The organism is Terrabacter sp. 05T424 (assembly GCF_056396225.1).
Genome location: NZ_JBFTLB010000017.1, coordinates 1 through 53,505 on the forward strand (window position 1 = coordinate 1; position 53,505 = coordinate 53,505).

51 protein-coding genes are annotated in these 53,505 nt (G+C 71.1%); 34 read left to right on the forward strand and 17 right to left on the reverse strand.

Translation table 11 applies throughout. From position 1 onward, the window contains the following. The 3 genes from AC1DE0_RS21730 to AC1DE0_RS21740 form a co-directional block, all read left to right on the forward strand. A partial coding sequence (locus AC1DE0_RS21730; protein ID WP_478105589.1) for a hypothetical protein occupies nucleotides 1-190 on the forward strand: 190 nt, incomplete at its 5' end. Next, the gene (gene ccsB / locus AC1DE0_RS21735) at nucleotides 190-1,197 is read left to right on the forward strand and encodes a c-type cytochrome biogenesis protein CcsB (protein WP_478105591.1); all 1,008 of its coding nucleotides are present in this window, start codon (nucleotides 190-192) and stop codon (nucleotides 1,195-1,197) included. The genes AC1DE0_RS21730 and ccsB, both read left to right, overlap by 1 nt. Before the next feature lie 9 nt (nucleotides 1,198-1,206). Continuing rightward, nucleotides 1,207-1,500, forward strand: coding sequence for a DUF4229 domain-containing protein (locus tag AC1DE0_RS21740; protein ID WP_478105593.1), 294 nt, complete (start codon nucleotides 1,207-1,209; stop codon nucleotides 1,498-1,500). Between the two features lie 3 nt (nucleotides 1,501-1,503). Here the strand turns inward: AC1DE0_RS21740 and AC1DE0_RS21745 are convergent, their stop codons facing one another. The 7 genes from AC1DE0_RS21745 to AC1DE0_RS21775 form a co-directional block, all read right to left on the reverse strand. Next, complete coding sequence (locus tag AC1DE0_RS21745; protein WP_478105595.1) at nucleotides 1,504-2,733, reverse strand: flavin-containing monooxygenase; 1,230 nt, start codon at nucleotides 2,731-2,733, stop codon at nucleotides 1,504-1,506. 199 nt (nucleotides 2,734-2,932) lie between these two features. Next, nucleotides 2,933-3,808 (reverse strand): 1,4-dihydroxy-2-naphthoate polyprenyltransferase, encoded by an 876-nt coding sequence (locus tag AC1DE0_RS21750; protein WP_478105597.1) that lies wholly within the window; start codon nucleotides 3,806-3,808, stop codon nucleotides 2,933-2,935. A gap of 19 nt (nucleotides 3,809-3,827) precedes the next feature. Next, on the reverse strand, nucleotides 3,828-4,112 hold the full coding sequence (locus AC1DE0_RS21755) for a PLD nuclease N-terminal domain-containing protein (RefSeq protein ID WP_478105599.1): 285 nt from the start codon (nucleotides 4,110-4,112) through the stop codon (nucleotides 3,828-3,830). Between the two features lie 47 nt (nucleotides 4,113-4,159). Then, nucleotides 4,160-5,338, reverse strand: a complete 1,179-nt coding sequence (gene menE / locus AC1DE0_RS21760; protein WP_478105601.1) for an o-succinylbenzoate--CoA ligase — start codon at nucleotides 5,336-5,338, stop codon at nucleotides 4,160-4,162. Nucleotides 5,339-5,425: 87 nt separating this feature from the next. Next, nucleotides 5,426-5,815, reverse strand: a complete 390-nt coding sequence (locus AC1DE0_RS21765) for a DUF6188 family protein (protein WP_478105603.1) — start codon at nucleotides 5,813-5,815, stop codon at nucleotides 5,426-5,428. Then, the gene (locus AC1DE0_RS21770) at nucleotides 5,812-7,212 is read right to left on the reverse strand and encodes a hypothetical protein (RefSeq protein WP_478105605.1); all 1,401 of its coding nucleotides are present in this window, start codon (nucleotides 7,210-7,212) and stop codon (nucleotides 5,812-5,814) included. The genes AC1DE0_RS21765 and AC1DE0_RS21770 overlap by 4 nt, the downstream gene beginning before the upstream one ends. A 389-nt stretch (nucleotides 7,213-7,601) precedes the next feature. Further along, complete coding sequence (locus tag AC1DE0_RS21775) at nucleotides 7,602-9,266, reverse strand: MFS transporter (protein ID WP_478105607.1); 1,665 nt, start codon at nucleotides 9,264-9,266, stop codon at nucleotides 7,602-7,604. 188 nt (nucleotides 9,267-9,454) lie between these two features. Between AC1DE0_RS21775 and AC1DE0_RS21780 the strand changes: the two genes are divergently transcribed. After that, nucleotides 9,455-10,483, forward strand: a complete 1,029-nt coding sequence (locus AC1DE0_RS21780) for an alpha/beta hydrolase (RefSeq protein WP_478105609.1) — start codon at nucleotides 9,455-9,457, stop codon at nucleotides 10,481-10,483. Between the two features lie 92 nt (nucleotides 10,484-10,575). Here AC1DE0_RS21780 and AC1DE0_RS21785 read toward each other — a convergent pair whose 3' ends face one another. Together AC1DE0_RS21785 and AC1DE0_RS21790 are read right to left on the reverse strand one after the other, a co-directional pair. Continuing rightward, nucleotides 10,576-11,529 (reverse strand): 1,4-dihydroxy-2-naphthoyl-CoA synthase, encoded by a 954-nt coding sequence (locus AC1DE0_RS21785; protein ID WP_478105611.1) that lies wholly within the window; start codon nucleotides 11,527-11,529, stop codon nucleotides 10,576-10,578. Nucleotides 11,530-11,585: 56 nt separating this feature from the next. Continuing rightward, entirely contained in the window at nucleotides 11,586-12,113 is a 528-nt protein-coding gene (locus tag AC1DE0_RS21790) for a methyltransferase family protein (protein WP_478105613.1), read from the reverse strand. 97 nt (nucleotides 12,114-12,210) lie between these two features. Here AC1DE0_RS21790 and AC1DE0_RS21795 point away from each other — a divergent pair, with 97 nt between their 5' ends. The 5 genes from AC1DE0_RS21795 (at nucleotide 12,211) to AC1DE0_RS21815 (ending at nucleotide 15,568) form a co-directional block, all read left to right on the forward strand. After that, nucleotides 12,211-12,816 carry a TetR/AcrR family transcriptional regulator gene (locus tag AC1DE0_RS21795; protein ID WP_478105615.1) on the forward strand — a complete coding sequence of 202 codons (606 nt, stop codon included), beginning with the start codon at nucleotides 12,211-12,213 and terminating at the stop codon, nucleotides 12,814-12,816. Between the two features lie 9 nt (nucleotides 12,817-12,825). Beyond that, complete coding sequence (locus AC1DE0_RS21800) at nucleotides 12,826-13,308, forward strand: NUDIX hydrolase (protein WP_478105617.1); 483 nt, start codon at nucleotides 12,826-12,828, stop codon at nucleotides 13,306-13,308. Nucleotides 13,309-13,471: 163 nt separating this feature from the next. After that, nucleotides 13,472-13,735, forward strand: coding sequence for a hypothetical protein (locus tag AC1DE0_RS21805; RefSeq protein WP_478105619.1), 264 nt, complete (start codon nucleotides 13,472-13,474; stop codon nucleotides 13,733-13,735). A 70-nt stretch (nucleotides 13,736-13,805) separates the two neighbouring features. Further along, on the forward strand, nucleotides 13,806-14,810 hold the full coding sequence (locus AC1DE0_RS21810) for an o-succinylbenzoate synthase (protein ID WP_478105621.1): 1,005 nt from the start codon (nucleotides 13,806-13,808) through the stop codon (nucleotides 14,808-14,810). Further along, complete coding sequence (locus AC1DE0_RS21815; RefSeq protein WP_478105623.1) at nucleotides 14,807-15,568, forward strand: 3-keto-5-aminohexanoate cleavage protein; 762 nt, start codon at nucleotides 14,807-14,809, stop codon at nucleotides 15,566-15,568. Before AC1DE0_RS21810 ends, AC1DE0_RS21815 begins: the two co-directional genes overlap by 4 nt. Nucleotides 15,569-15,586: 18 nt before the next feature. Here the strand turns inward: AC1DE0_RS21815 and menD are convergent, their stop codons facing one another. Both menD and AC1DE0_RS21825 read right to left on the reverse strand, forming a co-directional pair. Beyond that, entirely contained in the window at nucleotides 15,587-17,431 is a 1,845-nt protein-coding gene (menD, locus tag AC1DE0_RS21820) for a 2-succinyl-5-enolpyruvyl-6-hydroxy-3-cyclohexene-1-carboxylic-acid synthase (protein WP_478105625.1), read from the reverse strand. Nucleotides 17,432-17,440: 9 nt separating this feature from the next. Further along, a complete protein-coding gene (locus tag AC1DE0_RS21825; RefSeq protein WP_478105627.1) occupies nucleotides 17,441-18,736 on the reverse strand; it encodes an isochorismate synthase in 1,296 nt (431 codons plus the stop codon). Nucleotides 18,737-18,838: 102 nt separating this feature from the next. Between AC1DE0_RS21825 and AC1DE0_RS21830 the strand changes: the two genes are divergently transcribed. The 19 genes from AC1DE0_RS21830 (at nucleotide 18,839) to AC1DE0_RS21920 (ending at nucleotide 41,558) form a co-directional block, all read left to right on the forward strand. Further along, nucleotides 18,839-19,531, forward strand: a complete 693-nt coding sequence (locus AC1DE0_RS21830; RefSeq protein WP_478105629.1) for a demethylmenaquinone methyltransferase — start codon at nucleotides 18,839-18,841, stop codon at nucleotides 19,529-19,531. Between the two features lie 265 nt (nucleotides 19,532-19,796). After that, on the forward strand, nucleotides 19,797-21,116 hold the full coding sequence (locus AC1DE0_RS21835; RefSeq protein ID WP_478105631.1) for a geranylgeranyl reductase family protein: 1,320 nt from the start codon (nucleotides 19,797-19,799) through the stop codon (nucleotides 21,114-21,116). Nucleotides 21,117-21,280: 164 nt separating this feature from the next. Continuing rightward, nucleotides 21,281-21,640: an NADH-quinone oxidoreductase subunit A gene (locus AC1DE0_RS21840; RefSeq protein WP_045187001.1), complete on the forward strand. Its 360-nt coding sequence runs from the start codon at nucleotides 21,281-21,283 to the stop codon at nucleotides 21,638-21,640. A 78-nt stretch (nucleotides 21,641-21,718) separates the two neighbouring features. Continuing rightward, nucleotides 21,719-22,273 (forward strand): NuoB/complex I 20 kDa subunit family protein, encoded by a 555-nt coding sequence (locus AC1DE0_RS21845; protein WP_478105633.1) that lies wholly within the window; start codon nucleotides 21,719-21,721, stop codon nucleotides 22,271-22,273. Then, nucleotides 22,270-23,052 (forward strand): NADH-quinone oxidoreductase subunit C, encoded by a 783-nt coding sequence (locus AC1DE0_RS21850; protein ID WP_478105635.1) that lies wholly within the window; start codon nucleotides 22,270-22,272, stop codon nucleotides 23,050-23,052. The genes AC1DE0_RS21845 and AC1DE0_RS21850 overlap by 4 nt, the downstream gene beginning before the upstream one ends. After that, nucleotides 23,052-24,440 (forward strand): NADH-quinone oxidoreductase subunit D, encoded by a 1,389-nt coding sequence (locus AC1DE0_RS21855; protein WP_478105637.1) that lies wholly within the window; start codon nucleotides 23,052-23,054, stop codon nucleotides 24,438-24,440. Before AC1DE0_RS21850 ends, AC1DE0_RS21855 begins: the two co-directional genes overlap by 1 nt. A 103-nt stretch (nucleotides 24,441-24,543) precedes the next feature. Next, nucleotides 24,544-25,311 carry an NADH-quinone oxidoreductase subunit NuoE gene (nuoE, locus tag AC1DE0_RS21860; protein WP_478105639.1) on the forward strand — a complete coding sequence of 256 codons (768 nt, stop codon included), beginning with the start codon at nucleotides 24,544-24,546 and terminating at the stop codon, nucleotides 25,309-25,311. Further along, nucleotides 25,308-26,666, forward strand: a complete 1,359-nt coding sequence (gene nuoF, locus AC1DE0_RS21865) for an NADH-quinone oxidoreductase subunit NuoF (RefSeq protein ID WP_478105641.1) — start codon at nucleotides 25,308-25,310, stop codon at nucleotides 26,664-26,666. The genes nuoE and nuoF overlap by 4 nt, the downstream gene beginning before the upstream one ends. Beyond that, complete coding sequence (locus AC1DE0_RS21870) at nucleotides 26,663-29,116, forward strand: NADH-quinone oxidoreductase subunit G (RefSeq protein WP_478105643.1); 2,454 nt, start codon at nucleotides 26,663-26,665, stop codon at nucleotides 29,114-29,116. Before nuoF ends, AC1DE0_RS21870 begins: the two co-directional genes overlap by 4 nt. Next, nucleotides 29,113-30,525, forward strand: a complete 1,413-nt coding sequence (gene nuoH, locus AC1DE0_RS21875) for an NADH-quinone oxidoreductase subunit NuoH (protein WP_478105645.1) — start codon at nucleotides 29,113-29,115, stop codon at nucleotides 30,523-30,525. The genes AC1DE0_RS21870 and nuoH (AC1DE0_RS21875) overlap by 4 nt, the downstream gene beginning before the upstream one ends. Then, complete coding sequence (nuoI, locus tag AC1DE0_RS21880) at nucleotides 30,518-31,336, forward strand: NADH-quinone oxidoreductase subunit NuoI (protein ID WP_478105647.1); 819 nt, start codon at nucleotides 30,518-30,520, stop codon at nucleotides 31,334-31,336. Before nuoH (AC1DE0_RS21875) ends, nuoI begins: the two co-directional genes overlap by 8 nt. Then, nucleotides 31,333-32,121: an NADH-quinone oxidoreductase subunit J gene (locus AC1DE0_RS21885; protein WP_478105649.1), complete on the forward strand. Its 789-nt coding sequence runs from the start codon at nucleotides 31,333-31,335 to the stop codon at nucleotides 32,119-32,121. Before nuoI ends, AC1DE0_RS21885 begins: the two co-directional genes overlap by 4 nt. A gap of 5 nt (nucleotides 32,122-32,126) precedes the next feature. Next, nucleotides 32,127-32,417 (forward strand): NADH-quinone oxidoreductase subunit NuoK, encoded by a 291-nt coding sequence (gene nuoK / locus AC1DE0_RS21890; RefSeq protein ID WP_425582847.1) that lies wholly within the window; start codon nucleotides 32,127-32,129, stop codon nucleotides 32,415-32,417. Between the two features lie 15 nt (nucleotides 32,418-32,432). Beyond that, nucleotides 32,433-34,418, forward strand: coding sequence for an NADH-quinone oxidoreductase subunit L (gene nuoL / locus AC1DE0_RS21895; RefSeq protein ID WP_478105651.1), 1,986 nt, complete (start codon nucleotides 32,433-32,435; stop codon nucleotides 34,416-34,418). An 8-nt stretch (nucleotides 34,419-34,426) separates the two neighbouring features. Further along, a complete protein-coding gene (locus tag AC1DE0_RS21900) occupies nucleotides 34,427-36,028 on the forward strand; it encodes an NADH-quinone oxidoreductase subunit M (protein WP_478105677.1) in 1,602 nt (533 codons plus the stop codon). Beyond that, nucleotides 36,025-37,629 (forward strand): NADH-quinone oxidoreductase subunit NuoN, encoded by a 1,605-nt coding sequence (gene nuoN, locus AC1DE0_RS21905; RefSeq protein ID WP_478105653.1) that lies wholly within the window; start codon nucleotides 36,025-36,027, stop codon nucleotides 37,627-37,629. Before AC1DE0_RS21900 ends, nuoN begins: the two co-directional genes overlap by 4 nt. Nucleotides 37,630-37,663: 34 nt before the next feature. After that, nucleotides 37,664-38,683, forward strand: coding sequence for a polyprenyl synthetase family protein (locus AC1DE0_RS21910; protein ID WP_478105655.1), 1,020 nt, complete (start codon nucleotides 37,664-37,666; stop codon nucleotides 38,681-38,683). Between the two features lie 354 nt (nucleotides 38,684-39,037). Then, the gene (locus tag AC1DE0_RS21915) at nucleotides 39,038-40,222 is read left to right on the forward strand and encodes a type III PLP-dependent enzyme domain-containing protein (RefSeq protein ID WP_478105657.1); all 1,185 of its coding nucleotides are present in this window, start codon (nucleotides 39,038-39,040) and stop codon (nucleotides 40,220-40,222) included. Between the two features lie 4 nt (nucleotides 40,223-40,226). Then, entirely contained in the window at nucleotides 40,227-41,558 is a 1,332-nt protein-coding gene (locus AC1DE0_RS21920; protein WP_478105679.1) for a D-arabinono-1,4-lactone oxidase, read from the forward strand. Nucleotides 41,559-41,595: 37 nt separating this feature from the next. Here AC1DE0_RS21920 and AC1DE0_RS21925 read toward each other — a convergent pair whose 3' ends face one another. After that, nucleotides 41,596-41,904: a hypothetical protein gene (locus AC1DE0_RS21925; protein WP_478105659.1), complete on the reverse strand. Its 309-nt coding sequence runs from the start codon at nucleotides 41,902-41,904 to the stop codon at nucleotides 41,596-41,598. A 78-nt stretch (nucleotides 41,905-41,982) separates the two neighbouring features. On the opposite strand from AC1DE0_RS21925, the gene AC1DE0_RS21930 reads away from it, so the two are divergent. Continuing rightward, entirely contained in the window at nucleotides 41,983-42,912 is a 930-nt protein-coding gene (locus tag AC1DE0_RS21930) for a VOC family protein (RefSeq protein WP_478105661.1), read from the forward strand. Here the strand turns inward: AC1DE0_RS21930 and AC1DE0_RS21935 are convergent. The 5 genes from AC1DE0_RS21935 to AC1DE0_RS21955 form a co-directional block, all read right to left on the reverse strand. After that, complete coding sequence (locus AC1DE0_RS21935) at nucleotides 42,887-44,311, reverse strand: class II fumarate hydratase (protein WP_478105663.1); 1,425 nt, start codon at nucleotides 44,309-44,311, stop codon at nucleotides 42,887-42,889. The two genes, AC1DE0_RS21930 and AC1DE0_RS21935, sit on opposite strands and share 26 nt — an antisense overlap. A 263-nt stretch (nucleotides 44,312-44,574) precedes the next feature. Continuing rightward, entirely contained in the window at nucleotides 44,575-46,143 is a 1,569-nt protein-coding gene (locus tag AC1DE0_RS21940) for an MFS transporter (protein WP_478105665.1), read from the reverse strand. Nucleotides 46,144-46,192: 49 nt separating this feature from the next. Next, nucleotides 46,193-47,095 (reverse strand): EamA family transporter RarD, encoded by a 903-nt coding sequence (gene rarD, locus AC1DE0_RS21945; RefSeq protein WP_478105681.1) that lies wholly within the window; start codon nucleotides 47,093-47,095, stop codon nucleotides 46,193-46,195. Nucleotides 47,096-47,205: 110 nt separating this feature from the next. Beyond that, nucleotides 47,206-48,282, reverse strand: coding sequence for a 2-oxoacid:ferredoxin oxidoreductase subunit beta (locus tag AC1DE0_RS21950; RefSeq protein WP_478105683.1), 1,077 nt, complete (start codon nucleotides 48,280-48,282; stop codon nucleotides 47,206-47,208). A gap of 8 nt (nucleotides 48,283-48,290) precedes the next feature. Further along, nucleotides 48,291-50,189 carry a 2-oxoacid:acceptor oxidoreductase subunit alpha gene (locus AC1DE0_RS21955; protein WP_478105667.1) on the reverse strand — a complete coding sequence of 633 codons (1,899 nt, stop codon included), beginning with the start codon at nucleotides 50,187-50,189 and terminating at the stop codon, nucleotides 48,291-48,293. A gap of 212 nt (nucleotides 50,190-50,401) precedes the next feature. Between AC1DE0_RS21955 and AC1DE0_RS21960 the strand changes: the two genes are divergently transcribed. The 5 genes from AC1DE0_RS21960 to AC1DE0_RS21980 form a co-directional block, all read left to right on the forward strand. Then, nucleotides 50,402-50,761 (forward strand): NADH-quinone oxidoreductase subunit A, encoded by a 360-nt coding sequence (locus AC1DE0_RS21960; RefSeq protein ID WP_386051183.1) that lies wholly within the window; start codon nucleotides 50,402-50,404, stop codon nucleotides 50,759-50,761. Further along, the gene (locus AC1DE0_RS21965) at nucleotides 50,761-51,417 is read left to right on the forward strand and encodes an NADH-quinone oxidoreductase subunit B (RefSeq protein WP_478105669.1); all 657 of its coding nucleotides are present in this window, start codon (nucleotides 50,761-50,763) and stop codon (nucleotides 51,415-51,417) included. Before AC1DE0_RS21960 ends, AC1DE0_RS21965 begins: the two co-directional genes overlap by 1 nt. Next, entirely contained in the window at nucleotides 51,414-51,974 is a 561-nt protein-coding gene (locus tag AC1DE0_RS21970; protein ID WP_478105671.1) for an NADH-quinone oxidoreductase subunit C, read from the forward strand. Before AC1DE0_RS21965 ends, AC1DE0_RS21970 begins: the two co-directional genes overlap by 4 nt. Next, complete coding sequence (gene nuoH / locus AC1DE0_RS21975; RefSeq protein ID WP_478105673.1) at nucleotides 51,971-52,945, forward strand: NADH-quinone oxidoreductase subunit NuoH; 975 nt, start codon at nucleotides 51,971-51,973, stop codon at nucleotides 52,943-52,945. The genes AC1DE0_RS21970 and nuoH (AC1DE0_RS21975) overlap by 4 nt, the downstream gene beginning before the upstream one ends. Nucleotides 52,946-52,966: 21 nt before the next feature. Beyond that, on the forward strand, nucleotides 52,967-53,505 hold a 539-nt coding region (locus AC1DE0_RS21980), incomplete at its 3' end, for a NuoI/complex I 23 kDa subunit family protein (protein ID WP_478105675.1).

Consider the following 53,505-nt stretch of genomic DNA (forward strand, 5'->3'; position numbering starts at 1 on the left):
CAACACCGCGGGCAACACCGCGGGCAACACCGCGGGCAACACCGCGGGCAACACCGCGGGCAACACCGCGGGCAACACCGCGGGCAACACCGCGGGCAACACCGCGGGCAACACCGCGGGCAACACCGCGGGCAACACCGCGATCACGACTGCAGCGCCCGACCGCCTTCCAGAACGGACCGAAAGCTAGTGCCCAACTCGCTCGCCGCCAACGCCAACATCGCGCTCTACGCGTCGATGATCGTCTACACGCTCGCCATGCTCGCCTTCACGTGGCACCTCGCCGCGCGCGCGCCGAAGGCAGCAGAGTCCAAGGCCGTCGCCGAGTCGTCCGTCGAGGAGCGCGAGCTCGTCGTGGCAGGGGCCGGGGCGGCCGCGCCGGCAGAGCGTCGTCCCGTCTCGGCGTATGCCGCCGGGCCGGCATACGTGGACAGCTTGCGCAGCCGCCAGCGCGGAAGCATCGCGCTGATGCTCACCTACCTCGCGACCGCGCTGCTGGTCGTCTCCGTGCTCATGCGTGGCATCGCGGTGGCCCGGCCGCCGTGGGGAAACATGTTCGAGTTCGCCACCGCGGCGTCGGCCGCCGTCGGTGTCGCCTACAGCGCGCTGGCCAGGCGCAACCGCTGGGAGTGGCTGGGCGTCTTCATCGTCACGCCGATCCTGCTCGTGCTCGGACTGTCCCTCACCGTGCTCTACACGGAGGCCGGCGAGCTGATGCCGGCCCTGAAGTCGTACTGGCTCGGCATCCACGTCTCCGTCGCGTTCCTCGCAGTCGCCTTCTTCACTTTGGCCTTCGCGGTCGGAGCGCTCTACCTCGTGCGCCTGCGCCGCGAGGAGAAGCCACCCGCGAAGCCCGGCGTCATCGAGTCCCTGCCGTCAGCGGCGGCGCTCGAGCGGACGGCATACAGCCTCAACATGGTGGGCTTCATCCTTTGGACGTTCACGCTCATCGCGGGAGCGATCTGGGCGAAGCAGGCGTGGGGCGCCTACTGGCAGTGGGACCCGAAGGAGGTCTGGACCTTCGTCATCTGGACGGTCTACGCCGCCTACATGCACGGCCGCGCCACCGCCGGTGTCGACCCGCGCAAGTCGATGTACATCGCGCTCGCCGGCTACGTCTCGGTCATCATCAACTTCACGCTCGTGAACCTCGTGTCGACCTTCGTCGGCATGCACAACTACTCCGGCATGGGCTGAGGTCTGAACGTGGTCCGCTACTCACTGCTGCGCCTCCTGATCTTCTTCGGGTTCCTCTTCCTCTTCTGGCTCATCGGCCTGCGCAACAACCCTGCGCTCCTCGTCGGCGCTGCCGCTCTGGCGTCTGCTGCCGCCTCCTACATCTTGCTCCGGGGCATGCGTGACGAGATCACCGCCAAGCTCGTCGAGCGGCACGAGGCGAAGGCCGAGGGCCGCCGCCTGGAGCCCGACCCGACGAGCGACGAGGCGGCCGAGGACGCCGAGGACGCCGGGCACGAAGGCCCGCTCAGCTCCGGTCGCTGACGGTCACGCGGTCAGGCCCAGGCGCCCCGCGATGCGGGTCGCGGTGGCGCGAGCGTCGTCGCCGACACCGAAGAGCAGGGCCGAGCGCCGGTTCCTGAGGAAGTGCACGCCGACGAAGTGCAGGTCGGGGGCCACAGTGCTCTCGCCGTCGTCGTGGAGCGGGAAGCCCTGCTCGTCGACGAGGCCCGGCACATCGATCCACTCGCTGTAGCGGGAACGGAACCCGGCTGCCACGACCACGGCGCCGATGTCTGCCACGGGCAGGCTCTCGACGGGCTGCGGTGAGAATGGGCCGGGCTCGGGGACATTGGGCGGTGCCTGCCCGGTGCTGGCGCAGCCGGCGACGATGAGGTCGCGCAGCCAGTCGTGCCCGGCGTCCGACGCCGCGAGGGTCGCCGCGAGGTCGTTTGCCAGGTGCACGGTCGTGTCGTCCGCGCCGACCAGGTGACCACCGAGCCGTACGCCCAGCGCGTGCAGGGTGCGGAAGCTGAGGTCGTGACCGCCGTCCCGGCCGCTGACCTGCGGGTTGGCGCCCAGGCGCGCAGCGGGACTCGGCAGGTCGCTCACGCGGTGGTCGAAGAACGGGGTGTCGTGCAGCCACTCGAAGACGTCGCGCCCGTCGGTGCGCCGCGGGAACCACGGTGCCTTGCCGCAGGCCATGACGACCTCGCGCCCGGCCTGGGCGAGCTCCTCGGCGATCTGGCAGGCGCTCTGCCCCGAGCCGACGACGAGCACGGCACCTTCCGGGAGGCCGGTCGGGTTGCGGTACTGCGAGACGTCGAGGCAGGCCAGCCCCGCCGGGAGCGACTGCACGGCGGCGGGTCGGTTCGCCCGCTGGTAGGCGCCGGTCGCGAGGACCACCACCCGACTGTGGACGGTGCCGTGGTCGGTCTCGAGGTCGTAGCCACCGGCCCGGCCCGGCCGCAGCGCACGGACGGGGGTGTCGTGGCGCACCTCCGCGGTCAGGCGGGACGCGTACGCCTCGAGGTGCCCGGTGATCTGCTCGCGTGACATGAAGCCGTCGGGGTCGTCGCCCTCGTAGGGCGCCCCGGGCAGCAGCACGAGGTGGTTCGGACCGACGAGGGTGAAGCTGTCCCACCGGTGGGCCCACGACGAGCCCGGCGACTCGGCCTCCAGGACCACGTGCTCGACCCCACGCAGGCCCAGCTCGTGGCTCGCCGCGAGACCGGCCTGGCCGGCACCGATGACGACGACGTCGATCTCCTCGTCCACCTCTCCACGGTGGCACTCGCTTCGCGTCCCGTCAGCAGAACGAGAAGGCGCGAGACGAGAAGGTGCGTAACGAGAAGGCGCCGGCCGAGGTATGCCGTCGCGGCCGGTTGCGTCGGATCACCTCGATCCACTCGGGTCAGAGGGGAGTGGAGGTATGCCGTCGCGGCGGGGCGCGAGGGACCACCTCGACCCGCTGGGGTCACGGTCGGCCGAGTGCGAGTCCGACGGCGAGGAGCAGCGACCAGGCCAGCAGGAACTGCCCGGTGCCCGCCAGCGCAGGGATGAGGCCGCGGCCGGTGGCTCGTCCAACGACCGCCTGCATCGGCTTGACGACGAGTGGTGCGGCCAGCAGGGCGAGCAGGGCCCAGGGCGAGGTGAACGACGCGAGGCCGCTCATCACGAACGCGACGGCGACGAGGGCGACGTAGAACCAGCGGGTGCCACTCTCGCCCATGCGCACCGCGAGGGTGCGCTTGCCGTGCTCGCGGTCGGTGGGGATGTCACGCAGGTTGTTGGCCACGAGGATCGCCGACGACAGCGCACCCACGCCGATGGCGCCCCACCAGCCCGCGGCGGTGGGCGGGGTCATGGTCGCCAGCGTGCCGAGGGTGGCGACGAGCCCGAAGAAGACGAAGACGAACAGCTCGCCGAGGCCGAGGTAGCCGTACGGCCGGGAGCCTCCGGTGTAGTACCAGGCCGCGACGATGGCCGCCGCGCCGATCGGGATCATCACCCACAGACCGGAAAGCCCGACGAGGGCCAGGCCCATGAGGGCTGCGAAGAAGAAGCATGAGAACGCGGCGATCTTGACCGAGCCGGGCGCCGCGAGACGCTGGCCGACGAGACGCACGGGCCCGACGCGTACCTCGTCGGTGCCTCGGATGCCGTCGGAATAGTCGTTCGCGAAGTTGACCCCGACCTGGAGGGCGAGGGCGACGACCAGGGCGAGGACGGCATACGCCCACACGACGTGACCGGTCTGGTAGGCGGCGCCGGTGCCGACGAGGATGGGAGAGACGGCGGCGGGCAGCGTGCGTGGACGAGCGCCCTCGATCCACTGGGACAGGGTGGCCATGGGGTCTGGGGGAGTCCTTCTACAGCTTGCGGAGGAAGTCGGGGTCGTCGTCGGGGCCTCGCGGGCCTGCCGGTCCACGGGGGCCGGGTGGCTGCCGGCCGGGTCCGCGCCGGGTGGGCCCGCCGCGGGCGTCGCTGCGGCCGGCAACCAGCCAGAAGATCGGCCCGAGCACCGGGACGAGGGTCGCGAGGAGCCAAACGGGCTTAGGCATGATCCGCACGAGCCGGCTGTTGGTCTGCACGCAGTCGACGAAGGCGTAGATCGAGGCGAAGACCACGAGGGCGACGAGTACGACGCGTGGCACGGTGGTCTCCTTCGTCGACCGGGTGGACACCCCCATCTTGCCACCGCTCAGGCAGACCCCCGCACAGCGCGTCGGATGGCGGTGCGATCGGGCTTGCCCGGCCCCCGCTGCGGGATGGCCGGAAGCACGAGGACGCGGCGCGGCAGGGCGGCGTCGGGCAGGATGCCGCGCAGGCGCTCGCGCACCTGTGCCGTCGTGAGGTGGTCCGTCGGGTCGACGAGGGTCACTGCGGCGCAGACGGACTCGCCCCATTCGGCGTCGGGCAGGCCGACCACGACCACGTCGAGCACGTCGTCGAGGTGGCGTGACATGGCGTCCTCGACGACGCCCGGGTTGACCTTGAGGCCCCCGGTGTTGATGACGTCGTCGGCTCGGCCGTCGATGACGATCAGGCCGTCCTCGTCGAAGTGGCCGAGGTCGTCGGTACGGAACCAGCGGACGCCGTCGAGGTCGGTGGTGAAGGCGTCACGGCTGAGCCCCGGCCCGCCGAGGTAGCCGTAGGCGACCGTGTCGCCACCGAGCACGACGTGCCGGTCGTTGTCGACGTGGACCCGGCTCACGGGCAGCGGGCTCCCGTCGTAGACGCACCCGCCTGCGGTCTCGCTCATGCCGTAGGTCAGGTTCAGGTTGACGCCCAGGCGCCGGGCCCGCTCGACGAGGGCGCTCGGGGTCGCGGCGCCCCCGACGAGCACGCCGTCGAAGCGGCACAGTGCGTCGAGGCCCGCGGGGTCGTCGACGAGGCGGCTCAGCTGGGTCGGCACGAGCGAGGTGTAGCGGCGCTGCGCCGACCCGCTCGGGCGCACGGTGGCGGTGGCCGCCGCGAAGGCCTCGGCGGAGAACCCGTCGCGCAGGTCGAGGACGACCGGTGTGACGCCGGCCGCGACCGAGCGCAGGAGCACCTGCAGGCCGGCGATGTGGTGTGCAGGCATCGCCAGCAGCCAGGCTCCGCTGCCGCCGAGCACCTGATGTGTGGCCCACGCAGAACGTTCGAGGGCCTCGGCCGTGAGCAGGGCCCGCTTCGGGTGTCCGGTGGAGCCGGACGTGCCGATCGCGACGGCGAGGCCTTCGGGCAGGTCGGCGGCTTCGTGGAACGGCACTGATGGCGGGGCGTCTGCGGCGGCATACGGAAGCACCGGGGAGCGGCCGGCCAGGGCGGCCTCCAGGGCGGGCAGCACGTCGAGCACGTCGGGTCCGGCGGGCACCGGGAGCAGCTGCAGCGCCGTCATGGACCCCATTGTGCCTTGGCGCCTTCCGACACCCAGGCTTGGGTTCCGTACGCCAGGTGTGCGGCTAATCGAGTGGTGACAACCCGGTCATGACGACTCGTCCGCGGGCGGTGGGCTCCAGACGGCGAGCTCTCCACCCGGCATGCATACGAGCATCTCGCGGTGTGGCCCGTGGATCGTCCACGACTCGTAGTTGGGGTCCACTCGACAGGACACCTGGGCGTCGGCGAGGTTGATGGCGAGGTCGTTGGTGGGCGAGACCAGCACACCGGTGACCTCCTGGCCGAGCAGGTCGGCGAGGATCTTGGGCGGAGTCTCCACGGACTGCGAGATGTCGATCTGGACGGGAGGCTGGCCTCTGTGGGTGACAAAGACGTCGCCCTCCAGGTTGAACTGTCCGCCCCCGCTCGTCCACAGCCGGACCATCCAGTCCAGCTGCACGCGCGAGACGGTCATCCCCGTGAAGTCGGGAATCATGGGTTCCATCCTCTCGGGATGTCGAAGGTGCCGTCCTCGCGGATCGGGAGGTGGGTGGAGTCCTTGTCGGTGGGTCTGCCTTCGATGTCGATGGCCTGCCCGTGCCTGTTGTAGAAGCGTAGGTACCCGTGGGGGTACTGCGCCGTGGGGTCCATGACGCGTAGCGAGTTGATGTCGTCGTTGCCGTTGACCTTCACCCCGACGAAGTCGGGATCCTGCCAGACCTCGCCCTTGCCGTTGTCGGAGACTCGACCCTTCCAGCTCGAGCCGGCGAGGTCGGGGCGGCTCGAGTCGGGTAGCGGATCACCGGCCTTGCCCCGGCCGACGGTGGGCGCGTCGACCTCGGTGAGCCAGCGGTTGTCGTTGGCGCGCGCGTGCTCGCCGAGTCTGGTGGCGCCGCGGGCGATCGCGCCGACGCCGCCGGCTGCGACGGCGGCGGCTGCCACGTTGAGCGGGACCCCGACGACCATCCCGACGCCGGTCGCGTCGAGGACCGTCCCTCCGATCTCGCCACCGGTTCCGAGGATGATCCCGCCCACCCCGAGGGCGATCTCGAGCAGGTCCTCGGGATGCTCGGTGACCGCCTGCCCGATGTCGGCTGCGCCGTTCACCAGCGGCACGGCCGTGTGGTTGTACGTCCAGGCCCCGGCCTCACCCGCGTGCTCGAGGGCGTCCTGCCACCACTGGCGCTGCTCGCGCACCTCGATGTGACCGACCCTCGGCCGCGAGGCGACCTCGATGCGCTCCTGGACGAAGCCGAGGTCGCCGATGAACGAGGCCCGCACGTCCGGAGCGCAGCCCGCAGACCTGGGTGGAGCCGGGACGGTGCCGATGCCCCGACCCAGTGGGCGCTGACGTGTGGCCGCGTCAGCCGTCAGCGCGTCGAGCCGCCGGGCGCACTGGTTGGCCGCGGCGGTCAGCTCGTCCAACACCGCTCCGTGAGCCCGGTGCACCGTGCCGAGGGCCGTGTCGCGGTCGCGACCGGCCAGGGCCACGGCAGCGGCATACGTCGTCGGATCGGTCGTGGCGGCCCGTGCGATGGCCACGCGACGGGCGTGCTCGTCCGCCGCGTCGTCGGCGCGGCGTCGAAGGCCGTCCACGTGCGCGGCCGCGCGCTCCAGTGCGCCCGCGTAGCGGTCGAGCCCGTCGGCTGCGTGACCGAGATGCGGCAGCAACCGACGCGTTCGGTGCGCCAGCACGGCGAGGTCGGACTGCGCTTGTGTGGCCACGTCGCCCTGCCAGACGAGGCCCAGCTCGGCTTCGGCCGCGGCCCTGAGACCGCCGTTCGCAAGACCGCGTGCTGCCACCCGGCGCAGCTCGCGCGCCGCAGCCCGGATCGCCGTCGGGTCACCCGCTGGAGGTGAAAGCTGTGCCGTGTCTTCGAGAAGGCGAGTCATGGGCGTGGGTGCGTGGACCTGGTGGGCCCACCGGCCGACGCGAGGATCAGCGCGGCACGGACCTCGGTCGCATTGGCCGCCAAGGCAGTCTGGTCGAGCGCATCACCGAGTGCCGCAAAGCCTGTCGCTGCAGCCTCGAGAGCCGCCACGTGGCTGGCCACGAAGCCGGCGAGCGACGCGCCAAGGGCGGGGTGGGCGTCGCCACAACCCAACGTGGCAGATCGACCAGCCCGTGCGAATCCCGTTGCGCAGTCGGCGAGTCCGGAGCCCGCGGTGAGCAACGTGGATCCCACGCGCCGCGTGCCCTCCGTGTCGATCGCGTAGCTCATGGATCGGAAACCTACGGGCACTCGCCACTAGGGCCGGAGAGTTCTCCACAGCCTCCCGGGTCAGCCGGCGGGGCGGGGGGTCGCCCGCACCGGGGTCGCCCGGCGCCGCTGTCGAGCAGCCATGACGACCGTCCAGATGAGCGCGACCGCGCACACCGGGAAGCCGATGTAGGGGTTGAGCGGGAGCACGATGCCCAGCGCTCCGCCGACGACCCACAGCACCTGCAGCATCGTCTCGGACCACGCGAAGACCGACGTGCGCACGTTCTCGGGGACCTCGCGCTGCACGAGGGCGTCGAAGCAGAGCTTGGAGAGCTGCGCCGACAGGCCCTGCACGAGCCCGAGCACGACGAGGGTCCAGACGCCGTACCAGATGCCGGTGGCGAGGCAGCTGACCGTCGCGGCGAGCACCGACACCATCGCGATGCGCTCGGGGCGCTGGTCACGCACGACGTTGCCGACGACGCTGCCCAGAGCGTTGCCGACACCGATGCCCACGGCGATGAACGCCAGCACGAGCTCGCCGCGGAAGCCGTCGATCGGGTGCTCCTTGGCGAGGAATGCCATGAACATGATGAGGAAGCCGGTGAGCACGCGGGTGCCGCCTGTCGACCACATGGCGTGCATGACGGGCCACGGGATCGCCTGCTTGCGCCGGCGGAACCGGCCCAGCAGGCCCAGTGAGTCCACGGTCAGGGGCTCGTGCTCCGAGGACGTATGCCGTCCGGCCGCGTCCCCAGTCCAGCCTCGCCGGGTGCCCCGGAGCGAGCTGGGGCCGTCGGGCGTGCCGGTCCGCTCGGGCGCGCGAGCGGGCCGCACCGCGATCGGGGCGGTGTCCTCGATGGGCACCTCGCCGACGGACGAGTCCACCACTGACGGCAGCCGGATGGCCTGCACCGTGCCGATGACGAAGACGACGAAGCCCACGCGCAGGGCCCACGCCGGGCCGGCGAGCATGCCCAGCCCGCCGAGCAGGCCGCCGAGGAGGGCCCCCACGACACCGGCCATCGACACGCGCGAGTTGGCCCTCACGAGAGTCGTGCCGGCGGGCAGGAGGCGCGGCACGGCTGCGGCGCGGGTGATGTTGTAGGCCCGCGATGCGACGAGGCAGCCGAGTGCGGCCGGGAAGAGCCAGCTGCTGTTGTTGTTGACGGCCTCGGCTAGCACCCAGCACAGGAAAGCCCGCAGCGCGAGGGTCGTGCCGATGGCCCAGCGGCGCCCGTGCGCGAAGCGGTCGAGCAGGGGGCCGATGAGCGGCGCGACGAGCACGAACGGGACCATCGTCAGCAGCAGGAAGGTCGCGACGTCGCCACGGGCCTGTGCCGTCTGGGGGTTGAAGAACAGGGTGCCCGCGAGGGCCAGCGTCATGATGGTGTCGCCCGCGGTGTGGCTCGCGTGCAGCTCGGTGATGCGGGCGAGGCCGGTCTCGCCGGCACCGCCGGAGTGGGTGAAGGCATGCGCCTTCGTCGCCGCGAATCGGCCGGAGCGGGCCGTGGCCCGGGCCGTACCGGTGGCCGCCCGCCCCAGGCCCCGGCCGACGGCTCGTGTCGCGTTCATCGCGGTGGTGCGGGCCGGCTGGCGGAAGCTCGCGGGCCGGCCCCCCTCCGGCACATCGGGGTTCGGCACACCGTGGTCCGGCCCGAGCCCGTGCTCGCGAGCACGGGCGCCGCCGCTCGCGGGCGCGCGACGTCCGCTGCCGGCGCTGCGCTCGTCGATGGGTCCCACCCCAACATCCTGCCTCCTCGAGGGGGTGGACGTGGGACCGACACCGGGAACGGCCCAAGAGCGGCTTGGGGGTGAGGGGCCTTCCTGCGGCAGACCTGCGGCAGGCCGACGCCGGGCGTCCGACAGAGCCGGAAACTTGCCCCGGGCGATGACCGGTTCGTCCCTCGGCCCCTCGCTACGCTCGAATGGTGAGAACCGTGGGGGACGCGGGTTTCGAGGGGGTCGGAGGGGCCGACGAGGGAGTCGGTGGCAACGAGGGGACCGAGGGTTCGGCTGCCGTCGTCCACCGGCGATCGCGCACGCACCTGGGCGTCGTGCTCGGTGTCGTCTGGATCGTCGTCCCACTCGCCCTCTTCCTGCTCGACCAGTCGATCCTGTTGTCGGGCAACCCGGCTCAGGTGATCGCACTCGCGGCGTGTGGGCTCATCGGAGTCGTCCTGCTCGTCCACGACCGGACCGACGACAGGCGGCGGGTCCGCCGTCGGCCACGCTGGAGGCGGGTGCTCGGGCAGGTGGTGGGCGTGGTCGCCACGGTGGCTGTGCTCGGCGCGCTTGTCTGGCTTCGACCGTTCGCGGCAACCCCGGCCGCGGTGTCGGCCCTGGCCGGTGGCGCCGACGTGCGCGTCACCGACGCAGCGGCCCACATCATCATCGCGCCGAAGGGCAGCACGCCCACCCGAGGTCTGGTGTTCCAGCCGGGCGCCCGCGTCGACCCTCGCGCGTACGTGCCGATGCTGTCGCAGGTGTCGAGGCAGGGGGTGCTGGTCGTCATCGTCAAGCCGCCGTTCGACATCGGTCTGCTCGCGACGACAGCGCCGCAGTCCTTCGTCGACGAGCATCCCGAGGTGCGGGAGTGGGCTGTGGGCGGCCACAGTCTCGGCGGCGTCGCGGCGGCCCGCTTCGCCCTCGACCACCCCGGCCTCGTCCGCGGACTGGTGCTGTGGGCGTCCTATCCCGACCAGTCGCTGGCGGGGCGCAACGACCTCGAGGTCGCCTCGGTGAGCGGCACCCGCGACGCGTTCACGAGCCCGGCCGACATCGCCGCGAGCCGGGCACTGCTGCCGCGCACGACGGCATACACCCGCGTCGACGGGGCCGTGCACTCGTTCTTCGGCGACTACGGGGAGCAGCCTGGAGACGGGTCACCCACGGTGGGTCGCGCCGAGGCCCAGCGCCAGGTCGTCCACGCGACGGTCGAGCTGATTCTCTCGCTCTGAACCCGTCTGCCGGAAAGTGGGTACTCGACTCTCTCCGTCCAGTCGAGTGCCCAGTTTCCCGACGTCAGACGGGCGAGGTCAGACGTGCCGGCTCAGAAGTACCAGGGGAACGGCGACCAGTCGGGGTCGCGCTTCTCGAGGAACTGGTCGCGGCCCTCCACTGCTTCGTCGGTCATGTACGCCAGCCGGGTCGCCTCGCCGGCGAACACCTGCTGGCCCATCAGGCCGTCGTCGGTGAGGTTGAAGGCGAACTTGAGCATCCGCTGCGCCTGCGGGCTCTTGCCCATGATCTCCGTCGCGGCCTGAAGGGCCTCGGTCTCGAGGTCGGCGTGGTCGGCGACGATGTTGACGGCGCCCATCCGCTGCATGTCCTCGGCCGAGTAGGTGCGGCCGAGGAAGAAGATCTCGCGGGCGAACTTCTGCCCGACCATCTTGGCGAGGTAGGCGCTGCCGTAGCCGGCGTCGAAGCTGCCCACGTCGGCGTCGGTCTGCTTGAAGCGGGCGTGCTCGCGGCTCGCGATCGTCAGGTCGCAGACTACGTGGAGCGAGTGCCCGCCACCGGCCGCCCAGCCGTTGACGACGGCGATGACGATCTTCGGCATGGTGCGGATGAGGCGCTGCACCTCGAGGATGTGCAGGCGACCGCCCTGGGCCTTGACCCGCGCCTGGTCGACCGTGTCGGCGGTCTCGCCCTGCGCGTACTGGTAGCCCGAACGGCCGCGGATGCGCTGGTCTCCGCCCGAGCAGAAGGCCCACTTGCCGTCCTTGGGGCTGGGGCCGTTGCCGGTGAGGAGCACGACGCCCACGTCGGGGGTCATCCGGGCGTGGTCGAGCGCGCGGTACAGCTCGTCGACGGTGTGCGGGCGGAAGGCGTTGAGCACCTCGGGCCGGTCGAAGGCGATGCGCACGACACCAGACTCGGCGTGCGGGCGGCCCGGGGCGGCGCGGCGACGGTGGTAGGTGATGTCGGTGAGGTCGAGGCCCGGCACCTCGTCCCACTCGGCCGGGTCGAAGGTCTCGGAGACGGGCGCGCGTTCGGTGCTCACGGCGGGCAGCCTACGCGGGCCGCGGGCACCACGGCCGAGGGCGTATGCCGTCCGGCTCATTGCTCCCGGCGCGGCGCGGTCGTGCTGGGGCGGGGCCAGACGTGGCCGGGTCGGGGCAGCCAGCGCGGCACGGTGCCGACGTATCGGCCGTACTCCTCGCCGTGCGTCTCGCGCAGCGTCGGCTCCTCGTAGAGGGCGACGAAGGCGGTGACGGCGGCGACGAACAGGACGGCATACGCGAGCACGGCGCTGCTGCGCCACAGCAACCCCTGCCCGACGATGGTGGCGAGCACGGCGACGTACATCGGGTTGCGCACGTAGCGGTAGGGGCCGGTCACGACGAGGTGCTCGGTCGGGGCGGTGGGGGAGGGTGTGCCGAGACCGTCGCGGGCGAAGCGGACGAACGCCTCCGTGAGGCCCGCAACGCCGAGCGCGAGCAGCAGCCAGCCGCCGACGGTGCCGGGGGTCGACCTCGCCCAGGCGTCCGGGGCGCGCGCACCGACGAGCCAGGGGATCACCCCGCCCATGGTCGCGGGGACCGCGGCGAAGACCGTTGTGCCAATTGCTGCCGATCGGGCGTTCATGGGTTCTCTCCCTGTCGACACTTTGCCAACATCTGTTGGCAAACACGCTACGACCCACTCCCGTAGAAGTCAACGGGCGTTGGCTAAGGTGGCGCCCATGATCGACGAGTCCGGCCGGGAGACGAAGTCCGACCGTGCCCGGCAGCGCATCCTCGAGGCGGCACGGGTGCACTTCCGCGGGCACGGCTATCGGTCCGCCACGATCCGCGCCATCGCGGCCGACGCGCAGATCGACCCGTCGATGGTGATGCGCTACTTCGGGACGAAGCGTGACCTCTTCACTGCTGCGGTCGACCTCGACCTGCGGCTGCCCGACCTCACTGGCCGCCCGCGAGCGGCCTTGGGGCGTGGGCTCGTCGAGCACTTCCTGGCCCGGTGGGAGGGCGGCGACGACACGCTGGTGACGCTGCTGCGCTCGGCCGCGACCGAGCCCGACGCCGTCGACGTGCTGCGGCAGGTGTTCGCCGAGCAGCTCACGCCCGCCGTGGCGCAGGTCGCGGGGCCCGAGACGGCTGCATTGCGCGCCGGTCTCGTCGCGAGCCAGATGCTCGGACTCGCGCTCGTGCGTGACGTCCTCGCGCTCGACCCCGTCGCCACCGCGTCGCCCGCCGAGGTCGCGCGACTGGTGGGGCCGGCGATCCAGCGCTACCTCACCGGCCCCGTCGGGCCGGGCACCGCGGCAGTGGGGGCACAGCGCGGCTAGCGTGGCGCCATGCCGATCCCGCCCTACGTCGTCCACCTCCGCTCGATGATCGGGACCGAGCTGCTCTGGATGCCCGGCATCACGGCCGTCGTCCTGCGCGCACGACCGGAAGGCGTTGACGAGGTGCTGCTCGTCAAGCGCTCCGACAACGGCCGATGGACCCCCGTGACCGGCATCGTCGACCCCGGCGAGGACCCCCACGTGACGGCGGTCCGCGAGGTCGAGGAGGAGGCGTGCGTCGTGGCCGAGGTGGAGCGCCTGGTCTGGGTGGCCGCCAGCGGTGTCGTCACGCACGTCAACGGCGACCTCGGGCAGTACCTCGACCACACCTTCCGCTGCCGGTGGGTGGCTGGTGACCCCCGACCCGGCGACGACGAGTCCACCGACGCGCGGTGGTTCCCGCTCGACGGGCTCCCGTCCATGTCGGACCTGCACCGCGAGCGCATCGCCGTCGCGGCCGAGAACCCGGCGGACGTGCGGCTCGGCCGCTGAGACGTCCGCTGGATGCCCGACCCCCGCGCGCGTCGGGCGACATCTGCGCGCCGGGGTGACATCTGTCAGGGGCAGGTCGTGACAGGGGACGCAGGACCCACGCCACATGCATACCTAGCGTGGAGGCATGCCGGGTGGTCCGGCGGAGCAAACGGAGGTCATCGTGTTCGTCCCACGCACGTTCATCATCGCCGGCATCGCGCTGATCGCGATCTCGCTCGGCGCCTCGGGTCACGGCCTCTGGTGGCTCGTCGGGCTCGTCTGGGCGTTCGGGTGGACCCGCAACGGACGGCGCGCCTGCCACGTCGGCCGGTCCCGGCACCAGCAGCACGACTCGACGGCCAACGACGCCCAGCCGCAGGCGCCGCAGCCCACTGGTCAGCCCGACCCCACGCACGACAGTCACGAGGCCTTCCCGGTGCGCTGATCGCCCTCTCACCGTGCGCTGATCGGTGCCGGGCATCCGGCGGTGGTGATCCGTCGGTGATGATGGGGGCATGACGTCCTTGCCCGCCACCGCCGACCTGCTGGCGTCGGCCCACGTCGTCGCCCTGCCGATGCGGGTGCGTTTCCGAGGTGTCGAGGTGCGCGAGGCGGTGGTCTTCGAGGGCCCTTGTGGCTGGGGCGAGTTCGCGCCCTTCGCGGAGTACCCCGACGACGAGGCGGCCCGATGGCTGGCCGCAGGGATCGAGTCCGCGTATGCCGGATGGCCGGCGGCGGTGCGCGACACCATCCCGGTCAACGCGACCGTGCCGGCCGTGCCGGCCGACCGGGTCGCCGAGGTGCTGGCCAGGTTCGACGGCTGCACGACGGCCAAGGTCAAGGTCGCAGAGCGTGGACAGACGGTCGACGACGACGTGGACCGCGTCGCGGCAGTGCGAGATGCCATGGGGCCGAGCGCCCGCATCCGCGTCGACGCGAACGGCGGCTGGGACGAGACGGGCGCGGTCGAGGCGCTCGCGAGGCTGGCGGCATACGGGCTGGAGTATGCCGAGCAGCCTTGCGCCAGCGTCGAGGAGCTCGCGTGCCTGCGGAAGACGCTGGCGCGCAACGGGATCGACGTGCTCGTGGCCGCCGACGAGTCGATCCGCAAGGCCGAGGACCCGGTCCGGGTGGCACGTCTGGGAGCCGCGGACCTCGTGGTCGTCAAGGTGGCCCCACTGGGCGGCGTCCGGGCCGCTCTCGAGGTCGTCGAGGCGTGCGGCTTGCCGGCAGTGGTGTCCTCGGCCCTTGACACGAGCGTCGGGATCGCGGCCGGTGTCGCTTTGGCGGCGGCGCTGCCGGAGCTCGACCACGCCTGTGGCCTGGGGACGGTCAGCCTCTTCGAGCGGGACCTCGCCGAGCCGGCGCTGCGTCCGGTGGCCGGGGTGCTGGCCACCGGCCGAGCCACACCGGACCCGGAGGCGCTCGCCGCGCTGGCCGCTGCGCCTGACAGACAGGACTGGTGGCGCGAGCGCCTTGTCCGCTGCCACGCTCTGCTGGACGACAGGAGCGGTCGATGATCAAGGCGTGCCTCAACGGAGGTCGAACCCGCGGCCAGCACCGTGCCGTACCCCTGACGCCGGACGAGCTGGCCGCCGCGGCTGCGGACGCGGTGGCCGCCGGTGCCTTCATGGTCCACGTCCACCCGCGCGACGAGTCGGGCCGGGAGTCGCTCGAGACGCGCCACGTCGTCGACGCGGTGACTGCCATCCGCGCCGCCACGCCCGGACTCCGGGTGAGCGTGTCGACACGGGACGGCATCGTCGACAGCGTGCGCCGCAAGGTCGCGCACGTGTCCGAGTGGCCCTCTCCGGACCTCGGCGGCCCGGACTGCGCGAGCGTCAACTGGCACGAGGACGGCGCAGTCGACGTCGCAGCGGCCCTGCGCGGCAACGGGTCCGGCGTCGAGGCTGGCATCTGGACACCGCGCGCAGTCAGCCTCTTCGTCGGGACGAACTGGCCGTGGCAGGTCGAACGCGTGCTCGTCGAGCTCATCCCGGGTGTGACTCCGGGATCCGACGGTCCGTGGGCCGCCGAGCGCATCCTTGCGGCGCTCGGGATGTCTCCGGCACCTGTTCTCGTCCACGGCGAGGAGCGATGGACGTGGCCCGTGCTCCGGTGGGCCCAGGCCGCCGGCTACGACGTGCGCATCGGGCTCGAGGACACGCGCTACCTGCCGAGTGGTCAGGAGGCGCGCGACAACACCGAGCTCGTCATGGCGGCCGCGACGTCCGAACCGGGCACCCCGTCGCAGTGGCCGGTGCCCGACCCGCTCTGAGCCGCCGAGCCGGTGGGGTCAGCCGCGCCCGTCGCTGTGCGGCACGACCTGCTGAGCCAGCGAACGCATCCACGCGGCCTCCGCACGACGGTCGGCCCGGGACACTGGAACCTCGAGAACCCTGATGCCGGAGATGGATTCGTCCAGAGCGTCGGTCAGGCGCCTGAGGTCGTCGACGCGTTCGTATGCCGTGTGGTGCGCAGCACAGAGGGCCGCGAGGTCAGTGCCGTGCGGGGCTGCGAAGACTCGCTCGAACGCATCGGAGTAGCGGAGGTCGCCCTGCTCGAGCGTGCTGAAGATCGCCCCGCCGTCGTCGCTCAGCACGACGAAGGTGAGGTCGGGTCGCGGCTGGCCGCTCCCGACGAGCAGACCGTTGGTGTCGTGCAGGAAGGTCAGGTCGCCCAGGTAGGCGATGGTGCGCGCGGCCCTGGGGCGACCCAGCGCGATGCCGATCGCCGTGGACACCATGCCGTCGATCCCGGCCAGGCCTCGGTTCCCGACGACGAAGCGGTGCTGCAGCGGCGGCCAGGGCGTCCCCATGACGTCGAGGTCGCGTACGGCGTTCGAGGAGCCGACGACGAGGGAGGTGTCGGCCGCGACGGCGGAGGCGACGACCCCCGCTACCGCGAGAGGGGACAGCCCGTCGTCGAGACCCGGTGCGCGCAGCGGGTCTCCCGTTGCTGAGGTCAGGCCCGCGTCGATCAGTGTCGACAGTCGGGCGTCGGCGTCGTGCCAGGCAGCGAACCAGGTGGCGTCGTCAGCGGCTTCGACCCGGGGGACAAGGTCGAGCACCCGGGCGACACGACCGGGGTCGGTTGCGACACCGCCACGGCCGCGCACGGCGAGCACCTCGACGTCTGGGTCGCTGATGAGATTTGTGACGGGACGGGAGAGGGTCGGGTGGCCGACGACGACGACCCGTTCGACCTGCGCCCTGAGGTCGGTCGTGAGCAGCAGCCGCCCGGTGCGCAGCGCCCGGCGCCCGATGCGGGCCCCCGACGTGGGCTCGGCCAGCATCGGCCAGTTCGCCGCCTCTGCGAGCAGCCGTGCAGCAGGCCCGGCGTCGTCACCAGCGACCACGACGGTGCGCGGCCCGAGCGGCAGCACCTCGCCGCCGTCAGGCACTGACACCGACGGGTCGACGTTCGGCCCTGGCGACCGGAACTGCGCCACGGCGCGGTTCCCGCCCCGTTCCGACCCCGAGTCTCCATCAAACTGCGCCATGGCGGAGTTGGCGGGCTGCTCGGCCTCGGATCCGGCCTGAAACTGCGCCGTGGCGGAGTTGGCGGGCACGCGAAGATCGGAGTCGGGGCGGTGCCACCAGGTGGCGGGGTCGGGATCGGCGGGTAGCAGGTCCCCGTCGAGCTGCACGTTGAGCTGCCACGGCCCTCGACGCGAGCAGGCTTGCGCCACAACCGCATCCAGCTCATCATCCGAGAGGCTGGCGGTCAGGTCGTCGCAGCCGGCGAAGACGCCGAAGATGCCGGCCTGCTGGGTGGTCTGGTTGGCACCGGTGCCGCGCAGCCGGTCGGGCCGGTCGGCGCTGACGACGATCAGCCGCCGCCCGGTGTGGTGTGCCTCCATGACCGCAGGCAGCAGGTTGCCGACGGCCGTGCCCGAGGTCGTGACGACTGCGACCGGACGACGCGAGCCGGTGGCCAGTCCGAGCGCGAGGAAGGCGGCGGAACGCTCGTCGACGCGGACGTGCAGGCGCAGGTCACCAGCGCGGTCGGCGGCGTCCAGGGTCAGCGCCAGGGGAGCCGAGCGCGACCCCGGGGCGAGCACGACGTCGCGCACTCCGCCGAGCCACAGGGACTGGACGAGCCGGAGCGCGAGCTCCGAGGCCGCGCGGGCAGCGGTCACGACGGGCGGTCAGTCGCTCGCGAGCGCGTCGCGCATCGGGATGAGCTTGGCGTTGGACTCGGCCACCTCGGACTCGGGGTCGGACCCCGCGACGATGCCGCAGCCGGCATACAGGGTGATCTGCGACGGGTCCTGGGCGTCGAAGGCCCCACTGCGCAGGGCGATTCCCCACGCGCCGTCGCCCTGGGCGTCCATCCAGCCGACGGGTCCGGCGTAGCGGCCGCGGTCCATGTGCTCGAGCTCGGCGATGAGCTCGACGGCACGTGCGGTCGGGGTACCACCGACGGCCGCGGACGGGTGCAGCGACGCGGCGAGCGTGAGCGACGAGGCGTCGTCGGCGCTGACCGCGGCGACGTCGGTCGCGAGGTGCATGACGTTCGGCAGGTGCAGCACGAAGGGTGCCTCGGGCACGTTCATCGAAGAGGAGTGCGGTGCGAGGGCATCGGCGACCGAGCGCACGGCGTACTCGTGCTCCTCGAGGTCCTTCGACGACCGTGCGAGCGAGCCGGCGAGCGCGGTGTCCTTGTCGTCGTCGCCGGTGCGGCGGATCGTGCCGGCGAGCACGCGCGACGTGATGAGGCCCTGGTCCCGGCGGACGAGCAGCTCGGGCGTGGCGCCGACGAGGCCGGCGACGGCGAAGACCCAGGTGTTCTCGTAGCGCTCGGCGAGGCGTCGAAGCAGCCAGCGCGGGTCGATCGGCCCGGATGCCGTCGCGACGAGGTCGCGGGCCAGGACGACCTTGTCGACCTCGCCCGCTCCGATGCGCTCCACCGCCTCCGCGACCGCATGGGCGTAGTCGGCGGGTGAGACGGCGCCGTCGGCGAAAGCGACCCCGCGGGGAGGCTCGGGATCGTCTGCGACAGAGGGCTTCTCGAGAATCGTCAACTGGGGGTCGAGCGAGACGGTGGTGAGCCAGGTGCGGCCGTCGCGGCGCCCGACGATGGTGGAGGGCACGACCAGCCGCGCGGACTCGGCCGAGTCGTCCGCGAAGGGGAACGACCCGAAGCAGACGAGCCCGGTGCCGGGACGCCCGACCTCGTCGCGCACCACGGCGTGCCGGCTGACCTCGCGCCACCATGACTCGGCCTCGTGGAACCGGTCCGGGCCCCGCGCCTCGAAGGTGAGCGCGGTGCCCCAGCCGACGAGCCCGTCGCCGCGTCGCACCCACGACACGAGGTCGTCGTGCTCGCGGTCGGCCGGCAGGTAGGCGAGGAGGGGGTCCGCGGCCTCGAAAGGAACGGTGCGGACGACGACCGTCGGTCCCGGGGCGGGGGACGGCGCTTCGGGAGCGGGAAGCGTGGACATCGGTTGCAACTCTACGGCCGAACGCGCCCCACCTCGGTCGCCTGGCTGCCACACCGCCGCCCGTGCGACCGATCCCACACCCGCCGGTGCGAGGATGAGCGCATGAGCCGTGCGCAGCTGGACAAGAAGCCGGTCGACGTCGCGTCGATGTTCGACACCGTCGCCGAGAAGTACGACGTGACCAACGACGTGCTCTCGCTCGGGCAGGACCGGCTGTGGCGCCGCGCGGTCGTCAAAGCGGTCGCCGCGCGTGCGGGGGAGCGGATCCTCGACATCGCTGCCGGAACCGGCACGTCCAGCGAGCCGTGGGCCAACGAGGAGATCGAGGTCGTGCCGGCGGACTTCTCGCTCGGCATGCTGCGCGTGGGTCGCCGGCGGCGCCCCGACATGGCGTTCACGGCTGCCGACGCGATGAGCCTGCCGTTCGCCGACGAGAGCTTCGACGTCGTGACGATGAGCTTCGGGCTGCGCAACGTCGCCGCCCCCGAGACCGCGCTGCGCGAGTTCCTTCGGGTGACCAAGCCCGGCGGCCGCCTCCTGGTCTGCGAGTTCAGCCAGCCGGTCAACAAGGTGTTCCGCACCGTCTACACGAACTACCTGATGCGCGCGCTGCCGCCGGTTGCCCGCCGCACGTCGAGCAACCCCGACTCGTACGTCTACCTCGCCGAGTCGATCCGCGCGTGGCCCCCGCAGGGCGAGCTCGCCGGCATCATCGAGACGGCCGGGTGGCAGCAGGTCGGCTGGACCAACCTCACGGGCGGCATCGTCGCGCTGCACCACGGCACCAAGCGCTGACGACCGACGCCACCGGGGCGTATGCCGCCCGGCGGGTTGCGGCCGCACGTGGCCTCTCGACCTGCCGGAGGCGGCAGACATTGGCCTCTCGACGTGCGGGAGGCGCCGAACTTTGGCCTCTCGACGTGCGAGAGGCGGCGAAATTTGGCCCCTCGACGGTTGGGGGTTAGGCATGCCTTATCTGACAAGGGTGAAATCGCGGGAATAGACTCCCCGGAGAGTTCGTGAAGATCTTCACAAGCGGTTTCGGAAGCGTGCAGGAGAGATGACCAGTTCGAGCGTGGCGCCCAGCCCCAATGAGGGTGGCGGTGCACCCGTCGAGCGGGCCGACGTCATCGTCGTCGGTGCCGGCCCGGGTGGCAGCGCCACGGCGGCCTACCTCGCTGACCACGGCCTCGACGTCGTCCTCCTCGAGAAGTCGTCCTTCCCGCGCGACAAGATCTGCGGCGACGGCCTGACGCCGCGCGCCACCAAGGAGCTCATCTCCCTCGGCGTCGACACGACCGGCTGGCAGCGCACCAAGGGCCTGCGCATCAAGGGCGGCGGTCACACGCTGCAGCTCGACTGGCCCGAGTCCGACGCCTTCCCCGGCTACGGCATGGTGCGCACCCGCGCCCAGCTCGACGAGAGCCTGGCCCGCCACGCGGAGAATCGCGGCGCCCGCCTGCACGAGCGCACGAGCGTCACCGCCCCCGTGCGCGACGGCTCCGGCCGCGTCACCGGCGTCACCGCCAAGCGGCTCGACGACGCGGGGCGCGCCACCGGCGAGACGGTGACCTACCGGGCCCCGGTCGTGGTCGCGAGCGACGGCGTCTCGAGCAGACTCGCCACCGCCGTCGGCCGCCCGAAGCGCGAGGACCGCGTGATGGCCATCGCGGTCCGGGCCTACTACACGACGCCGAAGCGCGACGACTACCTCGAGAGCCACCTCGAGCTGTGGACCCGCGACGACAACGGCAACCGCATCCTCATGCCGGGCTACGGCTGGCTCTTCCCGCTCGAGGACGGCCGCACCAACGTCGGCCTCGGCACCCTCGACACGACGGCGGCGTTCCAGAAGACGGACTTCAAGGACGTCATGCGCCGCTGGGTCGAGGACATCAACCCGGAGTGGCAGCTCGAGCACGACGAGGCCGCCGGCCCGATCCGCGGCGCCGCGCTGCCGATGGGCTTCAACCGGACCCCGCTCTACGGCGACGGCCTGCTGCTCGTCGGCGACGCCGGCGGCATGGTCAACCCCTTCAACGGCGAGGGCATCGACTACGCCCTCGAGGCCGCCCGTCTCGGCGCCGAGCTCGTCGCCCAGGCGATGGCACGCCCGAGCGACGCCGAGCGCGAGCGGGTGCTGGCGGCATACCCGAAGGTCATGAAGGACGAGCTCGGCGGCTACTTCACGCTGGGCCGCTGGTTCGCCCACGCGATCGGCAACCCCGAGGTCATGCGCCTCGCGACGAAGTACGGCCTGCCGCGCACGAAGCTCATGCCCTTCCTGCTCAAGATCATGGCCAACCTCGCCGACCCGGCGAGCAAGGGCGCGAGCGACCGCATCATCAACACCCTCTCGCGGCTGGCGCCGAGCGCATGACACATCGTGCTTCAGACCGCACCGGCACACCCGTGGGCACCCCCATTGTGACGCCGAGCACAATCGTCATGGACGCCCCTAGGATGGGTGCGCCGCGCATGTTCGCCCCTGCAATGCACGTCTTGAATGCACGTCTCGCACGACCGGAAGGCACGTGACCTCGGATGAACTCCTACGTCCCGATCCTCTTCATGCTGGGGCTCGGCTTCGCGTTTGCCGCGCTGTCGGTCTTCACCTCGCTCGTCGTCGGCCCGAAGCGCTACAACCGCGCCAAGCTCGAGGCCTACGAGTGCGGCATCCAGCCGACGCCCCACGCCGCCGGCGGCGGTCGCGTGCCGATCAAGTACTACCTGACGGCGATGCTCTTCATCATCTTCGACATCGAGTCGATCTTCCTCTATCCGTTCGCGGTGGCCTTCAACAAGCTGGGCCTCTTCGCGCTGGTGGAGATGGTCCTGTTCATCCTCACGGTCTTCATCGCGTACGCCTACGTCTGGCGCCGCGGCGGCCTCGAGTGGGACTGACGGCCTGTGCAGCACGTGAGCGTCCGCACCAGCGGGCACGCGTCCACCGGGTCCGTCAGGAAAGGTAAGGAGTAAGCAATGGGTCTCGAAGAGAAGCTCCCAGCCGGGTTCCTGCTCTCGACGGTCGAGGGCCTCGCCGGCTACATGCGCAAGGCCTCGATCTGGCCGGCCACGTTCGGCCTCGCCTGCTGCGCCATCGAGATGATGGCAGTCGGCACCCCCGACTACGACATCGCCCGCTTCGGCATGGAGCGCTTCTCGGCGACGCCGCGCCAGGCCGACCTGATGATCGTCGCCGGCCGCGTCAGCCAGAAGATGGCCCCGGTCGTGCGCCAGGTCTACGACCAGATGCCCAACCCCAAGTGGGTCATCTCGATGGGCGTCTGCGCGAGCTCGGGCGGCATGTTCAACAACTACGCGATCGTGCAGGGCGTCGACCACATCATCCCGGTCGACATCTACCTGCCGGGCTGTCCGCCCCGGCCGCAGATGCTGCTCAACGCCATCATCGAGCTGCACCACCAGATCCAGACCTCGCCCCTCGGCGTCAACCGCGAGGAGGCGGCCAAGGCCGCCGAGGCCGCGGCGCTGTCCGCGACCCCGACGCACCAGATGAAGGGCCTGCTCGCATGAGCGACGGGGAGAAGAAGGACGCGACGCCGGCGGTCAACGCCGACACCACCAAGGACCAGACGTCCGGCATCACGCCCGGTGAGGTGGAGCTGGCTCAGCCCGGCGGCGCCGCCGAGCCGAAGGTCGTGGGCATGCGCCGCGGCATGTTCGGTGCGACCCGCGGCGCCGACACCACCGGCTACTCCGGCCTCCTGCGGCCGATCCTCGTCGCCGGCGCCGCCGAGCGGCCCTACGGCGGCTACTTCGACGAGATCGCCGACAACCTCGAACGCGGCCTCGTCGGCGGCACGGCCTCCTACGCCGAGGCCATCGCCAGTGTCGTCATCGACCGCGGCGAGATGACGCTCCACGTGCGCCGCGAGCACCTGCTCGCGGTCGCCCGCGTGCTGCGTGACGACGCCTCGCTCCGGTTCGAGATCTGCACCGGCGTCTCCGGCGTGCACTACCCCGACCGCGTGGGCGAGGAGCTCCACGCCGTCTACCACTTCCTGTCGATCACCCACGGCGGTCGACGGGTCCGGGTCGAGGTCAGCTGCCCCGACGACGACCGCCACATCCCCTCGATCGTCTCGGTCTACCCCGCCAACGACTGGCACGAGCGCGAGACCTGGGACATGTTCGGCATCGAGTTCGACGGCCACCCGGCCCTGACCCGCATCCTCATGCCCGACGACTGGCCGGGCCACCCGCAGCGCAAGGACTACCCCCTCGGCGGCGTCCCCGTCGAGTACAAGGGCGCCACCGTCCCGCCGCCCGACCAGCGGAGGTCGTACAACTGATGAGCACGCACACCGAGTTCACCCAGACCGAGGTGCCCGAGCCGGGCGCCAACGACGTCTACGCCACGTCGGCCGCCGACGAGTCCGCCAGCGAGGGCGCCCACGTCTTCAACGCCGCCGGCGGCGACTGGAACGACCTCGTCGATGAGGCCACCTCGCTCAACGAGGAGCGCATCGTCGTCAACATGGGGCCGCAGCACCCGTCGACGCACGGCGTGCTCCGCCTCATCCTCGAGATCGACGGCGAGACGGTGACCGAGGCCCGCGCGGGCATCGGGTACCTCCACACCGGCATCGAGAAGAACATGGAGTACCGCAGCTGGGTGCAGGGCGTCACGTTCTGCACGCGCATGGACTACCTGACCCCGATGTTCCAGGAGGCGGCCTACTGCCTCGCGATCGAGAAGCTGCTCGGCATCACCGACCAGATCCCGCAGCGCGCCAACGACATCCGCGTCCTCATGATGGAGATGACGCGCATCAGCAGCCACCTCATCTGCCTCGGCACCGGTGGCATGGAGATGGGCGCGACCACCGTCATGACCGTCGCTTTCCGCGAGCGCGAGCGCCTGCTTCGGGTCATCGAGATGGTCACCGGCCTGCGCATGAACAACGCGTACATCCGCCCCGGCGGCGTCGCCGTCGACCTGCCCCCGGGCTCGATCGACGCGCTGCGCGAGATGGTGCCCGAGGTCCGCCGCGGCCTCGGCGAGCTCGAGGCGCTGCTCAACGAGAACCCCATCCTCAAGGGCCGCACCGTCGACGTCGGCGTGCTCAGCCTCGCCGGCTGCATGGCGCTCGGCATCACCGGCCCGGTGCTGCGGTCGACCGGTCTGCCCCACGACCTGCGCAAGCTCGACCCGTACTGCGGCTACGAGACGTACGACTTCGACGTCGTCACGCGCACGAGCCAGGACGCCTACGGCCGCCTGCGCATCCGCATCGACGAGATGTACCAGTCGCTGCGCATCATCGAGCAGGCCACCGACCGTCTGCAGGAGAACGACGGTCCGGTCATGGTCGAGGACAAGAAGATCGCCTGGCCCGCGCAGCTCGCGCTCGGCAGCGACGGCCTCGGCAACAGCCTCGACCACATCCGCGAGATCATGGGCACCTCGATGGAGTCGCTGATCCACCACTTCAAGCTCGTCACCGAGGGCTTCCGGGTGCCGCCGGGCCAGGCGTACGTCGCGGTGGAGTCGCCCAAGGGCGAGCTCGGCTGCCACATCGTCTCCGACGGCGGCACGCGCCCCTACCGCGCGCACTTCCGCGACCCGAGCTTCAACAACCTGCAGGCCGTGGCCGCGATGTGCGAAGGCAGCCAGATCGCCGACGTCATCGTCGCCGTGGCCTCGATCGACCCGGTTATGGGAGGTGTGGACCGATGAGCGCGGTAGTGCGCGAGGATCGCAGCGAGCGCCAGCGAGTTGGGTCCCACGCTCTGCGTGGGAGGACCGGAACGCCCGTCGGCGCGCGAAAGGACAAGCACGTATGAGCGGTCACGACGCTTCAGGCCACCTGCACGTCAGCCCCGAGTCCAAGGCGCCGTATGCCGCCGACGTGCTCGAAAAGCTGCACGCCGATGCCGCAGAGGTGATCGCGCGCTACCCGCAGAAGCGCTCGGCGCTGCTGCCGCTGCTGCACCTCGTGCAGTCGGTCGACGGCTACGTCACCGGGCGCGGCGTCACCTTCTGCGCCGAGGTGCTCGACCTCACCGAGGCCGAGGTCAGCGGTGTCGCGACGTTCTACACGCAGTACAAGCGCCACCCCAACGGTGACTACACCGTCGGTGTCTGCACCAACACGCTGTGCGCGATCATGGGCGGCGACCTGATCTTCGACCGGGTCTCCGAGCACCTCGGCATCGGCCACGACGAGACGACCGACGACGGCAAGATCACCCTCGAGCGCCTCGAGTGCAACGCCGCGTGCGACTACGCCCCGGTCGTCATGGCCAACTGGGAGTTCTTCGACAACCAGACGCCGGAGAGCACGATCGGCCTCGTCGAGGAGCTGCGCGCCGGCAAGGACGTCGCCCCGACCCGCGGCGCAGCCAAGGTCTGCACCTTCAAGGAGGTCTCGCGGGTGCTCGCGGGCTTCCACGACGGCCGCGGCGACGAAGGTGTGGGCGCCGGCCCGGCCTCGCTGCTCGGCCTCCAGATCGCCAACGAGAACGGCTGGGTCGCACCGAACGGCTCCAACGGCTCCAACGCCTCCGGCGGCGCCGGCTCCACCTCAGACGGGAAGGGCTCGAAGTGACCGACACGCTGACCCCGATCCTCACGAAGTTCTGGGACGACCCACAGTCCTGGACCCTCGCGACCTACGAGCGCCACGACGGCTACAAGGCCCTCACGAAGGCGCTCGACATGGAGCCGCAGGCGATCATCGACGCCGTCAAGGACTCCAGCATCCGCGGCCGTGGAGGCGCCGGCTTCCCGACCGGCATGAAGTGGTCGTTCATGAGTCCGCCCGACGGCGGCCCGCGCTACCTCGTCGTCAACGCCGACGAGTCCGAGCCGGGCACGTGCAAAGACGTGCCGCTCATGATGGCCAACCCGCACTCGCTCATCGAGGGGGTGGCCATCTCCTCGTACGCCATCGGCTGCGAGCACGCGTTCATCTACCTCCGCGGTGAGGTCGTCCACGTCTACCGCCGCCTGCTGCGCGCCGTCGAGGAGGCCCGTGCCGCGGGCTACCTCGGCGACAACGTCGGAGGCAAGGGCGTCAAGGTCGACATCACCGTGCACGCCGGCGCCGGCGCGTACATCTGCGGCGAGGAGACCGCGCTGCTCGACTCGCTGGAGGGTCGCCGCGGACAGCCGCGCCTCAAGCCGCCGTTCCCCGGTGCGGCCGGCCTCTACGCCCGCCCGACATCGGTCAACAACGTCGAGTCCATCGCGTCGGTGCCCGGGATCATCCTCGAGGGCGCCGACTGGTTCAAGGGCATGGGCACCGAGAAGTCCACGGGCTTCGGCATCTTCAGCCTCTCGGGCCACGTCACCAACCCCGGCCAGTTCGAGGCCCCGCTCGGCATCACGATGCGCGAGCTCATCGAGCTCGCCGGCGGCATGCGCGGCGGCAAGAAGCTGAAGTTCTGGACGCCGGGTGGCTCCTCGACGCCGATCTTCACCGACGAGCACCTCGACGTGCCCCTCGACTTCGACTCGGTCGCCGCGGCAGGCTCGATGCTCGGCACCCGCGCGCTGCAGGTCTTCGACGAGACCGTCTCGGTCGTGCGCGCCGTCGCCCGCTGGACCGACTTCTACGCCCACGAGTCCTGCGGCAAGTGCACGCCGTGCCGCGAGGGCACGTGGTGGCTGCGCCAGATCATGAACCGCATCGAGAACGGCCAGGGCACGCAGGACGACATCGACAAGCTCGTCGACATCTGCGACAACATCCTCGGCCGCAGCTTCTGCGCCCTCGGTGACGCGGCGACGAGCCCGATCACCTCGGCCGTCAAGTTCTTCCGCGAGGAGTTCGAGGCGGGCATGCACACGCCGGCGCACGAGCTCTTCCCGCCGGAGCACTCGGTCCTCTTCCCCGTCGCCCCGGCCAACAGCCCGGCGGCCAACCAGTCCAAGGAGTCCAGCGGGATGGTGTCCGCATGACGACGACCGCCTCCACCCCCACGGAGACCAAGCCCGACCAGGTGAGCCTGACGATCGACGGCGTGCCCGTCAGCGTCGCCAAGGGCACGCTCGTCATCCGGGCCGCCGAGCAGGTCGGCATCGAGATCCCGCGTTTCTGCGACCACCCGCTGCTCGACCCCGTCGGCGCCTGCCGCCAGTGCCTCGTCGACGTCGCGATGCCCGACCGCGAGGGCAACGTCCGCCCGATGCCGAAGCCGCAGGCCTCGTGCACGATGACGGTGTCCGAGGGCATGGTCGTCAACACGCAGCACACGTCGCCCGTCGCCGACAAGGCGCAGCAGGGTGTCATGGAGCTGCTCCTCATCAACCACCCGCTCGACTGCCCGGTCTGCGACAAGGGCGGCGAGTGCCCGCTGCAGAACCAGGCGATGAGCGCCGGCCGGCCCGTGTCGCGCTTCGAGGACGTCAAGCGCACCTACCCCAAGCCGGTCAACATCTCCTCGCAGGTGCTGCTCGACCGCGAGCGCTGCGTGCTCTGCGCCCGCTGCACCCGGTTCTCCGACCAGGTCGCCGGTGACCCGTTCATCGCCCTCGTCGAGCGCGGCGCGCTGCAGCAGATCGGCATCTACGAGGAGAAGCCCTTCGAGAGCTACTTCTCCGGCAACACCGTGCAGATCTGCCCGGTGGGCGCCCTCACGGGCGCGGCCTATCGCTTCCGCAGCCGCCCCTTCGACCTCGTGTCGACGCCGTCGGTCTGCGAGCACTGCGCGAGCGGCTGCGCCATGCGCACCGACCACCGCCGTGGTGTCGTGCTGCGCCGCATGGCCGCCGAGGACCAGCTGGTCAACGAGGAGTGGAACTGCGACAAGGGCCGCTGGGCCTTCACGTACGCGACGCTGCCCGACCGCATCGAGCTGCCGATGGTGCGCGACGCCTCTGGTGAGCTCCAGGTCGTCGGCTGGCCCGAGGCACTCGCCGCTGCGGCGGCCGGCCTCGCCGGCAAGAGGGCGGGCGTGCTCGTCGGCGGTCGTGTCACCACCGAGGACGCGTACGCGTACGGCAAGTTCGCCCGCGTCGTGCTCGGCACGAACGACATCGACTTCCGCTCGCGGCCGCACTCGGCCGAGGAGGTCGCCTTCCTCGCCGAGCACGTCGCCGCAACCGGCCCCGAGGGTGGAGCGGTGACCTACGCCGACCTCGAGGCCGCCGGGGCCGTCATGCTCGTCGGCTTCGAGCCCGAGGACGAGAGCCCGATCGTCTTCCTGCGCCTACGCAAGGCCTTCCGCAAGCGCAAGACGCAGGTGTACGCCGTCTCGTCGCACCCGACGCGTGGGCTGACCAAGCTCGGCGGCACCCTCATCCCGACCGTGCCCGGCAACGAGGCCGCCGTGCTCGGCGACCTCAGTTCGACCGAGGCGGGGGCCAGGGCCCGCGACGCGCTCGGTGCCGGCGGCATCGTGCTGGTCGGTGAGCGTCTCGCCTCCTCGCCCGGTGCATTCCGGGCCGCGGCCGACCTCGCCGCCGCCACCGGCGCGCGCCTCGCGTGGGTGCCGCGTCGGGCGGGGGAGCGCGGCGCGCTCGAGGCCGGTGCGCTCGGTGCCCTGCTGCCCGGTGGCCGTCCGGTCTCTGACGCCGCGGCCGTCGCCGACGTCGCCCGTGTCTGGGACGTCGACCACCTGCCGCAGGCCGCGGCCCGTGACACGGCAGGCATCCTGGCCTCGGCTGCTGCCGGCGACCTCCAGGCGCTCGTCATCGGTGGGGTCGACCCCGCCGACATCGGTGAGCCCACGGCTGCCGCCGCTCTCGAGAAGGCCTTCGTGGTCTCCCTCGAGCTGCGCGAGTCGGCTGTCACCGCCGTCGCCGACGTCGTGCTCCCGGTTGCCGCCCAGGCGGAGAAGGCCGGAAGCTACGTCGACTGGGAGGGTCGCGTCCGCGCCTTCGAGGAGGCGCTCGACAGCCCCGCCGTGAGCGACCACCGTGCGCTCGACATGCTCGCGAGCGAGATGGGCTTCTTCCTCGAAACCCGCACCCAGCGCGAGATCCGCGACCAGTTCGTGGCCCTCGGGCCGTGGATGGGCGCACGGGCGACCAGCGCACCCGCCGGCCAACGCGCCGCCGGGGCGCCCCACGGCGAGGGCGACTTCGTCCTCTCGACGTGGGCGACGCTGCTCGACGCCGGCCGCATGCAGGACGGCGAGCCGTTCCTCGCCGGCACGGCACCGCTCGCCGTCGCGCGCCTGTCCGAGGCCTCCGCGGCCGGGCTCGGCGTCGTCGACGGCGACCCGGTCACCGTCACCGGCCCCGCAGGCAGCGTCACGCTGCCCGCCGCCGTCACCGTCGGCATGGTCGACCGGGTCGTCTGGCTGCCGACCAACTCCCGCTGTGCCGACGAGATCTGTTCCGTGCGCGCAGGCCTCGGCACCGATGCCGGCGGCCGCGTCAACGTCACGAAGGGTGGTGCCGCATGAGCTTCGTGACGGCATACGGGGTGGCCGCAGCGCTGCCCATGGAGAACCCCACGGCCGACTTCAGCGACACGCCGTGGTGGGTCGCGCTGATCAAGGCTGTCGGYGTCTTCGTCTACCTCCTGCTCTCGACGCTGCTCGTCATCTGGTTCGAGCGCCGCGTCATCGGCCGCATGCAGCAGCGCCCGGGCCCGAACCGAAACGGCCCCTTCGGCCTGCTGCAGACGCTCGCCGACGGCATGAAGTCGATGCTCAAGGAAGACATCACGCCCGCCAACGCCGAGAAGCTCATCTACACGCTCGCGCCGCTCATCGCCGCGACGATGGCCTTCGTGTCGTTCGCGATCATCCCGCTCGGCGGATCCGTGTCGATGTTCGGTCACCACACGCCGCTGCAGGTCACCGACGTGCCGATCGCCGTGCTGCTCGTGCTTGCCGTCGCCTCCGTCGGCGTCTACGGCATCATCCTCGCGGGCTGGAGCTCGGGCTCGACCTACCCGCTGCTCGGTGGGCTGCGCTCGACCGCCCAGGTCATCAGCTACGAGATCGCCATGGGCCTCTCGCTCGTCGCGATCTTCCTCTACAGCGGCTCGATGTCGACCTCGGCGATCGTCTCGGCGCAGAGCTCGCTCTGGTACATCCTGCCGGCGTTCTTCTCCTTCGCCGTCTACGTGATCACGATGGTCGGCGAGACGAACCGCCTCCCGTTCGACCTCGCCGAGGGTGAGGGCGAGCTCACCGGTGGCTTCCACACCGAGTACTCCTCGATGCGCTTCGCGATGTTCTTCCTCGGCGAGTACGTCAACATGTTCACCGTCTCGGCCCTGGCCACCACGCTGTTCCTCGGTGGCTGGCAGGCTCCGCCGATCATCTCGGCGATCAACGACAACATGTTCGGCGGCGGCTGGTGGGGCCTGCTGTGGTTCACCCTCAAGCTTTGGACGTTCATGTTCATCTTCGTCTGGCTGCGTGGCTCGCTGCCGCGCGTGCGCTACGACCAGTTCATGCGTTTCGGCTGGAAGTTCCTCATCCCGATCACGCTCGCCTGGGTCGTCGCCGTCGCGTTCATCCGCGGCGCGCAGCTCGGGTTCCTCGGTGACAGCAAGCTGACGTTCGCCGGCCGGGAGCTCTCCGTGGCAACGGTCGTCATCGTCAGCATCGTCGCCGTCATCGCGCTCGCCGCGGCCTGGATCTGGGACGACAAGCGCGCCGCCAAGGCCGCCGCCGAGGACGAGGCGCCTGCGGAGGAGATCGACCCCTTCGAGGGTGGCTACCCCGTGCCGCCCCTGCCGGGGCAGCGCCTCACCGAACCCGGACCCCGCATCAGCGCCACGCGCGAGCCGGTCCTCTCGACCGCAAGCACCTCGACTTCCGCCACCTCGACCTTCACCAAGGAGGAGGACCATGGCTGACGACACCGTCGGCAACGACGTCACCCCCACCGGGCCCGGCAGCACCACGGGCTCCGGGGTCAGCGCGCCGCGCACGCAGCGCTCCGGCAGCGACGACCGCCAGAAGAGCTTCCTGTCCGAGCTCTTCGCTCCCGTGGCCGGCTTCGGCGTGTCCTTCGGCACGATGTTCCGCAAGGTCGCCACCGAGGAGTACCCCGAGAAGCCGCGACCCACGGCGCCGCGCTTCCACGGCCGCCACCAGCTCAACCGCTACCCCGACGGCCTCGAGAAGTGCATCGGCTGCGAGCTGTGCGCATGGGCCTGCCCGGCCGACGCGATCCTCGTCGAGGGCGCCGACAACGACGACACGCCTGGTGGCACCGGTCGCTTCAGCCCCGGCGAGCGCTACGGGCGCGTCTACCAGATCAACTACCTGCGCTGCATCTTCTGCGGGCTCTGCATCGAGGCCTGCCCGACGCGCGCCCTGACGATGACGAACTTCTACGAGCTCGCCGACAACGACCGCGGCAAGCTGATCTTCACCAAGGACCAGCTGCTCGCGCCGCTGCAGAGCGGCATGCTCACGACGCCGTTCCCGATGTCCGACGGGCTCGAGGAGCGCGACTACTACCAGGGCAAGGTCAGCGGCCCGACCGACGGGCAGAAGGCGTACGTCGCCGAGCGTGACGCGCGCCACGAGAACGACGCCGACGGCGAGCCCGGCCTGCCGACCGCGCCGGGCAACGTCGGTGCCCCCGTCCCGGGCGTCCACGACCTCGTGCACTCGTCCAACCCGACCGCGCCGCAGACCCGGGAAGGGGCCAACCCGTGACCTCCACCGCCGAAGCCGTCGGCTTCTGGCTGCTCGCCCCGATCGCGGTCCTCGCCGCGCTGGGCCTGCTCTTCGCCAAGAAAGCCGTCCACGCCGCCCTCGGCATGGCCCTCGTCATGTGCATCCTCGGCGTCTTCTACATCATGCAGAAGGCCGACTTCCTCGGGGTCGTGCAGGTGTTCGTCTACACCGGCGCGGTGATGATGCTCTTCCTCTTCGTGCTCATGCTCGTAGGCGTCGACTCGTCCGACTCCGTCGTCGAGACGATCAAGGGCCACCGCTGGGCGTCCTTCCTGCTCGTCGTCGGCCTCGCCGGCGTGCTCTTCTTCGCCATCGGCGCCGCCGTCACCGACCAGGCAACCGTGCAGACCGGCATGGACAAGCTCGTCGCGACCAACACGGAGACCGGCAACGTCACCGGCCTCGCCGAGCTGATCTTCGGCCAGTACGTCTGGATCTTCGAGGTCACCTCGGCGCTGCTCATCACCGCCGCCCTCGGCGCGATGGTGCTCGCCCACCGCGAGCGGCTCAGCCCGCGCATCACGCAGGCCGAGTGGGCTGCCAAGCGCGTGCGTGACAACGTGCACGTCGCCGGCCTGCCGGTGCCCGGTGTCTACGCCCGACACAACGCCGTCGACACCCCGGCGCTGCTGCCCGACGGCAGCCCGAGCGACCTGTCCGTCTCGCGTGTGCTCGTGGCGCGTGACCAGGTCGCGACCACCGACGGCATCAGGGACGTCGAGCGCCACATGCAGCGCGAGATCGAGGAGGGTGGTTCCAAGTGAGCCCCATGCACTACGTCTACCTCGCGGTGCTGCTGTTCGCGATCGGCGCGGCCGCCGTGCTGCTGCGACGCAACGCGATCATCGTCTTCATGGGCGTCGAGCTCATGCTCAACGCGACGAACCTCGCACTCGTCACCTTCTCCCGGATGCACGGCGCCCTCGACGGGCAGGTCATGGCCCTGTTCGTCATGGTGGTCGCCGCCGCGGAGGTCGTCGTGGGCCTCGCCATCATCATGGCGATCTTCCGTGCCCGCCGGTCGGCCTCGGTCGACGACGCCAACCTGCTGAAGCTGTAAGGAGCGCCGTCCAGAATGGGAACTCTCGTCCAGACGCTCGCGAGCTCACAGAGCACGCTGAGCACGTATGCCGCGGGGCTCGCCGCGCACGAAGGTGAGGCGCACGCCGCGACCGGGGTGACGGCATACGCGTGGCTGCTCGTCGCGCTGCCGCTGCTCGGTGCCGCCGTGCTCCTCCTCGGCGGCCGCCGCACCGACAAGTTCGGGCCCGTGCTCGCGACCTGCCTCTCCTGGGGTGCCTTCGTCGTCGGCGCGATCGTCTTCCTCTCGATGCTCGGCCGTGGTGCCGAGGACCGCGCGGTCGGCATCGACATGTTCGACTGGGTCGCGGCCGGCGCGTTCAAGGTGAGCGCGGGGCTGCTCGTCGACCAGCTGTCGATGACCTTCGTGCTGCTCATCACCTTCGTCGGCTCGCTCATCCACGTGTACTCCCTCGGGTACATGGAGCACGACCCCGACAAGCGGCGCTTCTTCGCCTACCTCAACCTCTTCGTCGCGGCGATGCTCCTGCTCGTCCTGGCCAACTCCTACCTGCTGCTCTACGTCGGCTGGGAGGGTGTCGGTCTCGCGTCGTACCTGCTCATCGGCTTCTGGAACTGGAACCCGGCCTACGCGACCGCGGCCAACAAGGCGTTCGTCGCCAACCGCGTGGGCGACTTCGGCCTGTCGATCGCGATCATGCTGATGTTCTTCCACTTCGGTGCGGTCGACTTCGCCACGGTGCTCGGTGCGGCCGGCAGCAACGCGAACCAGGGGTTCATGACGGCGATCGGCCTGATGCTGCTGCTCGGTGCCTGCGGCAAGTCCGCCCAGTTCCCGCTGCAGAGCTGGCTCGGTGACGCCATGGCCGGCCCGACGCCGGTGTCGGCGCTGATCCACGCGGCAACCATGGTGACGGCCGGCGTCTACCTCGTCGTGCGCTCGGCGCCGATCTTCGAGGCCGCACCCACCGCGCAGCTCGTCGTCGTCATCGTCGGCGCCATCACGCTGCTCTTCGGTGCCATCGTCGGCTGCGCCAAGGACGACATCAAGAAGGCCCTCGCGGCCTCGACGATGAGCCAGATCGGCTACATGATGCTCGCCGCCGGCCTCGGCCCGGTCGGCTACGTGTTCGCGATCTTCCACCTGCTCACGCACGGCTTCTTCAAGGCCGGGATGTTCCTCGGCGCCGGTTCGGTCATGCACGGCATGAACGACCAGGTCGACATGCGCCGCTTCGGTGGCCTGTCGGGCGCCATGAAGATCACGTGGGCGACGTTCGCCCTCGGCTGGCTCGCGATCCTCGGCGTGCCTCCGTTCTCGGGTTTCTGGTCCAAGGACAAGATCATCGAGGCCGCGTTCGTCGGCGAGGGTTGGCGGCCGTGGGTCTTCGGCCTGGCGACGCTCATCGGCGCCGGCATCACCGCGTTCTACATGTCGCGCCTGTTCTTCATGACCTTCCACGGCAAGAAGCGGTGGACCGACGACGTCCACCCCCACGAGTCGGGCCGCCTGATGACCGTCCCGATGATGGTGCTCGCCGTCGGCTCGGCCTTCCTCGGCCTCATCATCGGCCCGACCGGCCTGTTCACCTCGTGGCTCGAGCCGGTCACCGGCGCCGAGCCCGAGGGTGCCCACCCGGTCATCCCGGTGCCCGTGCTGATGGCCCTCACGCTCATCCTCGTCGCCGGCGGTGTCGCGTTCGCGTGGCTGCGCTACTGGCGCGACGAGGTTGCGGTCACGGTCCCCGCCGGCAACCTGCTCACGCAGGCGGCGCGCCGCGACCTCTACCAGGACCAGGTCAACGAGGCCCTCCTGATGCGACCCGGCATCCACCTCACGCGCTCGCTCGTCTTCGCCGACAGCAAGGGCGTCGACGGTGCGGCCGGTGGGCTCGCCGCCCTCGTGGGCGGCACGAGCTCGCGCCTGCGCAAGCTGCAGAACGGCTTTGCGCGTTCCTATGCCCTGACGATGCTCGCCGGTGTCGTCGCCATCCTCGGTGCACTGTGGGTGATCTCCTGATGACGACCATGTCCAGCGTCCCGTGGCTGACGATCCTGGGATTGATCCCGCTCGTCGGCGCGCTCCTCGTCGCCTTCGTGCCGGGTAGCGCCGAGAACGCCAAGCGGATGGCGCTCGGGTTCTCCCTCGTCACGCTCGTCGTGGGCATCGTGGCCGCGACCCAGTTCGACCGCGCGGCGACGACCCAGTTTCAGCTCGGCGAGCAGCACTCATGGATCCCGCAGTTCGGTGTCAGCTACTCGCTCGGCGTCGACGGCATCGCCCTCGTGCTCATCCTGATGGCGCTCGTCCTCACGCCGATCTGCCTGCTGGCGGCCTGGCGCGACGTGCCCGAGGAGGCCGGCCCCGGCGGTGCCCAGCGCACCAAGACGTACTTCGCGCTGCTCCTCGTGCTCGAGACGTTCATGGTCGGGGTCTTCGCTGCCACCGACGTGTTCCTCTTCTACGTCTTCTTCGAGGCCATGCTCATCCCGGTGTACTTCCTCATCGGCCGCTTCGGCGGTGCGCGCAGGCAGTACGCCGCGATGAAGTTCCTGCTCTTCTCGCTGGCGGGCGGCCTGATCATGCTCGTCGCCGTCATCGCCCTCTACCTGCAGGGCCCCGGCGGCAGCGACGGCTTCCTCATCGAGCGCCTCACGGGTCTCTCGCTCGACCCGACCACCGAGCGGCTGCTCTTCGTCGGCTTCTTCTTCGCCTTCGCGGTGAAGGCGCCGATGGTGCCGTTCCACACGTGGCTGCCCGACGCCGCCACCGAGTCGTCGCCGGCCACGGCGACCCTGCTCGTCGGCGTGCTCGACAAGGTCGGCACCTTCGGGATGATCCGGTTCTGCCTCCAGCTCTTCCCCGAGGCGAGCCAGTGGGCGACCCCCGTCGTGGTCGTGCTCGCGGTCGTGTCCGTGATCTACGGTGCGCTGCTCGCGATCGGCCAGACCGACATGATGCGCCTGGTGTCCTACACGTCGGTGAGCCACTTCGGGTTCATCGTCCTGGGCATCTTCGCCTTCACCAACGTCGGCCACGCCGGCTCGACGCTCTACATGGTCAACCACGGCTTCTCGACCGCGGCCCTGTTCCTCTTCGCGGCGATGCTCGTACGCCGTCGGGGGAGCAAGCGCATCCCCGACTTCGGCGGCTGGCAGCGGATCACGCCGGCCCTCGCGGGCATCTTCCTCGTCGCGGGCCTCTCGGGCCTCGGCCTCCCGGGCCTGGCGACCTTCATCTCCGAGTTCACCGTGCTCGTGGGCAGCTTCCCGACACAGCCGGTGGCCGCCGTCATCTCGACGGCCGGCATCATCCTCGCGGCGCTCTACATCCTGCTCATGGTCAAGAAGGTCATGACGGGCCCGAAGCCCGAGGGCCTCGTGGGCACCCGCGAGCACGACCGTCTCGACGAGCCCGCCCGCCGCGGCCTCACCGCGGTCCGTGACCTGACGACGCGCGAGAAGGTCGTCGCCGCGCCCTTGATCGCCGCCTTCGTGGTGCTCGGCTTCCTGCCGAACCTCGCGCTCAACGTGATCAACCCGGCCGTCACCCAGACCTTGTCGCACGTCCAGAAAGCCATCCCGAACCTCAACCCGGCCGGCACAGTGGCCGAAGGGAGCTCGAAGTGACCGCCGTCGCTCCGCTGGCGCTGCCCGCAGCGTTCCAGCCGTCGAACGTCGACTACCTCGCGATCCTGCCGCTGCTCATCGTCTTCGGCGTCGCGCTGGTCGGTGTGCTCGTCGAGGCGTTCGCGCCGCGCGAGCGGCGTCACGCGATCCAGGTCGGGCTCGCCGTCGTCGGCTTGCTCGCGGCCGCCGCGTCGATCATCCCCGCGTCCGGGCACCAGGGCGTCACCATGGGTCTGGGCGACGGCGCCACCGGCCGCCAGATGTTCGCCCTGGCCGTCGATGGCCCGGCCCTGTTCATGCAGGGCACGATCCTGCTCATGGGCGTGCTCGGCGTCCTGACCATGGCCGAGCGCTTCGGCGGCACCGGGCCCGACGCGTTCACGCCCAGTGGTGCCTCGACGCCGGGCTCGGCGAACGAGACGGCCGCCGCTCGCGCGGGCGCGCTGACCTCCGAGGTCTTCCCGCTGACGATGTTCGCGATCTTCGGCATGATGCTCTTCCCGACGACGAACGACCTCATCGGCATGTTCGTCGCGCTCGAGGTGCTCTCGCTGCCGCTCTACATCCTCTCGGGCCTCGCCCGCCGTCGCCGGCTGCTCTCGCAGGAGGCCTCGCTCAAGTACTTCCTCCTCGGCGCGTTCAGCTCGGCCTTCTTCCTCTTCGGCACGGCCCTGCTCTACGGCTACGCCGGCTCGGTCTACTTCGGTGACCTCTCCAAGGCCATCGCGAGCGGTCCGCTGGCGATGAACGGCCTGCTCGTGCCCGGCGCCTTTCTCGTCTTCGTCGGCCTGCTCTTCAAGGTCGGTGCGGTGCCGTTCCACGCGTGGACGCCCGACGTCTACCAGGGTGCGCCGACCCCGGTCACCGGTTTCATGGCCGCGTGCACCAAGGCCGCCGCGTTCGGCGCGATCCTGCGCCTCGCGTACGTCGGCCTCGACACCGGCCGCTGGGAGTGGACCAACGCCCTCGTGCTCGTCGCCCTGCTGACGATGGTCGTCGGCGCCGTCCTGTCCGTCACCCAGACCGACATGAAGCGCTTGCTCGCCTACTCCTCGATCGCCCACGCGGGCTTCATCCTCGTCGGCGTGCTCGCCTTCGACCGCAAGGCCGTCGGCGCCGTGCTCTTCTACCTCGTCGCCTACGGCTTCGCCACGATCGCCGCCTTCGCCATCGTCTCGCTGGTGCGCCAGAACGGTGCCGAGGCGACGCACCTGTCGCAGTGGGCCGGGCTCGGCAAGCGCTACCCCGTCGTCGCCGGTGCGTTCGCGTTCCTCATGCTCGCGTTCGCCGGCATCCCGCTCACCTCGGGCTTCGTCTCGAAGTTCGCGGTGTTCTCGGCGGCCATCGGCACGGGTGGCGCCACCGGCACGGTCCTGGCCGTCGTCGGCGTCGTGTGCAGCGCGATCACGGTCTTCGTCTACGCGCGGGTCATCGTGCTGATGTTCTTCAGCGACGCGCCCGACGACGCCGTCGAGGTCGTGACCCCGTCGGTGTCGACGACGTTCTCGATCGCCATCGGCACGCTCGTCACGCTCGCGCTCGGCGTCCTGCCGTCCGCGCTGCTCGACCTGGCCGACCGGGCCTCGCAGTTCGTCCGATGACGACCGCGACGCCCGTGCGTGCCGGCGAGGTGCGATGACGACGCACGCCACCCCGCCGGTCCTCGGGATCCCCGGGGCCACCGACGAGCTCTCATCACGCCTGCGTGACGGCCTCGCCCGGGTCGACGCCCTGCTGACGCAGGTCGTCGACCATGACGACCCCTTCATCGCCGGCGCCTCGGGCCACCTCGTTGAGGCCGGCGGCAAGCGGTTCCGGCCGCTGCTGACACTGCTCGCCGCCGAACTCGGCGACGGCATCAATGACGACGTCGTCGCGGCTGCCGCGGGCGTCGAGCTCACGCACCTCGCCTCGCTCTACCACGACGACGTCATGGACGAGGCCGCCGTGCGGCGAGGGGTCGCGTCGGTCAACGCGGCCTACGACAACTCGACGGCGATCCTCGTCGGCGACCTGCTCTTCGGCAAGGCGTCCGAGCTCGTCGCCGGTCTCGGCGCCGAGGCGGTTCTCATCCAGGCCCAGACGTTCGTGCGGCTGTGCTCGGGGCAGATTCGCGACGATCGTGCCTGTCCTGACGGTGTCGACCCGGTCGACTACTACCTCGGCGTGCTGGCCGACAAGACCGGCGTGCTCATCGCGACCGCAGGGCGCTACGGCGTGATGTTCAGCGGTGGGTCGCCCGAGTCGGTCGAGACCATGCGGGCGTACGGCGAGAAGGTCGGGATCGCCTTCCAGCTGGCCGACGACCTCATCGACATCGCCTCCGACTCCGACGCGAGCGGCAAGGTGCCCGGCACCGACCTTCGCGAAGGCGTCGACACCTTGGCCGTGCTGCGCTTCCGGGCGATGGCCGACCCGTCCGACGCGACCGACGCCCGGCTGCTCGCACTGCTCGACGGTGACCTGTCGTTCGACGACGCCGCCGTGGCCGAGGCCCTCGACCTGCTGCGCGCGCACCCAGCGCTCGAGCGGGCGCGCGAGGAGACGTATGCCGTCGCGCACGAGGCGCAGGCCCTGCTCGACCCGCTCCCCGACAGTGACGCCAAGGCGGCCCTGCAGGCCCTGGCCCTGAGCGTCGTCGACCGCGTCGGCTGACCCCCACCGCTCCATCGAGTGCTCACTTCCCGACGCCGAGGCCCGTCAGAAACTGAGCACTCGACCAGACCTCCCAGTCGAGTGCTCACTTCCCGACGCACCCCTCGCATCGAGTGCTCACTTCCCGACGCCGAGGCCCGTCGGAAACTGAGCACTCGACCAGACCTCCCAGTCGAGTGCTCACTTCCCGACGCACCCCTCGCATCGAGTGCTCAGTTCCCGACGCGTACGCCCGTCGGAAAGTGGGCACTCGACGGGACCTGCACGTCGAGTGCTCACTTCCCGACGCATGTGTTCCTGAGATGGGGGAGCGGGCGCGGCTGTTCTGCTGGTGACGCTCGGTAGGGTGCGGGAATGCCCCGTCGCACCCCTCCGACGCGGACGGCAGCCACTCTGTCCGCGGCGACCGCAGACCTGCCCGCTCCGCTCGCCGTCGTCGACGTCGACGCCTTCGACGCCAACGCGACGACCCTCGTCTCGCTGGCGGGCGGAGTGCCGATCCGCATCGCCACCAAGTCCCTGCGCTCCCGGCCACTCATCGAGCGCGCCCTCGGGCACGACGGCTTCGCAGGCCTGATGTGCTACGCCGTGCGCGAGGCCCTGTGGTGGGCCCGCGACGGCCACGACGACCTGCTCGTGGCCTACCCGAGCGTGGACGTGCCGGCGCTCACCGAGCTCGCGTCCGACCCGGCGCTCAAGCGCGCCGTCATCCTGATGATCGACAGCGTCGAGCACGTCGACTTCCTGGCCCGTGAGGTCGCCGGGCACGAGGGCTTGCGCGTGGCTGTCGACGTCGATGCCTCGCTGCGGGTCGGACCGGCCCACATGGGTGTGCGCCGCTCGCCGACCCGCACCCCCGATGAGGTCGAGACCGTCATCCGCAGGGCGCAGGAGCGCGGACTCGTCGTTGCCGGCCTGATGTTCTACGACGCCCAGATCGCCGGGCTGCCGGACTCCTCGTCGGCGGTGCGCCGGATGAAGAAGATCTCGGCGAACGAGCTGCTCTCGCGTCGCGGCGAGGTGGTGGCCGCGGCCAAGGCCCTGACCGACCTCGAGGTCGTCAACGGCGGTGGCACCGGGAGCCTGCACGTCACCCATCTCGACCCCGCCCTCACCGAGCTGGCGGCGGGCTCGGGGCTCTTCGCCCCCACCCTCTTCGACGGTTACGACGACCTCCACCTGCGCCCGGCGGCATACTTCGCCGCGCCGGCGGTGCGCCGTCCGGGAGGGGGAATGGTGGCGGCATACGGCGGCGGCTACATCGCGTCGGGCCAGCCCGGCTGGTCGCGCGTGCCGAGTCCGCTGCCCGAGCACGACCTGTCCCTCGTGCGCCGCGAAGGTGCCGGTGAGGTGCAGACGCCCCTGACCGGACCGGGCGCCGGCCGGCTCTCACTGGGCGATCGGATATGGTTCCGGCACGCCAAGGCAGGGGAGCTGGCCGAGCGGTTCACGGAGTTCGCGCTCGTCAGCAGCGACGGAGGCGACCGGGTCGTCGGACGAGCGGCGACCTACCGTGGTGAAGGGCAGTGTTTTGGCTGAGAGTGTGGGCGTGGTGAAGGACGGCGTCGTCCGCAGCATCGAGTGGACCAACTGGTCGGGCACCGAGACCTCGAGGCTGGCGCGGGTCGCGACGCCGCGCAGCGAGGCCGAGGTCGTCGACGAGGTGTCCCGGGCACGCGCCAAGGGCTTGCGGGTCAAGGCGATCGGGGCCGGGCACTCCTTCACCGGCGTGGGCGTCACCGACGGCGTGCAGCTTCGGCTCGGGGCCCTGACCGGAGTCACCTCGATCGACTCGACCCGCGGTGAGGCCACCGTCCGCGCGGGCACCCCCCTGCACGTCCTCAACGACGAGCTCGCGGCCTTCGGCTACGCCTTGCCCAACCTCGGCGACATCGACCGGCAGAGCCTCGCCGGGGCGACCGGCACCGGCACGCACGGCACAGGACTGCGCCTCACCGGGCTCTCGGCCGGCATCCGCGCGTTGCGGCTCGTCCTCGCCGACGGGTCGGTCGTCGAGTGCTCATCGACGCGCGAGCCGGAGCTCTTCCAAGCGGCACGGCTGGGGCTCGGCGCCCTGGGCATCGTCACCGAGATCACCGTGGCCGTCGTGCCGGCCTTCCTGCTGCACGCTGTCGAGCGGCCCGAGTCGCTCTCCGACGTGCTCGATCACGCGGACGTCTCGGCCGAGGCCAACGACCACTTCGAGTTCTACTGGTTCCCGCACACCGACCGGGCCCTGACCAAGCGCAACAACCGGGTGCCCGAGGGCACGGCCAAGCGCCCGCTGCCGGCCTGGCGCGAGAGGCTCGACGACGACCTGCTCACCAACCGGTTCTTCGAGCTGACCAACCGCGTCGCGACCCGGCTGCCGCGCTCCACGCGCAGCATCAACGCGATCGCGTCACGAGCCCTCAGCGAGCGTCAGTTCACCGATAGCTCGCACAAGGTGTTCGTGACGGCGCGCGAGGTCCGCTTCATGGAGTCGGAGTGGGCCTTCCCCCGCGCCGCCCTCCGCGACGTCCTGCTCGAGCTGCGCGCCTGGGTCGACTCCCACGACGAGCAGATCTCGTTCCCCGTGGAGTGCCGCGTCGCGGCCGCCGACGACGTGTGGCTCTCGACGGCCTACGAGCGCCAGACCTGCTACATCGCGATCCACAAGTACCACCGACAGGGCAGAGGCGCCTACTTCGACGCCTTCGAGGCGATCGCGACCGAGCACGGTGGGCGTCCGCACTGGGGCAAGCTGCACACCCGCGATGCCGGCTACCTGCGCTCGGTCTACCCGCGCTTCGACGACTTCGTGGCCGTGCGCGACCGCGCCGATCCCGACCGGCTCTTCGGAAACCCCTACCTCGAGCGCGTGCTCGGCTCCTGAGTCACGCGCTGACCAGGCGCGGGCTGTGCGCACTGGCTCAGGCGCGGGCTGCGCGCTGGCCCTGCCACGCCCGGTGCAGGGCGTCGCGGACGGCGTCGGGGTCGCCCGAGAGGTCGGCCTGCACCTTGGCGTGCGCCTCCCAGCGAGGTGGCACGCCGAAGGTGCCGGGGTATGCCGTCACGAGGCGCTCGCGCTCGGCCCCGCCGAGTCGGACCAGCAGGGTTCCCGGCGCGTCCGCTCGCGCGACGAGGAGTCCGTCGACGTACCACGCGCGTCGCCCGTCGACACTGCGAGCCCGGCATCCCTCGAGGGTGCCCAGGTAGGCGTCCACGTCGTCCAGCGTCATCGGGCGAGCGTAGCCCGGGCCGGCGTCAGCGGGCCTGCCTATGGTGGACGGATCGCACACCGACGTGAGGAGCAGGCCGTGACGGAGCAGAGGACCTATCCGGAAGGAGTGACCGCCTGGGTCGACACGGAGCAGCCCGACGTCGAGGCGGCGCTGGACTTCTACGGCGGCTTGCTCGGCTGGACCTTCGACCAGGCGACGCCGCCCGGCGCTCCCTTCCGCTACCTCGTCGCGCAGCTGGATGGTCGCGACGTGGGTGCGATCGGCGGGCCGGCCGAGGTCGATGAGAAGGTCGATGAGAAGGGTGATGAGAAGGTCGATGAGAAGGGTGATGAGAAGGGCGATGTGAAGGGCGTCGACGCCGGAACGGGTGACGGGGCAGAGCGGCCCGACGCGTCGTGGAACACCTACGTCGCGGTCGACGACGCCGACGCCTCAGTTCGCCGGGTCGAGCAGGCGGGCGGCAGCGTGGTGCAGCCGCCGACCGTGGCGGGGGAGGGTGGTAGGTCCGTCGTGGCGCGCGATGCCCAGGGCCTGGAGATCCGGCTCTGGGAGGCCAGACGCCGCCTCGGAGCCCAGGTCACCAACACACCAGGCGCGTGGAACTTCAGCGACCTGCACACCGACGACCCGGAGTCGGCTCGGGCGTTCTACGCGGGTGTCTTCGGCTGGGAGTTCTCCGAGTCCGGCTTCGCGACGATGATCCGCGTGCCGGGCTACGGCGACCACCTGGCGTCGACGGTCGACCCCGACATCCACGAGCGGCAGTCGGGGGTCGGCGTGCCGCCAGGGTTCGCCGATGCGATCGGCTGGCTGGTGCCTGTCGTGCCGGGTGACGAGCCGGGGTGGAAGGTCACCTTCACCGTCTCCGACCGCGACGCGACGGTCGCCCGTGCGGTCGAGCTCGGCGCCACCGTCGTGCGCACCGACGACAACGACTGGACGCGCACGGCCGTCGTCCGCGACCCCCAGGGGGCGATCTTCACGGCGAGCCAGTTCCTCGGCTGACGGGGCGGGTCATCGAGAGCACGTCGAGCGCCTCATCCAGCTGCTGCTCGGTGAGCTTGCCGTCCGCGACGTGACCCTGGTCGATGACGACCTCGCGGATCGTGCGGCGCTCCTTGACCGCCTGCTTGACGACCGCGGCCGCCGCCTCGTAGCCGAGGTAGCGGTTGAGGGGGGTGACGATCGACGGCGAGCCCTCCGCGAGCGCACGGGCGTGGTCGACCTCGGCGGTGATGCCGTCGATGCACCGGTCGGCGAGCAGACGTGACGTTGCGGCGAGCAGCCCGATCGACTCGAGCACGTTCTTGGCCATGACCGGCAGCATGACGTTGAGCTCGAAGTTGCCGGCGGCGCCGGCGGTCGTGATGGCGACGTCGTTGCCGATGACCTGCACGCACACCATGAGGGTGGCCTCGGGCACGACCGGGTTGACCTTGCCAGGCATGATGCTCGACCCCGGCTGCAGGTCGGGCAGGTGGATCTCGCCGAGGCCCGTGCGCGGTCCGGAGCTCATCCACCGCAGGTCGTTGCAGATCTTCGTGAGGCTGACGGCGACGACCTTGAGCGCCCCCGACAGCTCGACGACGGCGTCCTGCGCGGACTGGGCCTCGAAGTGGTCGACGGCCTCGCGGAACGGGAGCCCGGTGACACCCGCGACGCGTTCGATGACCTTCCGGGCGAAGCCCGGGGCCGCGTTGAGCCCGGTCCCAGCAGCCGTGCCGCCGAGCGGGAGCTCGCTCGTCGCGTCGGCCGCGGTGCGCACCCTGCTCGCGCCCAGCTCGACCTGCCGCACGTAGCCGCCGAACTCCTGGCCGAGGGTCACCGGCACGGCGTCCATGAGGTGGGTGCGACCGGCCTTGACGACGTCGGCGAACTCGGCGCTCTTGCGGCCCAGTGCCATCGCGAGGTGCTCGAGCGCCGGCACGAGATCCGAGACGGCCGCCGTCGTGGCAGCGATGCGCAGGGCGCTCGGAAAGGTGTCGTTGCTCGACTGGCCGGCGTTGACGTGGTCGTTCGGATGGATGTCGAGACCGCTGGACAGGTGCGCGATGCGAGCGACGACCTCGTTGACGTTCATGTTCGTGGAGGTGCCCGAGCCGGTCTGGAAGACGTCGACCGGGAACTCGTCGTCGTGGTCTCCGTTCGCGACCTCGCCGGCCGCGGCGGCGATAGCGGCAGCACGCTCGCCGTCGAGCACACCGAGGTCGGCGTTGACCTCGGCGGCGGCGGCTTTGAGCTGGGCGAGTGCGTGCACCACCCCGGCCGGGACGGGCTGGCCGCTGATCGGGAAGTTCTCGACGGCCCGCGCCGTCTGGGCGCCCCACAGGGCGTCGACGGGCACCTGCACCTCGCCCATCGAGTCGTGCTCGGTGCGGAAGCCTGTCGCTGCGACGTCGCTCATGCCCCCATCATGCGCGCCCGACGGCCGGTGTTGTCGCTCGGCACCTAGAGCGTGACCGCGGGAGATGGCACGCGACGGGGGCGACCACTACGTCTGTGTTGCGCGGGCCGCAACAGTGACGTACGCGGGGCCTCTAGTCACCTGGCGAGCGGCGCTTCCCGGCGGCTACGTCAGTGTTGCGTGGGGGCCAACAGTGACGCAGTGTCCGTCGGCCAGGTGAGTGCAGCCGCAGACCGCGCCTCCACGCCACCATGTTCGGGTCGTCAAGGCCGGTGGGTCGAGGCGAGGTCGTCGTCGTGCTGGTGGCTCGTGCCCGGGCAGCCTTCCGAGCCGGCGCACGACCAGCCCGACTGCACCGACCGCGTATGCCGTCCGGCGGGCACCGCGACCTGCGCCCCTTCGGCTCCCTCGAGGGCAGGGACGGGCTGGGGCGCCGGCTCGCGCGGCGCGGCCACCGGGTTGCGGATGAGCAGCCACGAGACGATCCCGCCGGCGACGAGCAGCACCGCGCAGAGTAGCATCGCCGCGCGGTAGGCCGACGAGAACGCCTGTGGGTCGGCGTAGTCGGTGCCGCTCAGACCCACGGCGGCGGGCAGGGCCGCCACCGCGAGCAGGCTCCCGGCGCGTGCCACGGCGTTGTTCACGCCACTGGCGACGCCGGCATATCGGTCGGGAGCGGCAGCGAGGACGGTGGCAGTGAGCGGGGCGACGAGCAGCACGAGCCCGAGGCCGAAGACGGTGATGCCCGGCAACACTCCCAGCCAGTAGCTCGACCCGGACCTGACGCCGGCCAGCAGCACCGTGCCGACGCCGCACACGACCGGGCCGAGGGTCATGGGCAGCCTCGGGCCGATGCGAGAGGCGAGCTCGCCGCCCCGCGAGGCGAGGAAGAGCATCAGGATCGTGACGGGCAGCGATGCCATGCCGGCGAGCATCGGCCCGTAGCCGAGCACCGTCTGCAGCTGGAGCGTCAGGAAGAAGAAGACGGCGCCCAGGGCGGCATACACCAGCAGGGTCATCGCGTTCGCGGCGCTGAACTGGCGTGAGGCGAAGAGCGACGGCTGCACCATCGGGTGCGGGCGGCGCTGCTCCACGACGACGAAGGCAGCCCCGATGGCGAGCCCGAGTGCGAGGACGCCGATGGTGGCCCCCACCCCGAGCGCCTCGTGCTGGATGAGGGCGAACGTGGTGACGCCGAGGGCGAGCGTGGCGAGCACGGCGCCCAGCACGTCGAAGTGGTGGTCGGCGCGCTCGTCGCGGGTCTCTGGCACATGCAGCTGGGCGATCCAGACGGTCGCGATGCCGAGTGGGACGTTGACGAGGAAGGCCCACCGCCAGCTGGCGAACTGGACCAGCCACCCACCGACGAACGGTCCGGCGGCAGAGGCGATCCCACCGAGGCCGGACCACGTTCCGATGGCCTTGCCGCGGTCGCCGGGCCGGAACGACGACTGGATCATGGCGAGGCTTCCCGGCGTCAGCAGCGCTCCGCCCACGCCCTGCAGCACGCGCGCGACGACGAGCTGGCCGGGGGACTGGGCGAGCCCGCAGGCCGCCGAGGCGAGGGTGAACCACGCGACGCCGATGACGAAGACCCGGCGCCGGCCGAAGCGGTCGCCGAGCGAGCCGCCCAGCAGAATGAGTGAGGCGAGGGCGAGCAGGTAGCCGTTGGTGATCCACTGCAGGTCGCTCATGCTGGCGCCGAGCTCCTCGCCGATGCGCACGAGCGCGACGTTGACGACGGTGCCATCGAGCAGGGCCATCCCCGACCCGAGCACGGCAGCCGCGATGACGAACCGTCCGGTGCGGGAGCCGAGGGCGAGGTCGCTCACCTCAGCAGTCTGTCACCGCCGGGGCCCCTGTGAGACGGGATGGCTCGCCTCAACGCGGGCAGTCGTCGACCGGCAGGTCGCGACGCGCGGCCCGCGCGCCTCGGAGGCTGATGAGGGAGTCGACGGTGAGGACCGCGAGCGCGAGCCAGACGATGCCGAAGCCGATCCACCGCTCCGGGGGCAGGTGCTCGCCGAGCAGCAGCACCGCGCACAGCAGTTGCATCACGGGCGTGAAGAACTGGATGAGGCCGATCGTGACGAGCGGGATGCGTCGCGCGGCGGCCGCGAAGCACAGCAGCGGCACGGCGGTGACGACGCCGGAGAGCACGAGCAGGGAGGTGTGCACGCCACCGTGCCGGCCGAACTCCAGACCACCCTGCGCCGACACGACGAACAGCAGCACGACGGCGACGGGCGCGAGCACGACCGTCTCGACGGTGAGGCCGTGGACGGCGTCGAGGCTGACGCCGACCTTCTTCTTGGTGAGGCTGTAGAGCGCGAAGGAGCAGGCGAGCGCGAGCGCGACCCACGGCACGCGCCCACCGACGATGCCGAGGAAGGCGGCCGCGGCGAACCCGATGCCGACGGCGACCCACTGCATCCAGCGCAGCCGTTCGCCCAGCACGACCACCCCGAGCGCGACGGTGACGAGCGGGTTGAGGAAGTAGCCGAGTGCGGCCTCGGAGGTGTTGCCCGACGTCACGGCCCCGACGTAGACCACCCAGTTGACGGCGATGAGCACGGCCGCGACCGCCGTGCCGGCAAGCAGCCGCGGCCGTCGCAGGAGCGGCCGCACCCAGTCGAGGTCGCGGCCGACGAGCAGCAGCACGACGCAGAAGAGCAGGGTCCAGAGGATGCGGTGGGCCAGGATCTCCCAGGCACCCGCGGGCTTGAGGGCGTCGAAGTAGAGCGGGAAGAGCCCCCAGATGCCGTATGCCGTGAACCCGAGCAGGGTGCCGCGCCTGACCTCGCCGTGGGGTGGGCTCGAGAACGACCCGAGCGCCCCGGGCGAGCCGGGGGAGCCGGGTGCGGACGAGCTGGTCGAGATCCGGTTGGTGGAGGTCACGAACCCGCCGGAGTGCCGACGGTCCACGTGTCGCGCCCGGCGAGCAGGGCGTCGATGTCGGCGTCGGTGATCGCGTTGGTGCGGGCCGAGGCGATCTGCTCGCGCAGCGCGTCGTCATAGGTCGGGCGCTGCACGTTGCGGAAGATCCCCATCGGCACGTGCCCGAGGTCGGGGCTGTCGAGACGCGAGAGGGCGAAGGCCGCGGAGGGGTCTTGCGCCGACACGTCGTGACGCACGATGCGGGCCGGGTCGGCGTCGGCGCGGGCCACGACCGCGAGCGCACCTCGGTCGTCACGGACCACGACGTTGTCGCCGGCCGCGACCTCCTCGCCGTCGGCGAGGTGCAGGATGCGCGCGGCGGCCTCGGTGCGGTCCTTGAGCACGTCGAAGACACCGTCGTTGAAGATCGGGCAGTTCTGGTAGATCTCGACGAGGGCCGAGCCGCGGTGCTCGGCCGCGGCACGGAGCACTCCGGTGAGGTGCTGGCGGTCGGAGTCCATGGTGCGCGCGACGAAGCTGGCCTCGGCGCCGAGCGCCAGGGACACGGGGTTGAACGGCGTGTCGAGCGAGCCCAGCGGGGTGGACTTCGTGACCTGACCGACGTGCGAGGTGGGGGAGTACTGGCCCTTGGTCAGGCCGTAGATCTCGTTGTTGAAGAGCAGGATCTTGAGGTTGACGTTGCGGCGCAACGCGTGGATCAGGTGGTTGCCACCGATCGACAGGGCGTCGCCGTCACCGGTGACGACCCAGACCGAGAGGTCCTCGCGCGTGGCTGCCAGACCGGTCGCGATGGCCGGCGCGCGCCCGTGGATCGAGTGCATGCCGTAGGTGTCGAGGTAGTACGGGAAGCGCGAGCTGCACCCGATGCCCGAGACGAAGACGATGTTCTCGCGCTTGAGCCCGAGCTCGGGCAGGAAGCCCTGGACGGCGGCGAGGATCGCGTAGTCACCGCACCCCGGGCACCAGCGCACCTCCTGGTCGGACGTGAAGTCCTTCTTCGTCAGGGCGGTGCCGTCGGCGAGGCGCGGCACGCCCGCGGTGCCACGGGTCGGCATACCGAGGTCGACGGGCAGGTCGGTGGTCACTGGGCGGTCTCCTTCAGGTGCGCGTCGCTCAGCGACGCGACGGCGGCCGAGATGACGCCGGCGAGCTCACCCGCCTGGAACGGCAGGCCGCGGACCGACGTGTGCGACTCGACGTCGACGAGGTACTTGGCGCGGAGCAGCAGCGCGAGCTGGCCCAGGTTCATCTCGGGGACGATGACGCGCTCGTAGCGGCGCAGCACCTCGCCGGTGTTGGCGGGGAACGGGTTGAGGTGGCGCAGGTGCGCCTGCGCGACGCGGGCGCCGGTGTTGCGGGCGAGCCGCACCGCGGCGGAGATCGGGCCGAACGTCGAGCCCCAGCCCAGCACGAGCACCTCGACGTCGCCGGTGGGGTCGTCGACCTCGAGAGGCGCGATCGTGTCGGCGATGCCGTCGATCTTCGCCTGGCGCAGTCGCGTCATGTGGTCGTGGTTGTCGGGGTCGTAGGAGATGTTGCCCGTGACGTCGGCCTTCTCGATGCCGCCGACGCGGTGCTCGAGGCCGGGCGTGCCGGGGATCGCCCACGGCCGCGCCAGCGTCTCGGGGTCGCGCAGGTACGGGTGGAAGACGGGCTGGCCCTTGTCGTCGGTCGCGTTGGGCTCGGTCGCGAACTCCACTGCGATGTCGGGAAGCTCGCCCGTGCGCGGCAGCCGCCACGGCTCGGAACCGTTGGCGAGGTAGCCGTCGGACAGGACGATCACGGGGGTGCGGTAGGTGGTCGCGATGCGGACGGCCTCGACGGCGATGTCGAAGCAGTCGGCGGGCGTCGACGGTGCGACGACCGCGACCGGCGACTCGCCGTTGCGACCGAAGAGGGCCTGGAGCAGGTCGGCCTGCTCGGTCTTGGTGGGCAGCCCGGTGGAGGGGCCACCGCGCTGGATGTCGCACACGATGAGCGGCAGCTCGAGCGACACGGCCAGGCCGATCGTCTCGGCCTTGAGCGCGAGCCCCGGGCCCGACGTGGTCGTGACACCGAGGGCGCCGCCGAAGCTCGCACCGAGTGCTGCGCCGACGCCCGCGATCTCGTCCTCGGCCTGCATCGTCGCGACGCCGTAGCGCTTGAGGCCGGCGAGCGTGTGGAGGATGTCGGAGGCGGGCGTGATCGGGTAGCTGCCGAGGAAGAGCGGCAGGTGCGCCCGGTGCGCCGCCGCGACGAGCCCGAGCGACAGCGCGACGTTGCCGGTGACGTTGCGGTAGGTGCCCGGCGCCATCGTGGCCGGGGCGATCTCGTAGGACACGGCGAAGTCCTCGGTGGTCTCGCCGTAGTTGAAGCCGGCCCGCAGCGCCGCGAGGTTGGCCTCGAGGATGACCGGCTTGTCGGCGAACTTCGCCTTGAGGAACGCCTCGGTGCCGTCCATGGGTCGCGTGTAGAGCCACGAGAGGAGGCCGAGGGCGAACATGTTCTTGGCGCGCTCCTTCTCCTTGCGGGTCAGGTCGGTGAACGACGCGAGCGCCTCGACCGCGATCGAGGTCAGCGCCACCGGGTGCACGTGGTAGCTCTCGAGCGAGCCGTCGTCGACCGGGCTCTCGGCGTAGCCCACCTTGGAGAGGTTGCGCCTGGTGAACTCGTCGGTGTTGACGATGATCGTCGCGCCGCGCGGCAGGTCGCGGAGGTTGGCCTTGAGCGCCGCGGGGTTCATCGCGACGAGCACGTCAGGCGCGTCGCCTGGCGTGAGCACGCTGTGGTCGGCGAAGTGCAGCTGGAAGCTCGACACGCCCGGCAGGGTGCCCTGGGGTGCGCGGATCTCGGCCGGGAAGTTCGGCAGCGTCGACAGGTCGTTGCCCAGCAGGGCGGTCTGCGACGTGAAGCGGTCACCGGTCAGCTGCATGCCGTCGCCGGAGTCGCCGGCGAATCGGATGACCACACGATCGAGCTTCTGGACCAGTTTGGTGCTCATGCTCTGAGTCGTCCTCGAACTTCCTACGGATTGCCTGCCCGGAGCCCTTTGCGGCGGGCAATTTCCATGCTAGTTCGTGCCTTGTTCAACTTTGCGCAGTTGTCATCACGTGGACATCACGGAGTCTCGACACCCGGCCGCCTCGTCACGGCCCGTGGGCCGCGCCCCGACCACACGGCATACGGGCACCGAGCATGGATAGGCTGGCAGTCATGTCCGGGTACCTCGCCGTCGCAGCGGTGCTGGGGGCAGGCGTCCTGCTCGTCACGGCCGCGATGGTCGCCCGGCGCCTGCTGGCACCGCGCGCCCCGCACGCGGCCAAGCTGACGACGTACGAGTCGGGCGTCGACCCCGTCGGCGAGGGCTGGGCCCAGACGAAGGTCCGCTACTTCGTCTTCTCCTTCCTCTACGTCGTCTTCGCCGTCGACGCCGTCTACCTCTTCCCCTGGGCGACGGTGATCCGCGACGCCGACCTCGGCCGGGCCAGCCTCGTCGAGATGGCCGTCTTCATCGGCGTCATCGTGCTGGGCCTGGCCCACGCTGCCCGCCGCGGGCTGCTGAGGTGGGTGTGATGGCCAGCGACCCCATTCAGCCCAGTGGCACCGGCCACCCCGTCGACCTCCCGATGCCGACCGTCGGTCCGGCATCGGTGGGCGTGCTCGGCGCTCACGCACCCAAGCCGGTCAAGGTCGTGCTCAACTGGGGCCGGCGCTACTCGCTGTGGGTCTTCAACTTCGGGCTCGCCTGCTGCGCCATCGAGTTCATCGCCGCGTCGATGGGGCGCCACGACTTCATCCGTCTCGGGGTCATCCCGTTCGCGCCCGGCCCGCGGCAGGCCGACCTCATGGTCGTGTCGGGCACCGTCACCGACAAGATGGCGCCGGCCATCCGCCGCCTCTACGACCAGATGCCCGAGCCGAAGTACGTCATCTCCTTCGGGGCCTGCTCCAACTCCGGCGGCCCCTACTGGGACTCCTACTCGGTGACCAAGGGCGTCGACCAGATCGTGCCCGTCGACGTCTACGTGCCCGGCTGCCCGCCACGTCCCGAGGCCCTGCTGCACGGCATCATCCGCCTCCAGGAGCAGATCGCGAGCGAGCGCCTGTCGACGCAGAAGCTCAAGGGCAGGTATGCCGGCACGCGCGTCGGGAGTGCTGGTGACGTCCGTCGGCCGCTCCTGAGCCGGAGCGCCGTGTCCGGGTCCGGCGCCGGGAGCGATGACCGGTGAAGGTCACCGACGTGCGTGACGTCCCGTTCGGGGAGTGGTCGAGCACCGTGCTCGCGCTTCGCGAGGAGGGCTACCGCTACTTCGACTGGCTGACCGCCGTCGACGAGACCGACCGCGGCGGCGGTGTCGGCGGTCACGACTCGGCCGACGAGCGCGACGCGCCCGGCTTCGACGTGGTCTGCCACCTCATCGACACCCGCGAGCGGGGCCGGCTGCCGTCGGTGCTCGTGCGCACCCGTGCCCCCGAGGGCCTGCCGGTGCCGTCGCTGACGCCGATCTTCGGGGGCGCGGCCTGGCACGAGCGCGAGACGCACGAGATGTTCGGCATCGACTTCGACGGCTTCGACGACGGCACCGGTCTGGGGCTGCGACCGCTCCTGCTGCCCGAGGGCTTCGAGGGCACCCCGCTGCGCAAGTCCTTCGTGCTCGCCGCTAGGGCGTCGAAGGCGTGGCCCGGCGCGAAGGAGCCCGGCGAGGGCCACGACTCCGCGCGGGCCCCGGGCCGGCGCCGCGTCCAGGCGCCCGGGGTGCCCGGACCCGAGTGGGGCCCGCGATGAACCTCGTCCTGGCACCGTGGCTCGAGGTCGTGCTGCGCGCCGCGGCCGTGCTCGTGGCCTTCCTCGTGCTGCCGCTCCTCGTGGGCCAGACCGAGCACAAGGTGATGGCCCACATGCAGGGCCGCCTCGGGCCGATGTATGCCGGCGGCTTCCACGGCTGGGCCCAGCTCGTCGCCGACGGGGTGAAGTTCGTCCAGAAGGAGGACATCACCCCGGCCCGTGCCGACCGCCAGGTCTTCCGGCTCGCTCCCTTCGTCGCCCTCATCCCCTACCTCGTGGCGCTCGCGGTCATCCCGCTCTCGCCGAGAGTGGTCGGGGCATCGGTCGACGCGAGCGTCGTGCTCGTGCTGGCCGTGATCGGCGTCGGCATCATCGGCACGCTGATGGCCGGGTGGGCCTCGGCCAACAAGTACTCCCTCCTCGGCGCGATGCGCGCCGCCGCCCAGCTCGTGTCCTACGAGCTGCCGATGGTCCTCGCGGTCGCGTCGGTGGCGCTGGCGGCGGGCACCCTCTCGCTCATCGGCATCGGCAACGCCTGGAACCCGTGGTGGCTGCTGTGGCAGCTGCCCGGCGCCGTCGTCTTCCTCGTCGCTGCCCTCGCCGAGCTGCAGCGGCCGCCGTTCGACATGCCGCTGGCCGATTCCGAGATCGTCTTCGGGGCCTTCACCGAGTACACCGGGCTGCGCTTCGCCTTCTTCCTGCTCGCCGAGTACGCCGGCATCGTCGTCATGTCACTGCTCTTCGCGGTCCTCTTCCTCGGCGGCTGGCACGGCCCGTTCGAGGCGTACGTAGGATGGGTGTGGACCCTGCTCAAGGGCTTCCTGGTCGCTGTCGTCGTCATCTGGCTGCGCGTCTCGTGGCCGCGCATGCGCGAGGACCAGCTGCAGCGCCTCGCCTGGGTCTGGTTGGTGCCGCTGGCGCTCTTCCAGCTCGCCCTCACCGCCGTCGGCGTGGTGGTGGTCTCCCGATGAGCACGAGGACGGTGAACGCACGTGGGTGACGGCATCCTGCCCGGGCTGGTCAAGGGCCTCGCGACGACGGCGAGGTCGCTGACGCGGCACACGCACACGGCCGAGTATCCCGACGTCGCACCGGCCCTGCCGCCGCGCTCGCGCGGGGTCATCGCGCTGACCGAGGAGAACTGCACCTCCTGCATGCTGTGCGCGCGTGAGTGCCCCGACTGGTGCATCTACATCGACTCCCACAAGGAGGAGCTGCCGCCGACGACGCCCGGTGGCCGCGCGCGCCAGCGCAACGTGCTCGACCGCTTCGCCATCGACTTCTCGCTCTGCATGTACTGCGGCATCTGCATCGAGGTGTGCCCGTTCGACGCGCTGCACTGGAGCCCCGAGTTCGAGTACGCCGAGGTCGACATCCGCGACCTGCTCCACGAGAAGGGCCGGCTCGGCGCCTGGATGGCGACCGTGCCCCCGCCGCCGGCCCTCGACCCGGGCAGCGTCGACCCGGGCGAGGTGACGGCTGCGGCCAAGCCACCGCGCGGGGCCGCTGGGGCCGCGCCCGGCGCCGGCGC

Coding starts and splice junctions, on each gene's coding strand:
- AC1DE0_RS21750 (WP_478105597.1), bottom strand. CDS start 3,808: ATGGCCACCCTGTCCCAGTGGATCGAGGGCGCTCGTCCACGCACGCTG.
- menE (WP_478105601.1), bottom strand. CDS start 5,338: ATGACGGCGCTGCAGCTGCTCCCGGTGCCCGCCGGACCCGACGTGCTC.
- AC1DE0_RS21765 (WP_478105603.1), bottom strand. CDS start 5,815: ATGATTCCCGACTTCACGGGGATGACCGTCTCGCGCGTGCAGCTGGAC.
- AC1DE0_RS21770 (WP_478105605.1), bottom strand. CDS start 7,212: ATGACTCGCCTTCTCGAAGACACGGCACAGCTTTCACCTCCAGCGGGT.
- AC1DE0_RS21790 (WP_478105613.1), bottom strand. CDS start 12,113: ATGAACGCCCGATCGGCAGCAATTGGCACAACGGTCTTCGCCGCGGTC.
- AC1DE0_RS21795 (WP_478105615.1), top strand. CDS start 12,211: ATGATCGACGAGTCCGGCCGGGAGACGAAGTCCGACCGTGCCCGGCAG.
- AC1DE0_RS21800 (WP_478105617.1), top strand. CDS start 12,826: ATGCCGATCCCGCCCTACGTCGTCCACCTCCGCTCGATGATCGGGACC.
- AC1DE0_RS21810 (WP_478105621.1), top strand. CDS start 13,806: ATGACGTCCTTGCCCGCCACCGCCGACCTGCTGGCGTCGGCCCACGTC.
- AC1DE0_RS21815 (WP_478105623.1), top strand. CDS start 14,807: ATGATCAAGGCGTGCCTCAACGGAGGTCGAACCCGCGGCCAGCACCGT.
- AC1DE0_RS21825 (WP_478105627.1), bottom strand. CDS start 18,736: ATGTCCACGCTTCCCGCTCCCGAAGCGCCGTCCCCCGCCCCGGGACCG.
- AC1DE0_RS21830 (WP_478105629.1), top strand. CDS start 18,839: ATGAGCCGTGCGCAGCTGGACAAGAAGCCGGTCGACGTCGCGTCGATG.
- AC1DE0_RS21835 (WP_478105631.1), top strand. CDS start 19,797: ATGACCAGTTCGAGCGTGGCGCCCAGCCCCAATGAGGGTGGCGGTGCA.
- AC1DE0_RS21840 (WP_045187001.1), top strand. CDS start 21,281: ATGAACTCCTACGTCCCGATCCTCTTCATGCTGGGGCTCGGCTTCGCG.
- AC1DE0_RS21845 (WP_478105633.1), top strand. CDS start 21,719: ATGGGTCTCGAAGAGAAGCTCCCAGCCGGGTTCCTGCTCTCGACGGTC.
- AC1DE0_RS21850 (WP_478105635.1), top strand. CDS start 22,270: ATGAGCGACGGGGAGAAGAAGGACGCGACGCCGGCGGTCAACGCCGAC.
- AC1DE0_RS21855 (WP_478105637.1), top strand. CDS start 23,052: ATGAGCACGCACACCGAGTTCACCCAGACCGAGGTGCCCGAGCCGGGC.
- nuoE (WP_478105639.1), top strand. CDS start 24,544: ATGAGCGGTCACGACGCTTCAGGCCACCTGCACGTCAGCCCCGAGTCC.
- AC1DE0_RS21870 (WP_478105643.1), top strand. CDS start 26,663: ATGACGACGACCGCCTCCACCCCCACGGAGACCAAGCCCGACCAGGTG.
- nuoI (WP_478105647.1), top strand. CDS start 30,518: ATGGCTGACGACACCGTCGGCAACGACGTCACCCCCACCGGGCCCGGC.
- nuoK (WP_425582847.1), top strand. CDS start 32,127: ATGCACTACGTCTACCTCGCGGTGCTGCTGTTCGCGATCGGCGCGGCC.
- nuoL (WP_478105651.1), top strand. CDS start 32,433: ATGGGAACTCTCGTCCAGACGCTCGCGAGCTCACAGAGCACGCTGAGC.
- AC1DE0_RS21900 (WP_478105677.1), top strand. CDS start 34,427: ATGTCCAGCGTCCCGTGGCTGACGATCCTGGGATTGATCCCGCTCGTC.
- AC1DE0_RS21910 (WP_478105655.1), top strand. CDS start 37,664: ATGACGACGCACGCCACCCCGCCGGTCCTCGGGATCCCCGGGGCCACC.
- AC1DE0_RS21915 (WP_478105657.1), top strand. CDS start 39,038: ATGCCCCGTCGCACCCCTCCGACGCGGACGGCAGCCACTCTGTCCGCG.
- AC1DE0_RS21925 (WP_478105659.1), bottom strand. CDS start 41,904: ATGACGCTGGACGACGTGGACGCCTACCTGGGCACCCTCGAGGGATGC.
- AC1DE0_RS21935 (WP_478105663.1), bottom strand. CDS start 44,311: ATGAGCGACGTCGCAGCGACAGGCTTCCGCACCGAGCACGACTCGATG.
- AC1DE0_RS21955 (WP_478105667.1), bottom strand. CDS start 50,189: ATGAGCACCAAACTGGTCCAGAAGCTCGATCGTGTGGTCATCCGATTC.
- AC1DE0_RS21960 (WP_386051183.1), top strand. CDS start 50,402: ATGTCCGGGTACCTCGCCGTCGCAGCGGTGCTGGGGGCAGGCGTCCTG.
- AC1DE0_RS21965 (WP_478105669.1), top strand. CDS start 50,761: ATGGCCAGCGACCCCATTCAGCCCAGTGGCACCGGCCACCCCGTCGAC.
- nuoH (WP_478105673.1), top strand. CDS start 51,971: ATGAACCTCGTCCTGGCACCGTGGCTCGAGGTCGTGCTGCGCGCCGCG.